At 71.3% G+C, this 51,145-nt stretch carries 48 protein-coding genes (1 of these 48 running past the window's edge); 15 read left to right on the top strand and 33 right to left on the bottom strand.

From position 1 onward, the window contains the following. The 5 genes from Cba03nite_RS25935 to Cba03nite_RS25915 form a co-directional block, all read left to right on the top strand. On the top strand, positions 1 to 350 hold a 350-nt coding region (locus tag Cba03nite_RS25935; protein WP_203751231.1), incomplete at its 5' end, for a hypothetical protein. A 291-nt stretch (positions 351 to 641) separates the two neighbouring features. Next, complete coding sequence (locus Cba03nite_RS25930; RefSeq protein ID WP_203751228.1) at positions 642 to 1,319, top strand: AAA family ATPase; 678 nt, start codon at positions 642 to 644, stop codon at positions 1,317 to 1,319. Between the two features lie 93 nt (positions 1,320 to 1,412). Then, the gene (locus Cba03nite_RS25925; RefSeq protein WP_203751226.1) at positions 1,413 to 1,874 is read left to right on the top strand and encodes a hypothetical protein; all 462 of its coding nucleotides are present in this window, start codon (positions 1,413 to 1,415) and stop codon (positions 1,872 to 1,874) included. 214 nt (positions 1,875 to 2,088) lie between these two features. Next, positions 2,089 to 2,928, top strand: coding sequence for a hypothetical protein (locus Cba03nite_RS25920; protein ID WP_203751224.1), 840 nt, complete (start codon positions 2,089 to 2,091; stop codon positions 2,926 to 2,928). A 606-nt stretch (positions 2,929 to 3,534) separates the two neighbouring features. Then, positions 3,535 to 3,768, top strand: coding sequence for a hypothetical protein (locus Cba03nite_RS25915; RefSeq protein WP_203751222.1), 234 nt, complete (start codon positions 3,535 to 3,537; stop codon positions 3,766 to 3,768). A gap of 158 nt (positions 3,769 to 3,926) precedes the next feature. On the opposite strand, the gene Cba03nite_RS25910 is transcribed toward Cba03nite_RS25915, so the two are convergent. Next, the gene (locus Cba03nite_RS25910) at positions 3,927 to 5,051 is read right to left on the bottom strand and encodes a pentapeptide repeat-containing protein (protein WP_203751221.1); all 1,125 of its coding nucleotides are present in this window, start codon (positions 5,049 to 5,051) and stop codon (positions 3,927 to 3,929) included. A gap of 131 nt (positions 5,052 to 5,182) precedes the next feature. On the opposite strand from Cba03nite_RS25910, the gene Cba03nite_RS25905 reads away from it, so the two are divergent. Further along, positions 5,183 to 5,893, top strand: coding sequence for a hypothetical protein (locus Cba03nite_RS25905; protein WP_203751220.1), 711 nt, complete (start codon positions 5,183 to 5,185; stop codon positions 5,891 to 5,893). Here the strand turns inward: Cba03nite_RS25905 and Cba03nite_RS25900 are convergent. Together Cba03nite_RS25900 and Cba03nite_RS25895 are read right to left on the bottom strand one after the other, a co-directional pair. Further along, positions 5,890 to 7,233, bottom strand: coding sequence for an AlbA family DNA-binding domain-containing protein (locus Cba03nite_RS25900; protein WP_203751219.1), 1,344 nt, complete (start codon positions 7,231 to 7,233; stop codon positions 5,890 to 5,892). The genes Cba03nite_RS25905 and Cba03nite_RS25900 overlap by 4 nt on opposite strands. 96 nt (positions 7,234 to 7,329) lie before the next feature. Beyond that, complete coding sequence (locus tag Cba03nite_RS25895) at positions 7,330 to 7,761, bottom strand: hypothetical protein (RefSeq protein ID WP_203751217.1); 432 nt, start codon at positions 7,759 to 7,761, stop codon at positions 7,330 to 7,332. 190 nt (positions 7,762 to 7,951) lie between these two features. Between Cba03nite_RS25895 and Cba03nite_RS25890 the strand changes: the two genes are divergently transcribed. Next, positions 7,952 to 8,209, top strand: coding sequence for a winged helix-turn-helix domain-containing protein (locus Cba03nite_RS25890; protein ID WP_346112504.1), 258 nt, complete (start codon positions 7,952 to 7,954; stop codon positions 8,207 to 8,209). Positions 8,210 to 8,279: 70 nt separating this feature from the next. On the opposite strand, the gene Cba03nite_RS25885 is transcribed toward Cba03nite_RS25890, so the two are convergent. Continuing rightward, a complete protein-coding gene (locus Cba03nite_RS25885) occupies positions 8,280 to 8,849 on the bottom strand; it encodes a DUF2637 domain-containing protein (protein ID WP_203751215.1) in 570 nt (189 codons plus the stop codon). A 219-nt stretch (positions 8,850 to 9,068) separates the two neighbouring features. Then, the gene (locus Cba03nite_RS25880) at positions 9,069 to 10,556 is read right to left on the bottom strand and encodes a recombinase family protein (protein WP_203751214.1); all 1,488 of its coding nucleotides are present in this window, start codon (positions 10,554 to 10,556) and stop codon (positions 9,069 to 9,071) included. A gap of 116 nt (positions 10,557 to 10,672) precedes the next feature. On the opposite strand from Cba03nite_RS25880, the gene dprA reads away from it, so the two are divergent. Together dprA and Cba03nite_RS25870 are read left to right on the top strand one after the other, a co-directional pair. Continuing rightward, complete coding sequence (gene dprA / locus Cba03nite_RS25875) at positions 10,673 to 11,917, top strand: DNA-processing protein DprA (RefSeq protein WP_203751213.1); 1,245 nt, start codon at positions 10,673 to 10,675, stop codon at positions 11,915 to 11,917. 395 nt (positions 11,918 to 12,312) lie between these two features. Then, positions 12,313 to 13,491 (top strand): aminotransferase class V-fold PLP-dependent enzyme, encoded by a 1,179-nt coding sequence (locus tag Cba03nite_RS25870; protein ID WP_308442761.1) that lies wholly within the window; start codon positions 12,313 to 12,315, stop codon positions 13,489 to 13,491. Here the strand turns inward: Cba03nite_RS25870 and Cba03nite_RS25865 are convergent. The 12 genes from Cba03nite_RS25865 to Cba03nite_RS25810 form a co-directional block, all read right to left on the bottom strand. Then, entirely contained in the window at positions 13,415 to 14,020 is a 606-nt protein-coding gene (locus Cba03nite_RS25865; protein WP_203751210.1) for a murein hydrolase activator EnvC family protein, read from the bottom strand. The genes Cba03nite_RS25870 and Cba03nite_RS25865 overlap by 77 nt on opposite strands. A 119-nt stretch (positions 14,021 to 14,139) precedes the next feature. Further along, entirely contained in the window at positions 14,140 to 14,457 is a 318-nt protein-coding gene (locus Cba03nite_RS25860) for a DUF2469 domain-containing protein (RefSeq protein ID WP_203751208.1), read from the bottom strand. Positions 14,458 to 14,522: 65 nt separating this feature from the next. Continuing rightward, positions 14,523 to 15,227 carry a ribonuclease HII gene (locus Cba03nite_RS25855; RefSeq protein ID WP_203751206.1) on the bottom strand — a complete coding sequence of 235 codons (705 nt, stop codon included), beginning with the start codon at positions 15,225 to 15,227 and terminating at the stop codon, positions 14,523 to 14,525. Beyond that, entirely contained in the window at positions 15,221 to 15,697 is a 477-nt protein-coding gene (locus tag Cba03nite_RS25850; RefSeq protein ID WP_203751204.1) for an NUDIX hydrolase, read from the bottom strand. The genes Cba03nite_RS25855 and Cba03nite_RS25850 overlap by 7 nt, the downstream gene beginning before the upstream one ends. 50 nt (positions 15,698 to 15,747) lie before the next feature. Then, a complete protein-coding gene (lepB, locus tag Cba03nite_RS25845) occupies positions 15,748 to 16,389 on the bottom strand; it encodes a signal peptidase I (protein ID WP_203751202.1) in 642 nt (213 codons plus the stop codon). Between the two features lie 35 nt (positions 16,390 to 16,424). Further along, entirely contained in the window at positions 16,425 to 17,213 is a 789-nt protein-coding gene (lepB, locus tag Cba03nite_RS25840) for a signal peptidase I (protein WP_203751199.1), read from the bottom strand. Between the two features lie 272 nt (positions 17,214 to 17,485). Further along, positions 17,486 to 17,842, bottom strand: coding sequence for a 50S ribosomal protein L19 (rplS, locus tag Cba03nite_RS25835; protein WP_203751196.1), 357 nt, complete (start codon positions 17,840 to 17,842; stop codon positions 17,486 to 17,488). A gap of 163 nt (positions 17,843 to 18,005) precedes the next feature. Then, positions 18,006 to 18,776: a tRNA (guanosine(37)-N1)-methyltransferase TrmD gene (gene trmD / locus Cba03nite_RS25830; protein ID WP_203751250.1), complete on the bottom strand. Its 771-nt coding sequence runs from the start codon at positions 18,774 to 18,776 to the stop codon at positions 18,006 to 18,008. 23 nt (positions 18,777 to 18,799) lie between these two features. Continuing rightward, positions 18,800 to 19,318 (bottom strand): ribosome maturation factor RimM, encoded by a 519-nt coding sequence (gene rimM / locus Cba03nite_RS25825; RefSeq protein WP_203751193.1) that lies wholly within the window; start codon positions 19,316 to 19,318, stop codon positions 18,800 to 18,802. 16 nt (positions 19,319 to 19,334) lie between these two features. Further along, positions 19,335 to 19,598, bottom strand: a complete 264-nt coding sequence (locus Cba03nite_RS25820; RefSeq protein WP_120318507.1) for an RNA-binding protein — start codon at positions 19,596 to 19,598, stop codon at positions 19,335 to 19,337. Next, entirely contained in the window at positions 19,570 to 20,049 is a 480-nt protein-coding gene (gene rpsP / locus Cba03nite_RS25815; protein WP_203751190.1) for a 30S ribosomal protein S16, read from the bottom strand. The genes Cba03nite_RS25820 and rpsP overlap by 29 nt, the downstream gene beginning before the upstream one ends. A gap of 316 nt (positions 20,050 to 20,365) precedes the next feature. Next, positions 20,366 to 21,016, bottom strand: a complete 651-nt coding sequence (locus Cba03nite_RS25810; RefSeq protein WP_203751188.1) for a ribonuclease FAU-1 family protein — start codon at positions 21,014 to 21,016, stop codon at positions 20,366 to 20,368. A gap of 202 nt (positions 21,017 to 21,218) precedes the next feature. Between Cba03nite_RS25810 and Cba03nite_RS25805 the strand changes: the two genes are divergently transcribed. Next, on the top strand, positions 21,219 to 21,620 hold the full coding sequence (locus Cba03nite_RS25805; RefSeq protein WP_203751186.1) for a hypothetical protein: 402 nt from the start codon (positions 21,219 to 21,221) through the stop codon (positions 21,618 to 21,620). A gap of 55 nt (positions 21,621 to 21,675) precedes the next feature. On the opposite strand, the gene proS is transcribed toward Cba03nite_RS25805, so the two are convergent. Both proS and Cba03nite_RS25795 read right to left on the bottom strand, forming a co-directional pair. Beyond that, positions 21,676 to 23,085 carry a proline--tRNA ligase gene (proS, locus tag Cba03nite_RS25800; RefSeq protein ID WP_203751184.1) on the bottom strand — a complete coding sequence of 470 codons (1,410 nt, stop codon included), beginning with the start codon at positions 23,083 to 23,085 and terminating at the stop codon, positions 21,676 to 21,678. A 162-nt stretch (positions 23,086 to 23,247) separates the two neighbouring features. Beyond that, a complete protein-coding gene (locus tag Cba03nite_RS25795; RefSeq protein ID WP_203751183.1) occupies positions 23,248 to 24,330 on the bottom strand; it encodes an amidohydrolase family protein in 1,083 nt (360 codons plus the stop codon). A gap of 48 nt (positions 24,331 to 24,378) precedes the next feature. Between Cba03nite_RS25795 and Cba03nite_RS25790 the strand changes: the two genes are divergently transcribed. Then, positions 24,379 to 25,146 carry a hypothetical protein gene (locus tag Cba03nite_RS25790; protein WP_203751182.1) on the top strand — a complete coding sequence of 256 codons (768 nt, stop codon included), beginning with the start codon at positions 24,379 to 24,381 and terminating at the stop codon, positions 25,144 to 25,146. A gap of 352 nt (positions 25,147 to 25,498) precedes the next feature. Here the strand turns inward: Cba03nite_RS25790 and ffh are convergent, their stop codons facing one another. From ffh to ftsY, 6 genes are all read right to left on the bottom strand, one after another. Further along, positions 25,499 to 27,055, bottom strand: a complete 1,557-nt coding sequence (ffh, locus tag Cba03nite_RS25785; protein ID WP_203751181.1) for a signal recognition particle protein — start codon at positions 27,053 to 27,055, stop codon at positions 25,499 to 25,501. Positions 27,056 to 27,470: 415 nt separating this feature from the next. Next, positions 27,471 to 29,741 carry a [protein-PII] uridylyltransferase gene (locus Cba03nite_RS25780; RefSeq protein WP_203751179.1) on the bottom strand — a complete coding sequence of 757 codons (2,271 nt, stop codon included), beginning with the start codon at positions 29,739 to 29,741 and terminating at the stop codon, positions 27,471 to 27,473. Between the two features lie 19 nt (positions 29,742 to 29,760). Then, a complete protein-coding gene (locus Cba03nite_RS25775) occupies positions 29,761 to 30,099 on the bottom strand; it encodes a P-II family nitrogen regulator (protein WP_166386781.1) in 339 nt (112 codons plus the stop codon). A gap of 24 nt (positions 30,100 to 30,123) precedes the next feature. Next, complete coding sequence (locus Cba03nite_RS25770; RefSeq protein WP_203751249.1) at positions 30,124 to 31,455, bottom strand: ammonium transporter; 1,332 nt, start codon at positions 31,453 to 31,455, stop codon at positions 30,124 to 30,126. Positions 31,456 to 31,768: 313 nt separating this feature from the next. Continuing rightward, positions 31,769 to 32,575, bottom strand: coding sequence for an aminoglycoside phosphotransferase family protein (locus tag Cba03nite_RS25765; RefSeq protein WP_203751177.1), 807 nt, complete (start codon positions 32,573 to 32,575; stop codon positions 31,769 to 31,771). Positions 32,576 to 32,599: 24 nt separating this feature from the next. Continuing rightward, entirely contained in the window at positions 32,600 to 33,874 is a 1,275-nt protein-coding gene (ftsY, locus tag Cba03nite_RS25760; RefSeq protein WP_203751175.1) for a signal recognition particle-docking protein FtsY, read from the bottom strand. Positions 33,875 to 33,977: 103 nt separating this feature from the next. Between ftsY and Cba03nite_RS25755 the strand changes: the two genes are divergently transcribed. Next, positions 33,978 to 35,573, top strand: coding sequence for an alkaline phosphatase D family protein (locus tag Cba03nite_RS25755; RefSeq protein ID WP_203751173.1), 1,596 nt, complete (start codon positions 33,978 to 33,980; stop codon positions 35,571 to 35,573). 37 nt (positions 35,574 to 35,610) lie between these two features. Here Cba03nite_RS25755 and Cba03nite_RS25750 read toward each other — a convergent pair whose 3' ends face one another. From Cba03nite_RS25750 to Cba03nite_RS25720, 7 genes are all read right to left on the bottom strand, one after another. Then, on the bottom strand, positions 35,611 to 36,462 hold the full coding sequence (locus tag Cba03nite_RS25750) for an ABC transporter ATP-binding protein (protein ID WP_203751248.1): 852 nt from the start codon (positions 36,460 to 36,462) through the stop codon (positions 35,611 to 35,613). Between the two features lie 11 nt (positions 36,463 to 36,473). Continuing rightward, positions 36,474 to 39,479: an FtsX-like permease family protein gene (locus Cba03nite_RS25745; RefSeq protein WP_203751170.1), complete on the bottom strand. Its 3,006-nt coding sequence runs from the start codon at positions 39,477 to 39,479 to the stop codon at positions 36,474 to 36,476. Continuing rightward, a complete protein-coding gene (locus Cba03nite_RS25740; protein WP_203751166.1) occupies positions 39,476 to 42,583 on the bottom strand; it encodes a hypothetical protein in 3,108 nt (1,035 codons plus the stop codon). Before Cba03nite_RS25740 ends, Cba03nite_RS25745 begins: the two co-directional genes overlap by 4 nt. Before the next feature lie 149 nt (positions 42,584 to 42,732). Beyond that, positions 42,733 to 43,422, bottom strand: coding sequence for an ABC transporter ATP-binding protein (locus tag Cba03nite_RS25735; protein ID WP_203751163.1), 690 nt, complete (start codon positions 43,420 to 43,422; stop codon positions 42,733 to 42,735). Positions 43,423 to 43,708: 286 nt separating this feature from the next. Continuing rightward, positions 43,709 to 44,308, bottom strand: coding sequence for an HAD family hydrolase (locus Cba03nite_RS25730; protein WP_203751161.1), 600 nt, complete (start codon positions 44,306 to 44,308; stop codon positions 43,709 to 43,711). Then, positions 44,305 to 47,844 carry a chromosome segregation protein SMC gene (smc, locus tag Cba03nite_RS25725; RefSeq protein WP_203751159.1) on the bottom strand — a complete coding sequence of 1,180 codons (3,540 nt, stop codon included), beginning with the start codon at positions 47,842 to 47,844 and terminating at the stop codon, positions 44,305 to 44,307. Before smc ends, Cba03nite_RS25730 begins: the two co-directional genes overlap by 4 nt. A gap of 332 nt (positions 47,845 to 48,176) precedes the next feature. Further along, on the bottom strand, positions 48,177 to 48,371 hold the full coding sequence (locus Cba03nite_RS25720; protein ID WP_203751157.1) for a hypothetical protein: 195 nt from the start codon (positions 48,369 to 48,371) through the stop codon (positions 48,177 to 48,179). A 238-nt stretch (positions 48,372 to 48,609) separates the two neighbouring features. Between Cba03nite_RS25720 and Cba03nite_RS40010 the strand changes: the two genes are divergently transcribed. The 3 genes from Cba03nite_RS40010 to Cba03nite_RS25705 all read left to right on the top strand — a co-directional run bounded on the left by Cba03nite_RS40010 (position 48,610) and on the right by Cba03nite_RS25705 (position 50,705). Then, on the top strand, positions 48,610 to 49,407 hold the full coding sequence (locus Cba03nite_RS40010; RefSeq protein ID WP_239126006.1) for a CAP domain-containing protein: 798 nt from the start codon (positions 48,610 to 48,612) through the stop codon (positions 49,405 to 49,407). Positions 49,408 to 49,485: 78 nt separating this feature from the next. Further along, a complete protein-coding gene (locus Cba03nite_RS25710; protein ID WP_203751155.1) occupies positions 49,486 to 50,112 on the top strand; it encodes a spherulation-specific family 4 protein in 627 nt (208 codons plus the stop codon). A gap of 5 nt (positions 50,113 to 50,117) precedes the next feature. Next, positions 50,118 to 50,705: an endo alpha-1,4 polygalactosaminidase gene (locus Cba03nite_RS25705; RefSeq protein WP_203751153.1), complete on the top strand. Its 588-nt coding sequence runs from the start codon at positions 50,118 to 50,120 to the stop codon at positions 50,703 to 50,705. Between the two features lie 279 nt (positions 50,706 to 50,984). Here Cba03nite_RS25705 and mutM read toward each other — a convergent pair whose 3' ends face one another. After that, a protein-coding gene (mutM, locus tag Cba03nite_RS25700) for a bifunctional DNA-formamidopyrimidine glycosylase/DNA-(apurinic or apyrimidinic site) lyase (protein WP_203751151.1) crosses the window boundary here: on the bottom strand, positions 50,985 to 51,145 show its 3' portion. 694 nt of this gene lie beyond the right edge of the window; 161 of the gene's 855 nt are visible here — the last part of the coding sequence; its start codon lies beyond the right edge, outside the window — the gene reads right to left on this strand; it ends in the stop codon at positions 50,985 to 50,987.

The raw sequence follows: 51,145 nt of genomic DNA, 5'->3' as shown, positions 1-51,145 counted from the left end.
CGGTGGCCGAACAGTTCGCGCCGGGACGTGGTGGTGCGGCGAACATGACGATCGAGAAAGACCGTCCGGGCGGTGTTCGAGCGCACTCGCCAGTCAGCGGCAAGAGCCAGCCTGCGGGCCGGTTCGTGATGACTGCCGAACTGGACGGGTCGATCACGTGGCACGTCACCAAGCCGAAGATCAGCAGCGGTTCGGATGGTGCGCGCGATGCCGACATCGCAGAGCTGTACGCGCTGAACCCGCCGCCCACCTCGAAGCGGGACGTTCAGAAGCGTTTGGGTTGGGGTTCGGATCGCGCTGTGAGCGCCCTTGCGCAATGGCGCGCCCTTGAAGAAGCCAAACATGACTAGGTGCTCGCCTGGGTCGCCAGGACGCCCCATGGTCCTGGTCCTCCCCCTAAAGGGGGGAGGAGAGGACCGGACCACTTGGGGTGGTCCTACAGGACCACTCAGGACCACTTCAGGACCAGGACCACTAGGGCCTGACCTGCGGATTCATCCGGACCAGTGGTCCTAGCCCATCACGGAGAACAGGCACCCGGACCACTTCAAGATCAGGACCACTTTTCAGCGCCAGGACCACCCAGGACCAACGGTCCGGCCGGCATTACAAGATCACCACTAGAGATCTGGAGAACGAAAATGACCACGACCCCCCTCACCGACACCTGGCTGATTCAGGACGTGCTGCGCCCGGAAGGGCTCACCTGGATGTCCGGACCGATCGGCGAAGCCAAGTCCCTGCTGACCCTGGACGTGGCCTGCCATGTCGCATCTGGCCGCAACTGGCACGGCCAGCCGGTGGACGGCTGCCGAGTGCTGCACGTGACTGGCGTAGAGCTGGGAACGATTCAGCAGCGCCTGCGGGCGTGGAAGCAGCACTACGGCGTCGGTGCGATCGACGACCTGCTGATCTCCGCGCAGTACGTGAAGGTCGAGTCGCCCTACTGGGACATGTTCGTCCAGTCGTGCCGGAAGCTGGAACTGGACCTGATCATCCTGGACGGCCCGATGTGGGCCTGGGAGTGGGAGTGGGACAAGCGCAACGGCGTGAACAAGTCCGACCCGATGGCCAAGACCCTGAACGGCCTGGACGCGCTGGCCCAGACCACGGGCGCAACGGTCCTGCTGGCCGCTGATGGCCTGCGCGACTTCACCGGTCCCGAACTGGCCATGTCCACCAGCGGGGATGTGGTGTCGATGCGCCCCATGGACCGGATCGGCGCTGCCCCGTTCCGCTTCAAGATGACCGATGTCGCCATCGGCAAGGACGCCCGCGGCCTGTCGATCACCTCGCAGATCCTGACGCCCGCCAAGTAGTCCGCACGGCCAGGGGTGGCCACGCTGCCCCTGGCCCACCCAAAGAACACCGGGGAGATCCAGACGATGACTACATCAACTAAGGAAACCAGGATGTCCGACACTGCCCGTACCGCCCTGCTGGACCAGGTGGACGCGGCCAACCGAAACACGGTCGCGGCACTGCTGGCCGTGGCCGACGCGGTGAATGCCCGCACCACGACCGGCCCGCTTCCGACTAAGGCTCTACCGCTGGTCGAATCGCTGGCGCTGCGCCTGATGGAGGGCCGGACGACGCTGTGCCGAGATCTGTCGTGGGCGCACCCGGCACCTGCTACCTGGATGCCGTACGCGCCCGGACTGATCCGCTGCGCCGCGTGCGTGCGTACGGTCCTGGCCAGGATCAAGGGCACTGATCAGGACTTCCGCTGTGACGGCTGCGGGAAGTACAGCAGGCCCCTGTATCCGCAGGCCGCGATGATCCCCGGCCAGATGCTGGACCTGCCGGAAGTGCAGTTCACCGTGTCGATGCCCACCATCACCGTGACTTACGGGCTGTGCCGCAGATGCAGGTGAAATACAAACTGCTCGATGAGACCCATTCGACGGACCATCTCAGCGGCACGCAGACAGATCCGAATTAGATAGATATCTCTCGATGTCTTTCCTTTTTTGTCCGAAATTTTGGCCTGAGATCGGGAAGGTGGCTTCCCTACCCTCACCAGCCAAAACTTCCCGAAAACTCTTTACCTGCGCCCTACTGGCGCTCCTCACAACCTTCGGAGTGGTGATGACTTACCCGACTGCGGATGACCTGGGCCTAGACCTGCCGATGGCCGTCCAGAGCGTCCCCGAATCGTCGATGGTGATGCGGGTCGGCACGGTGGCCAACATCGTGGAGGCTGACGACATCACGGTCCGGATCAGCGGTTCACCCGCACTGGTCCGGGCGTCGTACCTGTTCCCGCTGTATCAGCCTGTCCTGGGTGACCGGGTGGTGGTCCAACGCCAGGACTCTCAGTGGTTCGTGCTGGGCACGATGTCCGGCCCGATCAACTCGGCACTGCCGAATCCGACCTTCGAGGAAGGCACTGCCGGCAGTACCCCGTCCGGCTGGTCCATCGTCCCCGTGTCGGCGGCTACTGGTCCGATCACGTTCACGAAGGTGACGACTTCGCTGACCGGCTCGGCGTATCAGGAGGCGATCAGCGGCAGCTACGTCGGCAGCCTGCTCTACACGAACAACGGCTCGTCGGGCGTCTCGATCTCGGACGTGTTCAGCAGCTCCACGCCGACCGCGGAAGGTGAGGCGTGGACGTTCGCCTGCTGGATCGCAGGTGGGATCATCGCCAACAATGCGAGCGCCAAGATCGAGTTCTATGTCCAGTGGCTGGACACGGGCGGCGCACTGCTCAGCGAAACCAACGTGATCACCGCCCCGTTCATCTCACAGGTGATCGCCCCCGCGTTCCTGCGGATGAAGACAGCCGACGCCCTGGCCGTCCAGGCACCCGCGAATGCGGCCAGTGTGCGGATCAGGATCAATGCCCTGTTCTCGATGTCGCCTGGATCAGCCGGTCTGGGATCGAGCGTGGACCTGGACTACATGATCGTGCGCCGCGTCGGCTGAGGTGGCTCGTTAAGCCTATGGGTGCCGCGCGCCCATAGGCTTACTTCATCAAGCGCGAACGGCCCGATCAGCGGGCCGCCGTGACGGAGTCGTCGGGTAGGGCTCTCGGATTGAAGTCCTGGAACCCGTCCACTCCCCCTGCGAGCCGCATCCACGGCAGTTCGTGGGCGTGCTTCACGACATCTTCGCGCGAAGTTTCCTCTTATCGAATGACTGTTCGAATTATTGTGCTGCCCAAATGCTGCAATCACCTCAAATGGCATGTAACGCCCGATCCACTAACGTCCGTTGAATAAGATTCACATCTCACTTTCGCGGTGTAATACGGACGTTGGCGGCGAAACCGTCCCAGCGGATCATTGACGCCGTTCCACTACGATCTGAGGCGGACACCGGTACCGAGACCCGACGTATGACTTGTAACCTGCGATCAAGTCAGCAGAAGGGGCTAGAACGTTCCGGCGAACACCACCACTTGATGATCGGCAGCAAGGTCACTCGATGCCTGCGCTTCGGCGCACAAAGAGTGATCGGCACCCGCGCCAACGGGTGCCGATCGTCAAGCCCCATCAACCGGCCAGCCAGCCGACGTAAAGGAGCCTTTACGTGAGCCTACCTGGGCAGCCCAGCCCGCCGAATCCAGCTATCCACGAACCGGGCGTGACCTCGGAAAACACGAACACGCCCGCCAGCAACGACAGCCCACTGTTCTTGCCCGGCAAGCCGCAGGAGTGGGCACCGCTCGTCAAGGCTCTGGCGATCGTGATCACCGCCAGCGGTGGATGCATCTCGACGATCTTGTTCGCGTTCGGGGACCTGTTCAGCCGGACCGGCCCATAACCGACTCAGTGGTCTGGATCAAGGTCCTCCATCCGAACATGCCGGTCGCGCCTAACGCAGCACCCCCTCGTCTCGAACTCTCGGGCGACGGGGGTGCTGCCTTCTAGAACGCCCGTGCGAACTGACACAACATAATGACACTTATGATGTACGGCGGCTCAGTGAGTGGGCAGCGGGAGCTGCGGATCGCCGGTATCAATATCCACCGGCCAAAGGAGAAAATCCCCGTCAGGTTGTGACCTAGAGTTCGCCATGACGAGCTTGATCATGTCGGCGGGCCATCGAGTGGTCTGGTTCCAGCGCACATGACGCAAGGTCGCCCGCTTCAGTTCTGTGAAGGCAAGGTCCGCGCCTCGAAGATCCACTTCGTAGAGCACTGCACCTTCGAGCGAAGCAGTGCCGAACTTCGCCTCGATCATCGAACTGAACCCGATGACAGCCCCATCTAGAACAGCGCCTTCCAGGTTCGCCCCAGGCAGGTCAGCCTTCAAGATGATCGAACCCGGCATCACTGCGTCGTTGAATGATGCGTCCGTGCCATCAACGTTTCCGATCCGGGAGTTCGTAAGGTCGGCCCTGGCGAAAATCGCGGACTTCATGAACGTATCGAAGATCGCAGCCCCACGAAGGTCCGCACCGACGAGAACCATGTCCTTGATGTTGGCCAGGGGTGGCCGTTCCCTCAGGAGCAGATTCGCGGCGAGGTCGTTAGTTGACATCTGAATCCGTGCGTTGAGCGACAAACCCGGCAGGTATGACCCAGTTAGATCGACGATCGGGTCATAGGGCTTGCCACGCAGAACCGCCAGGACACTGAACGCCGCTTGGAGATCGGCCCCTGCTACAGCCTTCGGGTCACTAGAGCGCTCCCGAACGGACGTGTCCCTGACATAAGCGGAGAGGAGCTTGATGATCGGGCTGCGATAGCCATCATCGTCGCGTGCTATCTCACGGAGGGCATAAATGCCTCCGATACGCTCCGCAGGCCGATTACTCGCAAGCTGTTCGGTAGCTGCGGTGAACCTACCCGTGACAAGTCCGCGTTCGGCCAAGAGCTGCTGATCCTGGAGGATCTTTAACTGTTCCTTTGTCGCCTGGTTGGTAACCCAGGTCTGGTACCCCGACGCCAGTGCCGGCAGCGCCGTAGCGACGGCCAGGCCGATGGCCGCGTACGCCACAACCTTCTGCAATCGATCGGGGTTCTTCACGCTCTGCGCCTGGCGGACAGGTGGCTTCGGACCCGCTTTGACGATCCGTCGCCACTGGGCCGTGAACTTAGGCATCCGTCCATTGCACAGCCCGCCCGCAACAGGCGCACCGCATGACCGTCGCGAATATCCGACCGGAAGGAGCGATGCCCCCTCCACGATGGGCGATAGCGATAGCTTGCCGAACTCCCCTACGCTGGCTGACCGTGCACGCCCCCACTATGTTGCCTCACTCCGGCCAGCGCCTGGTGACTGTTCGGCATCTAGTCCAGGCTGTCGCCGAAGAGGGTGACCCCAGTTGGACGGACAAGCTCGAAGCTTGGTCAACGCTCGGCGGCGCGATCTTCGCGGCCTTCGCCGCCATCGGCACGTTGTGGCTGATCGCCCAGGGGATTCGACATCGCCGCGAAGACAAGTACGAAGCCGAGATCAGGCAGGCCCGATCCATCTTCGGTGTGGCAGAGATCCACGTCAGCCATCGCCCAGATGGGACGAGCGTGATCGACGCCGTGCGGTGCACGATCACCAACCGCAGCCTGGACCCGATCCTGTGGGCACGCGCCATCTTCAAGCCGATAGGCCAGGGTGAGAAAACTTATGAGTGGATGTTCTATAAACTCCTTCAGCCCGGCGATGAGATCATGGCGACACCTAGCGGTTTTCCAACTTTTGAGCTGAATGTTCGAGTAAATCCCGAGTTCAAATGGATCGGATTTGCGCCGTTGATCCAGCTAGTAGACGTGGAGATCGAGTTTGCTGATCACGCGAACGTGATTTGGCGTCGCCGAGGAACCGGTGAGCCCCGGAAAAAGCCTCGTGGGCCTTCAATTTCCGAGATCCTCATTTCTCACCTACTGAGTCGGCTTGTCCGTCCGACACCGAAGGTGACCACGAGCAGGCAAACAGATGTCCACTAACTCCTACGGAATGCCTTCATCGGAACACGCCGGTCCTCAACCTCATTGTTGGTGCTGACGTCCAGGCCGAACAGCCCATAGATCAGCCTCAGAGCTTCATATGCGTCACGCTCTGGGTCGCCGTCAGCAGACCAAGACTTATCCCACGGCTCATCCGTGCTGGCCGGGCGACCGCGTGAAATAAATAGGTTGAACTCCGCACCTGCCCCGAGCAGACGCGGTTGATCTCCCCCGAAACGGCGGGCAAGGATCCTATGTTCAAACGATCCTTTGTTCAGTGGGGCCACTAGATCATCGGCGATTCGGAAATACTCCAAGGTCATCTCGGTAAGAACCAACGAGTTGATGCGGTTCGGTGTCCCTCGCTGCTCCATCGCCCAGCAAAGCAGTTCCGGCGTCGCTACCGCGCCTGCGGTCACGGAGCCGTCTGGACGGATCCACAGCGCGCAGCGTGTCTTATCCAGGTAAAGTCCCCCGGCGTACGCCGTCAGCTGTCCGAGCCGATCCGCGAAGTTGAACCCGTTAAAGCGAAGAACATCCTGGTCACGCAGTTTCCCTTCGAGGTTCGCCGACCCGAACATGCCACTGAGCAGATCGACCCGCCCGGCCGGCAGACTCTGCCAGTACAGCACCGGGGTGTTCTGCCACTCCTGCCGCTGCTCCATGTGGTCGATGCCTTCGGTGGCCAGTTCCCTCGTAAAAGGGTCCGCAGCCAGTTCAGGCCGCCCGATGGCCTCGAAACGTATCCCGGCCAACTCGGCTTCGGTGAAGTACCTCTCTGCCCCGTGCACCCGGCGGTAGCCTTCATTGATCAACCGGTAGGCCGCATCCGGGAGCACCGAAACAGACCCATCACCCCGGCGCTCGGGGATCACGAAGCCATCCGCGAGCTGGCCCTTGTCGTTGAGGGACCGGCGAACGATCACGTAGCGGTCCCGCTCTGGTACTGGTTCCACCTCGATCACTAGGTAATGCCCCGACTCCTCGCTGTCGGGATCGGGGAACCAGTGGTACTCAACGGCGACCCGCGGCCACAGGTAGTCGTTCAAGACATCTTTGTACGATTCGATCTTGACGTTGGCTTGCGGGAAAGGATGAAGGCTGTCCGCGATATCCCTTGCCTCGTTGTCATCACGTTTCGTCTTGATTCCGCACACGATCATCCCGCCCTGTGCGTTTGCGAACGCGGCGACATCCTTAGAGATGTCGAACTTTCCCTTATCGTTAGCCGGGTAGGGTGTGGCCTTGAAGTCCAGCCAGGGATTCTCAGCCTGCCCAAGAAGGTCTTTCGCCTTGCCGGATTGCAGCGCCTTGATCACGCCAGTGCGACTGATACTCACGAACGCTCACGGTACGCAGCCAGCCCGCTCTTTCCACCGGCCGTTTCGGCTAGCTATCCCCCGTTCGAAGTCGTCCGAACGGCTCAAGCGGAGCGTCTAGCGGCCTAGCGACAGGTCCAGAGGCTTGGAGGCTTCGGCCGCGCTCACCTCCAACGGGTCGCGGTTGGCGATGATCACGCTGTAGAAGTCGGAATCCGCGGGCACTCCTTCGACCTGGAACAACAGCTTGCACCGCCAGTCCCGTTCGTCCGTGGCCGTGATCTCCCCGACGCCGACGACGCGCTGAGTCGCATCGGTGATCACGACACGGGTGCCGACGTGAAGATCGTCGTACCCTCCCCTGCCGAAACAGCCAGCAGTGTTGTTGCCGTAGTGCCCGTACTCGATCGCGACCGATCCCCTGATGGTCCTGGTGGTCCCGCCAGCATCGAACCGGCTCAGCAGGAACGCACTCAGGCCCGCGATGCTGCCCCCCGCGCAGACCAGCGAGGCAACGGCGATGACCATGGTCCTTTTCCTGAACTTCACGGCTGACTCCTGAGATAGGGAACCCCGCCGCACGGTCTCGGTGGGCGCGTACGGCGGGGTTGCTAAGGGGTGGGCGAGCCGGGTGCGCCAGCCCGCCCATGAGCCTCAAGCGCCAACCCGAGGCCACTTCTGCAACCTACTGTAAGAGGTTGAGGAAGTACATGACCTGGTTGCAGTGAAGTTGGTAGACGTGATCGACTCGGAGAGCCAACCCGAGGAAGTCACCATGCCCGCTATCCCGATGAGTTCCACCCAGATCGCGGCGGACATCACCGCCCGGATCGAGTCCGGGGAGTATCAGCCCGGCCAGCAGTTGCCGACGATCGCGAAGCTCGCGGAGCTGTACAGCGTCAGTGACGGCACGATCTCCCGCGTAATGATCGTGCTGCGCACGCGCGGAACCGTGATCGGTGTCCCTGGCCGTGGAGTGTTCGTCCCCGAGTCCTGACTTCCGGTCCCCCACATGCGGAAGTGCCGGACCGGTCACGTGGACCAGCCCGGCAGCTACGCAGGTGGGGTTATGCGGAAGCCAGTTCGGAAGTCTTTGCCGGCCCGATCAGATCCCGCAGGCGCCGGGAGCTGATGCCCAGTCGTGCGGCGAGCTGCTCGCGGTTCAGGTCCGGTTCGGCAGACATCAGGGCGGAAGCCAGTTCCCGCGTGACTTCCGGTCTGCGGCCAGCGGCGGGACGTGCGGGAATCCGTACCTTTCGAGGAGCGTCCGCCACTTCCGGTGTGGCCGAACCCGGAAGCTCTGCCGGGCCCTGGACCAGAACCTCAGGGGTCGGGACTTCCGCTGCACGTTCCGCACGACGCTGGTTGTCGCCGATCGTCAGCAGTGCGGCAGAGCAGACGGTCATGAGGCCATCCACGAGCACCGGAAGCAGTACGGAACCGACCCCGGTTTCTCCGTGGGCGTGGAGCGCTGCCCGCATGTGGTCGTAGCTGACAACACCGCCGATCGCCGCGACGCTGCCCACGGCACCCCAACGGATCACCGCCTGATACCAGACCTTGCGCCACTGGACCTGGGCGATGACCTCGATCCCGACCAGCAGCGCGAACGGCGGAAGCGCCGCGAACATCAGCATGAGCCAGGACGGTGATCCCGCGAGGAACGCGTGTGCCACGTTGGCCGCTACGGACGCGATCACGCCCGTCCAGAACCCCACACGTGCCCAACCCCTTCCACGGGGCGCAGCGGCGATTTGAGGGGGCATAGCATCGGTCATGACTGGACCTCCTACGTCCGGTCACGTGGTCCGCGTAGTTGCACGCTGCGCGGACCACTCCATTGGTTGGGTCTGGCGTTATCGCCAGATGATCTCTACGGACTCCGGACGGAACGTGCGTGTGCCGCGTCCCGTGGAACGAAGGGCGACGATCATGAGGGTGTCCACGACAAGCCGCTGACGCGCCGTGTCGAGCGCATCCCAGGCCGCCTGCTTGTCGTCTGCCTCGATCAGCGGTCCCAACACGTCCACGCGTCCGTTGTCGGCCAACAACTGCTCAGTTTCAGCGATCTTGGCTTTCAACCTGGCCGACTCCCGGCGCACACCCGCTTCCGTAAGCACTTCATCGGCGAGCAGGGTCGCCAGGCCGTCCAGGCGCTTGCGCAGTGCCTTGACCTCCCGGCGCAGCACGGCAACATCCGGACCGGTGTTCCGTTGCAGCAGTAGGCGCGCGTCAGGCCGTGACAGCCGCTCTACGACCACCATGCCGATCCAGTCGTCTACCGGTTCCGCCTTACGGACCAGGTGCTCAACAGGTCCCGAACACCGGTAGGTCGGATACCTACCACCTGACGCGGGAGACGCTCCGCCACGGTGGACGGTGTGGCCACACACCCTGGCCGCTTCCTGGCCGTCGCGGTCCTTGAGCACCACGTCACCGGGCAGTCCGCACAGGCCCACACCGGTCAGGAGTGCCTGCGGCGTACGGCCAGGGTGGGAGCGCGCCGGATCGGTAAGTACCTCCACCACGGCACGCCAGGTGTCCTCCGATACCAGGCCGTCCCAGGCAGCCTGGCCGACGATGCCGGCGATCCGAGCCTTACGCGGGTCTTTGTACTGCTCGCGAACCCGCGCAGTGACGTGCGAGCGCAGTCCGGCATAGCGAGGGTTCAGCAGCACCGGCCCGACTGTCTGACCCGTCCAGGTGGATGCGGAACCGTCACGGGACGCCTGAGGCGTGTGCAGGCCACGGGAATTCCAATCGGCAGCTACCTGGGCGAGCGGGACGCCTTCCAGGACGGCCGTATACGCGTCCCGGATCGCCGATGCCTCGCTCTCCCTGACCGTTTGGCCATCCTGCTCATAGCCGAACGGACGACGACCCCCGACACGCCTGCCCTGCTCCGCAGCCTGGAGTGCCGCACGTCGCTGACGGTCGGACTTCTGCTCGATCTCGTGCCGGGCGACGCTGGCGAGCACGGATGCGGTCAGACGGCCTGCCGGAGTGCTCAGGTCCATGTCCGAACCGCGTACCAGCGCGATCGTGATCCCGCGACGCTCGCCGACTTCGAGCAGCCGAACAGTGTCACGGGGGTTGCGGGTGAGCCGGGTCAGATCCCAGGCCACGACGACTTGAGCACGTCCACTGTCCAGGTCGGCAAGTAGCGCCTCGAATCCCGGCCGACGCCTACGCCCCGATGCACTCACGTCGTTGTCGGCGTGCTCGCGCACGACGTTCAGGCCGCGCGTCCGGGCGAGACTCAGGGCGTCGTCGCGCTGGCGGCTGATGCCCAGTTCGTCACCGGTCCGGTCCTGGGACTGCCGCGTGTAGATGAGTGCGTCCACATCCCCCATTTTGCCATCCTGGCAGTCGCCTGGACCCTCGGCGACCTCGCCGGGCTGGACCGGCCGGGCGCCGCCGAGATCAATATCGCCTTCGAACTGCGCAAGGGAGCCCTGACATGACCCATCCCGAACCCGCCGCCGTCCATGCGGCCCGCCCGGCCGATCCCGAACCCGCCGCGCCGGACGGCGTCGACACGCGGACGGTCCGCGACGCTCGCATCGTGCTCGGCTGCCTCCTCGAACCGGGCAGCGCCGCACTGCATCGGCTGGTCACCGCGCACGGACCCGTCGAGGCGCTGGACCGGCTCGCGTCCGGGCTGGAGTCCGGACCCCTCGCCGAGGCCGCCGCGCTGCGCCTGCAGGGCCGCCCCGCCGTCGAACTGGCCGAGCGGCTCTGGGAACGCGCGGCGCGGCTCGGCGTACGCGTCATCACTCCGGAGTCCGCCGAATGGCCCGCGCAGTTGGCCGACCTGCGGCACATCAGCCGGGACACCTCGTCCACCATCGACCGTGACACGTTCCCGCCGCAGAGCATCTGGCTGCGCGGGCCGCACCCGCTGGGCGAGGTGGCCGGGCGCTCGGTCGCGCTGGTCGGCGCCCGCGCCAACACCGTGTACGGCGCGCACGCCGCGGCGGAGCTGGGCTACGGCCTCGCCGATCGGGGGTGGACGGTGCTGTCCGGCGGCGCGTACGGCATCGACGCGGTCGCGCACCGGGCCGCGCTGGCGGCCGGCGGGCTGACCGTGGCGGTGCTCGCCTGCGGCGTGGACCGGCCGTACCCGCTGAGCAACAGCGCCCTGTTCGAGCAGATCGCCGAGGAGGGGCTGCTGATCAGCGAGTGGCCGCCGGGCACGGCGCCGTTCAAGATGCGCTTCCTCGTCCGCAACCGGGTCATCGCGGCACTGGCCCGGGGCACGGTGCTGGTGGAGGCGGGGGCGCGCAGCGGCGCCCGGCAGACGCTGCGCCGGGCGCGGGAGCTGGGCCGGGCGGCGATGGCGGTGCCGGGGCCGATCACCTCGGAGATGTCCGTGGGCTGCCACGAGGAGCTGCGCCGCGGGCCGGACGAACCGGTGCGCCTGGTCGCCACGGTGGACCAGGTCCTGGAGGAGGTGGGCGGGATAGGCGATCTCGCTCCCGTGCCGCGCGGCGCGCAACAGCCGCTCGACGCCCTCGACCCGGTCGAACGCCAGCTCGTCGACGCGGTCCCCCGGCGCGGCGCCGCCCACGCCCCCGAGATCGCCGCGGAGGCCGGCGTCTCCCTGCGCGACGCCCTGGCCAGACTCCCCTCCCTCGCGCTGCGCGGCCACCTCCGCGAACACTCCGGCGCCTACTCCCGCCCCCGCCCCGCGCGGCGCCCCTGACCCCGCCCAGCCAGCCCCGTCCGGGGTAGCTGCGAGTGAAGATCGCTGTCCCGTGTCGAAAAGTGCGGCCCAACCCCACCTTTTGCCACGAGACAGCGATCTTCCCACCCCTCCCCACCGGGACACCCAGCCAAGATCGCCGTCTCATGTCGGAACACGCAGCCCAGCCCCACTTTGTGACACGAACCCGCGATCATCGCCGCCCCGCCACCGGGAGCAACCCCGCCAAGATCGCGGTTTCGTGTCGGGATGTGCGGCCGGACCTCACTTTTGGACACGAGACCGTGATCATCGCGTGCCCCGGCGCGGTGGTGGGCGGGGACGGGGTGGCCAGGCTGTGGGAACGGGGTTTGGGGCCTGTGGTGGGGGGCCGGGGCGGCCTAGACTCCGGTTACGTGATCACCTCTCGTGTAGCACCCGCCCCGCTGGACGGCAGCCGTGAGCTGTTCGCGCTGGACCCGGCCGTCGCGCATCTGAACCACGGTTCGTTCGGCGCGGTGCCCGCCCCGGTCCGGGCGGCCCGGCAGCGCCTCATCGACGAGCACGACGCGAACCCGGTGCGGTTCGTGACCAACGCGGGGCTGTGGGAGCGGGTCGCCGCGGCCCGCGCCACGCTGGCCGGGTTCTGCGGCGCCGACCCGGACGACAGCGCGCTCGTCGCCAACGCGACCACCGCGACCGCGCTCGTCCTGGCGGCCGTCGCCCCGCGGTCCGGCGACGAGATCCTGGTCACCGACCACGGGTACAACGCGGTCCGGCTGGCGCTGACCGAGGTGGCGCAGCGGCACGGGGTGCGCGTGGTGACGGTCCCGGTCGAGCTGAACTCGTCCGACGCCGAGACCGCCGAGGCGGTGCTGTCGCGGGTGAGCGAGCGCACCTGCCTGGTCATCGTCGACCAGGTCTCGTCGGCGACGGCGCAGCGGCACCCGGTCGGCGCGATCGCCGCCGCGCTGCGCGAGCGCGGCGTGCCGCTGCTCGTGGACGGCGCGCACGCCCCCGGCATGCTGGCCCACCCGGCGCGCGGCCTGGAGGCCGACTTCTGGGTCGGCAACCTGCACAAGTGGGGTTTCGCGCCCGCGGGCACGGCGCTGTTCCGGGTCGCGCCGTGGTGGCGGGAGCGCATGGTGCCGCTGGTCGTCTCGCACTCGCAGCCGGACGGCTTCCCCGCCTTCCTGGAGCAGCAGGGCACGGTGGACCACAGCCCGTGGCTGGCCGCGCCGACGGGCCTGAGCCTGTTCGAGCGGTACGGCTTCGACACGATCCAGCGGCACAACGCGGAGCTGGCCGCGTACGGCCAGCGCGTGGTCGGCGAGGCGCTGGGCGTAGACCCGGCGGAGCTGCCGGACCCGGGCGAGCACGTGAGCATGCGGCTGCTGCCGGTGCCGGACGGCCTGGTCACCGATCACGCCCAGGGGGCCGCGCTGCGCAACCGCATCGCCGACGAGCTCGCCGCCGAGGTCAACGTGATGGTCTGGCGGGACCGGGCGTTCGTGCGCCTCAGCGCGCAGATCTACAACCGCGCCGCCGAGTACGAGCGGCTCGCCGAGGGCCTGCCGGCGCTGCTGCGGAAGTAGGCAGCAGCCGGACCCGGCCGAGCCCGAGCACGGTCAGCGGGTCGAGGTACACCGGCCCCCGCCGCAGCCCCCAGTGCAGGCAGGCCGCGGCGGGGCAGCCGGGGTGGCCCGGTGCGAGCGTGCCCAGCGCCTGCCCGGCGGCGACCACGGCACCGGCCTGGACCGACGCGTCGACGGGCTCGTAGGTGGTGCGCAGCCCGTCGGCGTGGTCGATGCTGACGACGCCTCGCCCGGCCAGCCGCCCGGCGTAGACGACGGTGCCGGGGGCCGCGGCCAGCACCGGCGTGCCGGGATCGGCGGCGAGGTCGACGCCCCGGTGTCCGGGCAGCCACGGCTCAGGCGGCGGATCGAACAGGCGCACCGGCCGTGGCGTGCCTGCCAGCGGCCACCGCCAGCCGCCGGGCGCGGCGACCGCCCACCGGGTTTGCGGAGTGGCGGCAGCCCAGGGCGGCGCTGTGGGTGGCGCGGGGCGCGCCGCCGTGAGGATGAGCACGAGCAGCAGGACCGGTGTGGCGCGGATCGGCTTCATGGCGGCAGCCTGCCGGGCGCGGCCATATCGGCGCCACGGGTGCCGGAGCGCACCTGTGGACAACCGGGTGGTTGGGGACAACCACCCGGTCACGTCCTCGGTGTGCTAGGGGCCGTACGTCAGAAGCCGCCCTCGGCGGGCAGGGAGATGTCGGGCTTCTCCAGCTCCTCGACGTTCACGTCCTTGAACGTCATCACTCGGACGTTCTTCACGAAACGGGCAGGACGGTACATGTCCCATACCCATGCGTCGTGCATCTCGACCTCGAAGTAGACCTCGCCGTCGGAGTTGCGCACGTGCAGATCAACCTGGTTGGCCAGGTAGAACCGCCGCTCGGTCTCCACCACGTAGGAGAATTGGCGCACGATGTCGCGATACTCCCGGTAGAGCTGCAGCTCCATGTCGGTCTCGTACTTCTCGAGATCCTCTGCGCTCATCGCTCGCCCTCCTGCGGCCACGTCCTGCCGATGAACCGTACCGCGCCGTGCCACGCGGCGCGCGTTTAGCCACGGAGGGGGCCCGGCGCCGTCAGCTCGGTCATACCCTGCGTGACGGCACGACCGCGCCCCGCTCGCGCCACGTTCTGGTACGAACGCCGGTGCACCGGGCTGGGCCCGTGCTCCTCCAGCGCGGCCTGGTGCTCGGCGGTGCCGTACCCCTTGTGCAACGCGAAGCCGTACTGCGGGTACACCATATCGAGCTGCGTCATGATGCGGTCACGGGACACCTTCGCCAGCACGCTGGCCGCCGCGACACAGGCCGCGACCTGGTCACCCTTCCACACCGCGAGGCCCGGCACGCCCACCCCGTCCACCGGGAACCCGTCCGTGAGCACGTACGACGGCCGGGGCTGCAGCGCGGCCAGCGCCCGGCGCATCGCAGTGAGGTTGCACACGTGCAGCCCGCGCTTGTCGATCTCCTCGGGCCCGATCACCACCACGGCGTGCGCCACCGCCACCGCGAGCACCTGGTCGTACATCCGGTCCCGGGTCGCCGCGGTGAGCAGCTTCGAATCGGTGAGGCCCTCGATCTCGGCGCGCTTGGCCTCCGGCAGCACCACCGCCGCGGCCACCAGCGGGCCCGCACAGGCTCCTCGCCCGGCCTCGTCGGCTCCGGCCACCACCAGGAAGCCCCGGCGCTGGAGGGCCCGTTCGAGGGCGTACACGCCGCCGTCGACGCGCAGCACGGGCCGGGACGGGCTCAGCACTCGCCCACCCCCGCCCCGCGCAGCACCTCGACCAGATCCGCCGGGTAGTAGACCTCGCCGGTGCCGCGCAGCTCGGCCGCGCTCCACCAGCGGTGCGTGTGCACCCAGGCCCGCTCCACCTCGTCGAAGCCGCTGGTGTCCACGCTCCAGTGCGGCACGCGTACCAGATAGAAGTCCTGCTCCTGGCGGTAGGCGACGCCGGCGAAGGAGAACGAGGTCACCTCGGAGTGCACCGGGCCGCCCAGCCGCTCGGCGGGCACGGCCAGGCCGGTCTCCTCGAACAGCTCGCGCGCGGCCGCCTGCGCGGTCGTCTCGCCGTCGTCGAGGCCCCCGCCGGGGGTGAACCAGTACCGGGTGCCGGGCCGGTGCGGGTCGCTGCCCTGGAACAGCAGCACCCGCTCGGCCGCGTCCACCAGCAGCACCCGCCCGGCACGCCGTCGCCGTGGTTCGGCCTGCGGTGCCACCTGCATGTCATGGAGCCTAGTTCGTACGCCGTCGGCACGCCCGCCCGGCGGCGGGGTCACCGCCCGGCCGCCGCCGAGGGCGCCGGCACGCCCGAGAAGGTCTCCGGCACGGTCAGCCAGGTGGTCCGGTTGAACGGCCAGAACAGCACGAAGGCCCGGCCGATCACGGCATCGACGGGCACGGTCGCCTCCTCGATGTTCTGGCCGTGGTTGTTGTAGTTGGCCAGCGAGTCGCCGGAGGCCTCCCGGTGGTCGCCCATCACCCACAGCCGCCCCTCGGGCACGGTGATGTCGAACTCCTCCGGCGCCATCCGGTTGCCCGGGTACACGTACGGCTCGTCCAGCGGGTGGCCGTTGACCTGGATGCGGCCCTGCGGGTCGCAGCACACCACGCGGTCGCCGGCCACGCCGATCACCCGCTTGATGTAGTCCTCGTGCTCCGGGGTGTTACGCCAGCTCTCCGGGGACACGAAGACGATGATCTCGCCGCGCTCCGGCGTGCGGAAGTCGTAGACGAGCTTGTTGACCAGCACCCGGTCGTCGACGAGGAGGGTCTCCTCCATGGATCCCGACGGGATGAAGAACGTCTGCACCACGAACTGCCGCACCAGGAACGCCACGATGATGGCCACGCCCAGCAGGATCGGCAGTTCCTTCCAGAACGAACCCTTGCTGCTTTTGGTCTGCTCGTCAATCACGCACGGAGCCTACGCGGCGAAACTGAAAACGACGATCACCCCTGCTGTGTTGCACGGGCGCGTGTAATCCTCCGGCGCAGCAGTGCCGCGCCGAGCAGCACCGGAGCCACCAGCGCCAGCTCCGGGGCGGGCGCGGGCGTGGCGGTGCCCGCGGCCAGCGCCGGGTCCGGCACCTTGTCGAACACGTCCTGGCGGGCCACCGACCCCCAGCGGTCGAACGGCAGCGCGACCACCATCGCCTTGCCGATCACGTCGTCGATGGGCACCTGGCCCTGGCAGCGCGAGTCCTGGGAGACCAGGCGGTGGTCGCCCATCACGAAGAGCATGCCGGGCTCCACGGTGATCTCGGCGAACTTGCGCGAGTTGCAGCTCTTGTCGGCGGTCGTCTCCAGCGACGAGTTGCGCACGACGTAGGGCTCGTCGATCGGGACGCCGTTGACGTATATCCGACCCTCGACGTCGCAGCAGGACACCCGGTCGCCGGGCACCCCGATGACGCGCTTGATGAAGTCCTTCTCCCCCGGCTGGCTGATGCCGACGAGGTCGCCGACGGTGCGGCCGAGCTTGGAGAAGAAGCCCGCGTTCGTGTCGTTGCCGTTCTCCGGAGCCCAGTTGTCGGGGCCCTTGAACACGATGACCTCACCGCGCGTGGGGTCGCGGAACTCGTACACCACCTTGTTGACCAGCACCCGGTCGCCGACCTGGAGGGTGTCCTCCATGGAACCCGACGGGATGTAGAAGGCCTGCATCAGGAAGGTGCGGATCAGCACGGCCAGGCAGAACGCCACCACCAGCAGGAGCGGCAGCTCCTGCCACAGCGGCATGCCCTTACGGCCGCGACGGCTGCGGCGCCGGCGCTTCTTCCACTGCTCGCCCGTGAACTCGTCGTGGGATGCCCTACGGCTGGGAAGGAGTGCCACAACTGCCGCCGCTCGTGAAGTTCGCCACCGGATGTCGGCCGTCAGCCTAGAAGACCAGAGAACTTTTCGGGAGTACCGATCTGCTCATGACACGGGACTGTCATCCGGGGCGACAGAACGGCGACGGGCGGCGACACCCGAAGGTGTCACCGCCCGTGAACGGCGTCGGCCGGGTCTCAGGAGACCTTGGCGTCGCGCAGCTCCTTGATCTTCGCCTTCTTGCCGCGCAGGTCGCGCAGGTAGTAGAGCTTCGCACGGCGCACGTCACCACGGGTGACGAGCTCGATGCGGTCGATCGCCGGGCCGTGGATCGGGTAGGTGCGCTCGACACCCACGCCGAAGCTCAGCTTGCGGACCGTGAAGGTCTCGCGCAGGCCCGAGCCCTGGCGGCGGATCACGACGCCCTGGAAGACCTGGATCCGGGAGCGGTTGCCCTCGACGACCCGGACGTGCACCTTGAGGGTGTCACCGGCCCGGAAGGAGGGGATGTCCGCCCGCAGGGAGGCGGCGTCAAGTGCGTCCAGCGTGTTCATCGCTGCATCCTTGATTCTCAGCGCACCGTCGGCCGGTGCGCGTGTGGGCGATACTGACCCCGCGCGCACGCCAACCTGAGGCGGCGTGGGTCCGGGGTCCTCGTCGTCGTGCACGGCGTGCCCGAGCGACGGCAGACGTCACCGTCCGCGGACGGCAACCTCCCTACTCTGCCACATCGACCGGCCGGGCCGGAAATCCGGCCCCGTCGAGTAGAGCGAGGTCACGCTTGTCCAGCGTCGCCCGGTCCAGCGCGGCCAGCAGGTCCGGCCGCCGGGTCGCGGTACGCAGCAGCGCCTGGTCGCGCCGCCAGCGGGCGATCTTCCCGTGGTCACCGGAGCGCAGGATGTCCGGGACGTCGTGCCCCCGCCAGGACTGCGGCTTGGTGTAGACGGGCGTCTCCAGCAGGCCGTGCGCGTGCGACTCGTCGGCCAGCGACTCGGCGTTGCCGAGCACCCCCGGGATGAGCCGGGTGATCGCCTCCATCATCACCAGCACGGCGACCTCGCCGCCGAAGAGCACGTAGTCGCCCAGCGACACCTCGCTGACCGGCATCCGCTCCGCGGCGTGGTCCAGCACCCGCTGGTCGATGCCCTCGTATCGGCCGCACGCGAAGATCAGGTGCGGCTCGCGGGCCAGCTCGTACGCGGTGGCCTGGGTGAACGGCGCGCCCGCCGGGCTCGGCACGACCAGCCGCGCCGGGGTGCCCGCGGGCGCCAGCGCGTCCAGCGCCTCCCCCCACGGCTCGGGGCGCATGACCATGCCCGGCCCCCCGCCGTACGGGGTGTCGTCCACCGTGCGGTGCACGTCGTGGGTCCAGGTGCGCAGGTCGTGCAGGCGCAGGTCGAGCACGCCGGTGGTGCGCGCCTTGCCGATGAGCGACAGCTCCAGGGGCGCGAAGTACTCCGGGAAGATGGTGACGACGTCGACGCGCATGCCGCTCGTCACGGGCACGTCCGTCACAGGTCGAACAGCCCGCCGGGCGGGTCGACGACGATCCGGCCGCCGGCCACGTCCACCTCGGGCACGATCGCGCTGACGAACGGGATGAGCCCCGTCCGGCCGTCGGGCATGCGTACCACCAGCAGGTCCGACGCGGGCGCGTGCTCGATGCGGGTGACCTTGCCCAGCGCCTCGCCGCCGACCGTCACCACGTCGAGCCCGACCAGCTGGTGGTCTAGGAACTCGTCCGGGTCCTCGGGCGGCGCGACGTCGGCGGAGTCCACGTTGAGGACCGCGCTCTTGGCCAGCTCGGCCATGTTGCGGTCGGGGATCTCCGCGAAGGTGACGATCAGCTTGCCCGAGTGCGGGCGGGCCGACTCCACCGTGAGTGTCCCGGGCAGCCCCGCGACGGTGGGCTCGACGAGAAGCGTCGAGCCCACCGCGAAGCGCTGCGCGGGCTCGTCGGTGCGCGGCTGCACCAGGACCTCGCCCCGGATGCCGTGCGCGCGCACGACGTGTCCGACGATCAGAAGCATGAGCCGCTGAACGCCGTCAGAAGGCGTCGACGATGTCGACGCGGATGCCCTTGCCGCCGACCGAGCCGACCACCTGGCGCAGGGCACGCGCGGTCCGGCCGCCCCGGCCGATGACCGTGCCGAGGTCCTCGGGATGCACCCGGACCTCCAGCCGCGGCCCGCGCCGGTTGTCGACCAGACGCACCCGGACGTCGTCCGGGTGGTCCACGATGCCCTTGACGAGGTGCTCCAGCGCGGGCCGGAGCGCTGCGTCAGCCCTGCTGCTCGTCGCCGGCCGCAACGGCCTGCTCCTCAGCCTTGGCCTCGGCTGCCGGCTCGGCAGCCGTCTCCGCCTTGGCGGGCTCCGCCTTGGCGGCCTTCTTCGCCGGGGCGGACTTCGGGGCCTCGAGGCCCGCGGCAGCCTGAGCGGCGGCCTCGTAGGTCGCCTTGCGGTCGGCCTTCGGCGCCGCGACCAGCAGCGGCGGCGGGGCCGGCAGGCCCTTGAACTTCTGCCAGTCGCCGGTCTTGGAGAGGATGGCGATCACGGACTCGCTCGGCTGCGCGCCGACCGACAGCCAGTGCTGCACCCGGTCCGACTTGACCTCGATCACCGAAGGGTCTTCCTTCGGCTGGTAGATGCCGATGTACTCGATCGCCTTGCCGTCGCGCTTGGTGCGCGAGTCGGCGACGACGATGCGGTACTGCGGGTTGCGGATCTTGCCCATCCGCAGAAGCCGGATACGAACGGCCACGTTTTTACGCTCCTGTGGGAATCGATGTGAGCGCCATCGCCCTGCGTGGGGTTGCCGGGCTCCGTTGCTCGAGACATCGCCGCGCGCCGGAAGTTAGAGGGCAGCCGGAAACGCACCGATAATCAGCTAGCCATTGTGCCAGACGGATCGGTCCACACCGCGCGCGGGCGGTCCCCACGCCGTGTGCGCCGCGCCACCGGCCCGCGGCGGCACGCCGCCAGCCCCATGATCGATGTTTCGTGTCACAACCTCGGGTCAGACCGCAGGTAATGACACGAAACGCCGATCATCACCGGGGAGCCGGGCCGCGGGACGGTCAGTTTCGGGCGCGGGGGCGGTCCCAACCTGCGGGGACCTCGGTGGGGACCGTCCAGGACGGGTCAGGCTGGAAGTCGCACCAGGTGCCGTCGAACGGGAACGCGCCCGCCTCGATCAGCTTCACCACGCGCTCGCCCTCGGCCCGCACCGCATCCCCGTCGGCCACCCAGTAGTGCTGCGGGTACGCCAGGCGCTCGGCGAACTCCTCCTCGTCCTTCCAGCGCCACGACCGGTCCGGCGTCACCACGATGTCGAGGTCCTGGTCCACGATGTCGACCCCGGCGACGTGCCCGTCGTCCCAGCGGACCCCGGACTCCTCCAGGTTCACATACCACCGGGTGAACCGGCCCGCCTCGTCCCGGAAGAACCACACCGAGTGGTCCTCACCGCGCGGCAGCCACTTGAGCAGGCTCGGGCCGGTCCAGGAGACCTCCCAGAGCTTCGTCTCGACATTGATCCACTCGGCGAACGGCATGGAGCGCAGCCCGCGCCGGTCCACCGCCAGCCGGTCCAGCATCGGCGCGCCGCGCGGCACCCAGAGCAGCAGGCCCTGCTCGTCGTCGGTGGCCACCACGGCCGTCTTGAGCAGGCCGATGCGGTGGCCGTGGAAGTGTCGGTGCAGGATCACCCGTCCGGGTTCGAGACGCATATGCCAACCCTAGCCAAAGACTTGATTGACCAAGTCGTACGACACTAGAGTCGTTTCGTCGCGATGCACCGCAGCGGCCTGTCCCGGCCCGCTCGCACAGGGAGCGGGAATGGGTGGCACTCGTCCGGGTGACCGGGCCGGATCGACGAGCCTGCCACATACCTGAGTCATGTCCGTGCACCAACGCTCAGGAGGACCGGGAATGCAGATTCCCATCGAACACGGCAAGCGCATCCCCAAGATCGACGAGGACTTCAACTCGCTCGCCGAGCACGTCCGGCAGATCGCGGAGACCCAGCGCAGGCACACCGCCATCCTGGAACGTCACACCGTCTACCACCAGGAGCACCGCGCCGAACTCGCGGCCATGCGCAGCGAGCTGGCAGACACCCGGGCCCACATGGACCTCCGCTTCACCGCGCTGGAGGACGACCTGGTGGGAGTCAAGACCGACGTGTCCGGGCTCAAGACCGACGTCGCGGGGCTCAAGACCGACGTCGCGGGGCTCAAGACCGACGTGTCCACGCTCAAGACCGATATGGCGGAGGTCAAGGGCACGCTTGCGGTGATCCTGTCGCGGTTGCCGGAGCAGCCAGCCGCGTGACATGGAGAAGGCGGCCCGCCGGGGTTCCGGTGGGCCGCCTTTCGCGTTCTGGTCGTCAGTACGAGCGGGCCAGGATCGCGGTCAGGTCGGGCTCGTCCTGGGAGGCCGGGATGGAGCCGTCGGCCCGGTACAGGCAGCGCACCGTGACGGCGCGCTCGTTGGCCAGCGCCTCGCCGTCCACGCCGACCTTCGCCCACGGGATCCGCGCCCAGCCGGTCGCCGCCGCCTCGAACGCCTCGTCCAGCGTGGACACGTCGACGGTGTTGTTCTCCCGGCGCGCCAGCGCCTCGTCGTACAGCGCCTTCTGGTCGGCCTCCAGCGCGGCGGTCACCGCGCCGACGGCCTCGCCGAGCGCGAGCGGGGTCTTCGAGCCGTCGAAGCGGCGCACCAGCACGACACGCCCCTCGGCCAGGTCGCGCGGGCCGACCTCGACCCGGATCGGGTAGCCCTTCAGCTCGGCGTCCACGGCGCGGCGGCCGAACGGGGTGTCCACCCGGTCGTCCAGCTTGACCCGGACCCCGGCGGCGGCCAGGTCGTCGACGAGCGCGCGGGCCGCGGCCGTGATCGAGCCGTCGGTCTCCTTGACCACGGTGACCAGGGCTTGGATCGGCGCGAGCGCGGGCGGGATGCGCATGCCGCTGTCGTCGCCGTGGCACATGATCAGGCCGCCGAGCATGCGGGTGGAGGTGCCCCAGGACGTGGTCCAGGCGTGCTCGCGGGTGCCGGCCTGCGACGAGAAGCCGATGTCGAACGCCTTGGCGAAGTTCTGGCCCAGCTCGTGGGAGGTGCCCATCTGCAGCGCCTTGCCGTCGCCCATCATCGCCTCCAGCGTGTACGTGCTGGTGGCGCCCGCGAAGCGCTCGCGGTTGGTCTTGCGGCCCAGCACGACCGGGATGGCGAGCAGGTCACGCATGTGGCGCTCGTACACCTCGTGGTGGATCTTCAGGGTGTAGGCCTTGGCGTCCGCCTCGGTGGCGTGCGCGGTGTGGCCCTCCTGCCAGAGGAACTCCGACGTGCGCAGGAACACGCGCGGGCGCATCTCCCAGCGGACCACGTTGGCCCACTGGTTGAGCAGCAGCGGGAGGTCACGGTACGAGTCGACCCACTTGGCCATGAACTCGCCGATCACGGTCTCGCTGGTGGGGCGCACCACGACCGGCTCGGACAGCTGCTTGCCGCCGCCGTGGGTGACCACCGCCAGCTCGGGCGAGAAGCCCTCGACGTGCTCGGCCTCACGCTTGAGGTAGCTCTCCGGGATGAACAGCGGGAAGTACGCGTTCTCCGCGCCCGCCGCCTTGATCCGGGAGTCCATGTCGGCCTGCATCCGCTCCCAGATGGAGTACGCCGTCGGTCGGATGACCATGGTGCCCCGGACCGGGCCGTTGTCGGCCAGCTCAGCCTTGGAGATCAGGTCCTGGTACCAGCGGGGAAAGTCCTCCGCCCGGGGAGTGAGCACGCGTGCCATAGCGCGTCATCCTACTGACCTCCCGCCCCGCGCCTGCCCGCAGCCCGCCCGTGTCCGCCGTGATCGTCCGACTTGCCAGGCACATGGACGTATGCGCGGCCAAGATACGCCCGTCTGCCAGGCAAGTCGGACGATCATCACGGGCCGCGCGGGCCGCGTGGGTCAGCGGACCACGTGGCCGCGGAGGATGATGCGCTGGGGGACGAGGAGGGCGCGCAGGTCGGCGCGGGGGTCGTCGGCGTAGACGACCAGGTCGGCCAGGCCGCCCTCGACCAGGCCGGGGAAGCCCAGCCAGTCGCGGGCCCGCCAGGCGCCGGCGGCCAGCACGTCCTCGGCGCGCATACCGGCGGCGTGCAGGCGCAGCATCTCCTGGGCGGCCAGGCCGTGCGTGATGCCGCCGCCCGCGTCCGAGCCCACGAAGATCGGCACCCCGGCCTCGTACGCCGCCGACACCACGTCCGGGAACCGGTCCCGCAGCGCCAGCATGTGCTTGGCGTACCGGGGGAACTTCACCGCGGCCGTCTCCGCGATGTGCCCGAACGTCTCAATGTTGATCATCGTGGGGACCAGGGCGGTGCCCTGCCGCGCCATCAGGTCGAGCACGTCGGCGGACAGGCCGGTGCCGTGCTCCACGCAGTCGATCCCGGCCCGCACCAGCGTGGCCACGCTCGACTCCTCGAAGCAGTGCGCGGTGATGCGCGCCCCGGCCGCGTGCGCGGCGTGCACCGCGGCGGTCAGCGTCGCCTCGTCCCAGGCCGGGGCCAGGTCACCCTGCTCGCGGTCGATCCAGTCGCCGACCAGCTTCACCCAGCCGGTGCCCGCGCCCGCCTGGCGGGTCACCTCCGCGACCACCTCGGCGGCGGGCACCTCCACCCCGATCGCGGGCAGGTACCGGCGCGGCGGCGCGACGTGGCGGCCCGCGCGGGCCAGCCGCGGCATGTCGGGGGCGTCGTCCAGCTCGGCGTACGGGAACGGCGAGCCCGCGTCCCGGATCGCCAGCACCCCGGCGTCCCGGTCCATCGCGGCCAGCTCGCGCGCCTGCTCCAGGCTCGCGACCGGCGCCCCGCCGGGCGCGATGCCGATGTGGCAGTGCGCGTCCACCAGACCCGGCAGGACGTACCCGCCGGTGCTGACCGTCTCCGCCCCCGGCACCGGCGACAGGGTGACCCGGTCCCCGACCAGCCAGATGTCACGAACCTCGTCGTCGGGGAGCACCACGCCCCGCACGTGCAGCGCCGTCGCCATGCTGGCACTGTCCCACACCGATGGCGCGCGATGGCTAGGGTGTGCGCCATGCCGCCCCTGCCTCGCCTGCGCTGGTACGCCGTCGGGTTCGCGCTGCTCGCCTGCGGACTGCGGATCGCGGCGCCCTACTCGTGGGGCCTGCTGGCGGAAGACGCCTACCCGCTGCCCGCGTTCCTTGTCGAGCTGCTGCTGCCGCTCGGGCTGGCGGTCCTGGTGCCGGTCGGCGGCTACCACCTGGTGATCCGGCGGTACGCGCAGCCGCCCGCGACGTTCACGGCGACGCCGGACGGCTTCGTCGCGCCGACCGCGCCGCAAGGCGGCCACCGGGCGATCCTGGCCGGGTTCGTGCTCGGCGGCATCCCGGTGACCGAAGCCGGGCCGGGGGGACGGGTGCCGGTGACCGATCCGGCGCTGCTGGGCATGAGCGCGGTGCTCGCCGCCGCGTGCCTCGCGCTCGCGGTGTGGGCGCTGCGGCGCGGTCCCCGCGTCCGCCTGACCCCGGCGGGCGTGGAGGTGCGGCTGCTGCGCACCCGGCGGTACGGCTGGGACACGCTCGCGCCCGGCGGCCCGCCCACGCCCGCGCCGAAGCAGCGGGAGCTGGCGCTCGCGGTCGGCCGGGCGGACGGCTCGTACCAGATGAAGATCGTCAGCTTCCGCGAGGCGTACGTCGACGGTGCCTTCCTGGCTGCGGCGATCCGGCACTACGTCGAAGACCCCACCCACCGGGCCGCCATCGGCACCGAGGCCGAGCTGCACCGCCTGCGCGAGGCGCTCGGCGTCGGCGCCAGCCCCGCGGAGACGGCGCCCCTCCCCTGACCCCGGCCCCGGCCTCGGGCCGCTGGGAAGATCGCTGTCTCGTGTCAAGATCGGCGGTCTGGCACCAGGTTTGGACACGAACCACCGATCTTGCCCGCGGCGCCGGGCCGTCACCCGGAAGTGTCGCCGATCTGGCCGATCGATCGCGATGGCTTGCCTTGTTCGAACATGTGTTCGATAATGGATCCAGGCGCGGGGCGCCGGCGCAGCTGAGTGATGGCAGTCAGCAACTGCGACGGCGCCTCCCCGACTGCATGCATCGATCCCATGCAGAAGACGAAGATCGCCACCTCGGGGCCGGGGTCGGGGGGTGACCGGTTGCGGACCCTGAGGTGGCGATCTTTTCGTCGAGCTACTTGTTTTTGTCGTCGTCGCGGCGGGTCAGCTTGCCGAAGTCGAGCTTCGGCGCCTTGAACGGGCTGCCGCCGCCCATCTGCTGCTCCAGCGCGGCCGGGTCCATGCCCGGGGGCAGTTGCGGCATGCCGGGCATACCGCCGGGCAGACCGGCCGGGAAGCCGCCACGCGGGCCGCCGCCGCCCTTCGTGCCCTTGCGCTTGTTCTTCGGCGACTTGGTGGCCTTGCGGCGCCCGCCGCCGGGCAGGCCCATCATGCCGCCCATCTGCTTCATCATCTTCTGCGCCTGCTCGAAGCGGTTGAGCAGCTGGTTCACGTCGGTGACGGTGACGCCGGAGCCGCGCGCGATACGCGCCCGCCGCGAGCCGTTAAGGATCTTCGGGGTGGCACGCTCGCCCGGGGTCATCGAGCGGATGATCGCGGTGACCTTGTCGAAGTGGCTGTCGTCCAGCTCCGCCAGCTGGTCCTTCATCTGGCCCATGCCGGGCATCATGCCGAGCAGGTTCGCGATCGGGCCCATCCGCCGCACGGCGATCAGCTGGTCCAGGAAGTCCTCCAGCGTGAACTGCTCGCCACCGAGCAGCTTCGCCGTCATCTTCTCCTTCTGCTCCTCGTCGAAGGCCTGCTCGGCCTGTTCGATGAGGGTCAGCACGTCGCCCATGCCGAGGATGCGGCTGGCCATCCGGTCGGGGTGGAAGACGTCGAAGTCCTCCAGCTTCTCGCCGGTGGACGCGAACAGGATCGGCTGGCCGGTGACCTCACGCACCGACAGCGCGGCGCCGCCGCGGGCGTCGCCGTCGAGCTTGGAGAGCACGACACCGGTGATGCCCACGCCGTCGCGGAACGCCTCGGCCGTGGCGACCGCGTCCTGGCCGACCATCGCGTCGATGACGAAGATGACCTCGTCCGGGTCGACCGCGTCGCGGATCGAGGCGGCCTGCGCCATCATCTCGGTGTCGATACCGAGCCGGCCGGCCGTGTCGACGATCACGATGTCGCGCATGTGGCGACGGGCGTGCTCGATCGATTCCTTGGCGACCTGCACCGGGTCGCCGACGCCGTTGCCCGGCTCCGGCGCGTACACCTCGACGCCGGCGCGCTGGCCGAGGACCTGCAGCTGGTTCACCGCGTTCGGGCGCTGGAGGTCTGCCGCGACGAGCAGCGGCTGGTTGCCCTGCGACTTGAGCCAGCGGGCCAGCTTGCCGGCCAGCGTGGTCTTACCGGAACCCTGCAGACCGGCCAGCATGATCACGGTCGGCGGCTGCTTGGCGAACTGGAGCCGCCGGGCCTGGCCGCCCAGCACCGCGACCAGTTCCTCGTGCACGATCTTGATGATCTGCTGCGCCGGGTTGAGCGCCTGCGACACCTGCGCGCCGCGCGCCCGCTCCTTGAGCCGGAAGATGAAGGCCTTCACCACCGGCAGCGCGACGTCCGCCTCCAGCAGCGCCAGCCGGATCTCGCGGGCCGTGGCGTCGACGTCGGCGTCGGTGAGCCGGCCCTTGCTCCGCAGCTTGGAGAAGATGCCGGAGAGCCGGTCGCTCAGGGTGTCAAACACAGCGCAACATCCCCAATTGGTCGATTTCGGGTGGGTCGAGTGCCGAGAGGCAGCCCTGGTAAGGGTAGCCGCTGCCGCCCCGCCCTCATCCCACCGCCGCCCGATCCCGCATACCCGCCCCGCCCAGCCCCAACCACCCACCCCGCGCCTATGGTCGGCTAAGTCCGCCCCGCCGCCGCCCCCGGCCGCCCTCGCCCACCCCGAAGATCAGTGTTTCGTGTCGAAACCTGTGGCAGGACCGCACCTTTCGACACGAGTCCGCGATCATCCGCCGCCGCCACGGGCCGCCACGGCCGCCCCCGCTACGAAGATCGCCGGTTCGTGTCCAGAAGTGCGGTCCAGCCACAGGTTTCGACACGAACTCGCGATCAACGCCCCGGCCGCGAAGCTGCGGACCGGGCGCGCGGACGGCGGGTTAGACGGCGGCGAGCACCGCTGCCTCCACGGCGTCGCGGTCGACGTCGCCGACCAGGTAGAACGCGTCCACCACGTCGGCGCCGAGGGTGGACACGCGGGCGGTCCGGACGTCCACCCCGAGCGCGGCCAGCGCCGAGGTGACCCGGTAGAGCAGGCCGGGCGCGTCGGTGGCCCGCAGCTCCAGCAGCGTCGCGCCGGTCGCCTCGCCCCAGATCACCCGCGGCTCGGCCCCGGCGGGCCGCTTCCCGCCCCCGCTGCCCAGCCGGCGCGGCAGCGGGAGCTGGTCCAGCCCCACCCGGCGCAGGTCGGCGGCGAGCAGCTCGCGATCCGGCGGCGTGCCGTACCGGTTGTTCACCGCGCACTCGATGATCGCCCGCTCGCCGATGGTCGACGAGCCGGCCGCGACGATCTCCAGCTTGTGCGTGGCGAGGCACCCGGCCACGGCGGCCAGCAGCCCGACCCGGTCGCGGGCGGCCAGCGCCACCCAGTCGTCGGCGACCTGGACCACGGGCAGCGGCCCGGCCAGCAGCGCCGGATCGGGCGAGGTGGGCTCGGGCAGCGGCCCGCCACCGAGGACCTTGCGTACGCGGTGGCACAGGTCGTCGATGAGCTTCGACTTCCACGCCGACCACGCGCCGGGGCCGGTCGCGGCGGCGTCGGCGCGGGCGAGCATCTGCAGCAGTTCGAGCGTGCCGGCGTCGCCGACGAGCTTGGCGACATGGTTGATGGTGGCCGGGTCGTCGAGGTCGCGCCGGGTGGCCGTGTCGGGCAGCACCAGGTGATACCGGACCAGGGTGGCGATGGTGTCGACGTCGGCGGGCGGCAGGCCGATCGCGGCGGCCATCTCGCGGGCCAGGTCGGCGCCGACCTCGCTGTGGTCGCCGGGCAGGCCCTTGCCGACGTCGTGCAGCAGCGCGCCGAGCACGAGCAGGTCGGGCCGGGCGACCTCGCGCGACCAGCGGGAGGCGTTCGCGGCGGCCTGCACGAGGTGCCGGTCGAGGGTGAACCGGTGCACGGGGTGGTGCTGCGGGGTGCCGCGCAGCCGGGTCCACTGCGGCAGCCAGGCCGAGGTGAGCCCGAACCGGTCGCACGCCTCCCAGGCGGTGACCAGGCCGGTGCCCGCGCCGAGCAGGGTGAGCAGCGCGGTGCGGGCCGAAGAGGGCCACGGGGTGGGCAGCGGCGGGCAGAACCGGGCGAGCCACTCCAGGGTGGCCCGCGCGATGGGCATCTGGTGCTGTGCGGCGGCGGCCGCGACCCGCAGCGACAGCGACGGGTCGGGGTGCGGGCCGACGGCGGCGCGGGCCAGCACGATCTCCCCGTCCACGGCGACCACGTCGCGGGCCACGGGGCTGCGTACGGACGACGCCTCCCGGGCGCGCGGATCACCGTTGCGGACCGCGGCGGCGTGCCAGCGCTGTACCGAGCGCCAGGCGTCGGTGAGGGACCAGGCGACGGTACGCGCGTCGAGCCCGACCCGGCGCAGCAGCGCGTCGCCGTCGGACAGGCCGAGCAGCTCCGCCACCTGCAGGCGCTCCTGGGCACGCAGCCGGTCGTTGCGCCGGCCGATGCTGACGTGCAGCGCGTCGCGTACGTCGAGCAGCCGGGTGGCGGCGGCGCGCACCTGCGGCGGGAGCGCGTCGGCGACCCCGGCGACGCCGATGCCGCGCAGCACGCCCACGTCGCGCAGGCCGCCGGCGGCCTCCTTGAGGTCGCCCTCCAGCAGGTACGCCAGCTCACCGTGGGCGGCGTGGCGCTCCTCGACGAGCTCGCGCAGCCGCATGAGCTGGCGGCGGGCGGTGCGCCGCCACTGGTCCACGGCGGCGCGGGCGAGCTGGGCGGACAGGGCCGGGTCACCGGCCACGTGCCGGGCGTCGAGCAGGCCGAGCGCGACCTTGACGTCGTCGTGGGCGGCGTCGAGCGACTCGGCGACGGTGCGGGTGGAGTGGTCCAGGCCCATCCGGGCGTCCCAGATGGGATACCAGAGCGAGGCGGCCAGCTCGTCGACCCGCGGGACCCCAGCGTGCACCAGGATCAGGTCGAGGTCGCCGTGCGGGGTGCACTCGCGGCGGCCGAGCCCGCCGACCGCGACGAGGGCGACGCCGGGGGTGTCCGGCAGCAGCCGGCTGAGCCAGGCGTCCAGCGCGTCGGCGCGGGCGCTGCGGGCGAGCGCGCCGACCGAGGCGGGATCACGTTGTGCCAGGCGCGCATAGTCGGGCCCGGGGCCCGCCGCGCTGTCCGATGCGGAAGTCGCGACGTTCCCCGGGCCCATCTTTCCTACTCTCCGAATATCAGAGCGCGTCGAGACCGCGCTCGCCGGTGCGGACGCGGACCACCTCGGAGACCTCGGTGACCCACACCTTCCCGTCGCCGATCTTGCCGGTCCGGGCGGCGGTGACGATGGAGTCGACGACCTTCTCCACGTCCAGCTCGTCCGTGACCACCTCGATGCGGATCTTCGGCAGGAACTCCACCGTGTACTCGGCACCCCGGTACACCTCGGTGTGGCCCTTCTGCCGGCCGTAGCCCTGTACCTCGCTGACGGTCAGGCCCGCGACGCCCATGGCGTGCAGCGCCTCCTTGACCGCGTCCAACTGGTACGGCTTGATGACGGCGGTGACCAGCTTCATGCTCAACCCCTCCATCAGGGAACCTTAGCCGGACACCTTCTCGGTGGCCGGAGCCGTCTCTTCTTCCACATCGGCCTTCGGGGCCTTGGGACCGGCACCGATGCCGGCCAGCGCGAAGGCACCCGCGGCACCGCCGCCGGTCGAGGGCGACAGGTCGTACCCGCTCTCGGCGTGCTCGACCACGTCGATGCCCTCCACCTCGGCCTCGGGCGACAGCCGGAAGCCGATGGTCTTGTCGATCACGAAGGCGAGGATGCCCGCGACCACGAACGAGAAGACCGTCACGATGCCGCTGGCCAGGGCCTGACGGCCGAGCTGGGTCGCCCCGCCGCCGTAGAAGAGGCCGTCCTGGCCGCCGAGCGTGGTGATGAAGGAGTTCAGCTCGGTGCTGGCGAACAGACCGATGAACAGCGAGCCGATCCAGCCGCCGACGAAGTGCACGCCGACCACGTCGAGCGAGTCGTCGTAGCCGAGCTTGTACTTCAGGCTGACCGCCAGGGCGCAGACCGCGCCGGCGACCAGGCCGAGCAGCACGGCCGGCAGGGTCGGGATGAAGCCACAGGCCGGGGTGATCGCGACCAGGCCGGCGACCGCGCCGGAGGAGGCGCCGACCAGGGTGGGCTTGCCGTCACGGATCCACTCGATGATGAGCCAGCCGAGCAGACCGGCCGCCGTGGCGACCTGGGTGTTCAGGAACGCGACGCCGGTGATGGCGTCGACGGTCAGCTCCGAGCCCGCGTTGAACCCGAACCAGCCGAACCACAGCAGACCGGCGCCCAGGGCGACGAACGGCACGTTGTGCGGCTTGAACTTGTCCTTCGGCCAGCCGATGCGCTTGCCGAGCACGAGGGCCACCGCCAGCGCCGCGGCACCGGCGTTGATGTGCACCGCCGTACCACCGGCGAAGTCGAGCGCGAAGATCTTGGCGCCGATGAAGCCGCCGCCCCACACCCAGTGCGCGACCGGGATGTAGACCAGGGTGACCCAGCCGAAGGCGAAGACCAGCCAGCCGGCGAACTTCGCCCGGTCGGAGATCGAGCCGCTGATCAGGGCGACCGTGATGATGGCGAACATCATCTGGAAGATGGCGAACACGTACGTCGGGATGCCCGTGGAGGCCCCGGCCAGGAACCAGATCTCGCCGGTCTTGTCGATCGGCATGCCCAGGTACGTGGAGAAGTTACCGATGTACGCGTTCAGGTCCGCGTTCTCGTTCGTGCCGAACGCGGCGGTGAAGCCGTAGACGACCCAGATGATCGAGACCAGCCCGATGGAGGCGAAGCTCATGATCATCATGTTGAGCACGCCCTTGGCACGGTTCAGGCCGCCGTAGAACAGCGCCAGACCCGGGGTCATGAGCAGCACCAGAGCGGACGAGACCAGCAGCCACGCAGCGTTACCGGTGTCGATCGTCGGTGGATCTTCAGCGAGCAGCACGCTGCCCTCCTAGGGTGAGTGGGTTCCTCCCTCCCAGCCACCGAGGTCGACCGGCGGGAGCGCCGCCAGGTCCGCCCGGCCCGATCGCCGCAATGCCATCGGTGCTGGTTGGGAGGCAGCATCGCCATCCCCTGTTTCGCGCAATGACGCGGCTCGGTTTCCAGCGCGTCACGATCTGTTTCGTACGTGTGAAGAAATGTTCACACGTGAGGAGCCCATTCATGGCGCGTTTTCAGCGCAGCGCGTGCTCCAGCGTGTACCGCTCGTAGTCAATCAGCCGAAGGTCGCGAAGCGGCCGCCGAAGGTGGCCCTTCTGCACGATCCGGACGAACGCCGGCTCCCCCGCCGTGGCGAGGCGGCGGATGCCCTCGACGTGGTCCACGATGCGCTTGCGGATGGTCCGCACCAGGCGGTGCCGGTCGCGCGGGATCAGCCCGTACGCGTCGGCGAACAGGCGCAGCCGGCGCGGGCGGTCCGGCCGGTGCCAGCCGAGCGTGATCGAGTCCCGGTCACTGAAGATCGGCACCCAGGTCCACGCGGCGTACGCCACGTCGTAGATGCGCGAGCCGGGCGAGGCCAGGTCGAAGTCGATCATCGCCAGCGTGCCGTCGGGCCGCCAGATGACGTTGTGCGGCGCGGCGTCGTGATGGCAGATGATCTCCGCGTCGGGTGGGGGCGGGCCGAACGAGCGCCACACCCCGCCCGCGGGCGTGCGGAAGCCCGCCTGCGCGTCGTGGAACATGCGCAGCATGGTCGCCACGGTGACCAGCGCCTCGTCGGTGACCCAGTGCGGGGCGAGCGGGTACTCCCCGCACTCGCCCGGCAGGTAGGACAGCACCTCGCGGCCGTGCTCGTCCATGCCGAGGGCACGTGGCGACCCGGTGAAACCGGCGTACTCGAGATGGCGCAGCAGCGCGTGCACCGTGGGGGTCCACGGGCCGGCGTTGCGGCGCACGGTCTCGCCGACGCGGACCACCGTGCTGACGTTGCCGCCGCGCAGCGGTATCTCGGTCGGGTCCTGGAAAGGGGCTGTCACCATCGACTCTTCAGCGCTCGTCGCTCGTCACTCGTCACCCAGCAGCGCGGACACGAACTGCTGGGGATCGAAGGGGGCGAGGTCGTCCGGGCCCTCGCCCAGGCCGACCAGCTTGACCGGGATACCGAGAGCGCGCTGCACCGCGATCACGATACCGCCCTTGGCCGTGCCGTCCAATTTAGTGAGGACCACCCCGGTGACGTCGGCGACCTCGGTGAAGACGCGGGCCTGGCTCAGCCCGTTCTGGCCGGCGGTCGCGTCCAGCACCAGCAGCGTCTCGGAGACCGGGCCGTGCTTCTCCACCACCCGCTTGATCTTGCCCAGCTCGTCCATCAGGCCGACCTTGTTCTGCAGGCGGCCCGCCGTGTCGATCAGCACCGTGTCGACGCCCGCGTCGATGCCCTTCTTGACCGCGTCGAAGGCCACCGCCGCCGGGTCGCCGCCCTCGGGGCCGCGCACGACCTGCGCGCCCACCCGGGAGGCCCACGTGGCGAGCTGGTCGGCGGCGGCGGCGCGGAACGTGTCGGCCGCGCCCAGCACCACCGTGTGGCCGTCCGCCACCAGCACCCGGGCGATCTTGCCGCAGCTGGTGGTCTTGCCCGCGCCGTTCACGCCGACGACCAGGATCACCGACGGCTTGCCCTCCACCACACCGGTGTGCAGCGAGCGGTCCAGCTTCGGGTCCAGCGCCTCGGTCAGCTCCTCGGCCAGCAGGCCGCGCAGATCGGTCGCCGTGCGGGTGCCCAGCACCCGGGTGCGCTCGCGCAGCTTGGCAACGATCTCCGTGGTCGCCTGGACGCCCACGTCAGCGCTGATCAGGCTCTCCTCGACCTCGTCCCACGCGTCGTCGTCCAGGTGGTCGCGCGAGAGCAGGCCGAGCAGGCCCTTGCCGAAGACGTTCTGCGAGCGGGCCAGGCGGGCGCGCAGCCGCACCAGGCGGCCCGCGGTCGGCTCCGGCTGCTCGATCTCGGGCGCGACCGGCTCCGCCGGCACCGGCGGGGCCGGCGGGGCCTTCTCGACCGGCGGGGCCGGGGCGGGCGCCGGAACGACGGCGGGCTTCTCCACCGCCGGCTTCTCGGGCGCGGGCTTCTCCCCGACCGGCGTCTTGCCGTCCGGCTTCGGCGGGGCGATCACGCTGGGCGGGATCTGCTCGCCGCGCTCGATGCCGGGGCGCTCGGCCTCCTTCGTGCCCGCCTCGGGCGGCAGCACGGCACGGCGCGGCCGGCGCACGAGGAAGACCGTCAGCCCGGCCACGAGCAGCAGGGCGACGATCACGATCACGGGAACGAGCGCGTCTTTCATGACGGGCATCCTCTCAAATCCAGGGCCGCAGGGGGCACACCGGAGCCCGCGCGCGCCTTTTCGACACGACCGGACCTGGCCACCGTGCCTGCCATCCCGGAGGATGTGCGGCGTGGCGACCCTCCTGCTCGGCCCCCTGCTGCGCCGTGTCGACGGTGACCAGGCGGTCATCTGGGTACAGACCGACCAGCCCGCGCGGGTGACCGTGCGGGCCGCGGAGCACACCGTGACGTCGGACACGTTCGAGGCGTTCGGCGTCCATCTGGGGCTGGTGGTGCTGTCGCGGCTGCCGGTGGGTGCACACGCGTACGCCGTCGAACTCGACGGCGCGCCGGTCTGGCCGCTGCCGGAGTACCCACCCTCGGTGATCACCATTCGCGATCCCGGCGACCCCGACGCGGTGATCACGTTCGGCTCCTGCCGCGAGGCGTGCACGCGCACCCACGCCGCCGCCGGGCACGACCCGGACGCGCTGGAGGCGCTCGGGCAGCGGCTGCTCGACGCGGCCCGCGCCGGGCAGGCCCGCCTGCCGGACCTGCTGGCGCTGATCGGGGACCAGATCTACGCCGACAACCTGTCCGCGCCCACGACGGGCTGGCTGGCCGGGCGGGAGCGCCCCGCGCAGGCGCCGCCGGACCACGTGGTCACCTTCGCCGAGTACGTGCACCTCTACCACGAGTCGTGGACCGAGCCGCCGGTGCGCTGGCTGCTGTCGACCGTGCCCAGCGTCATGATCTTCGACGACCACGAGATCATGGACGACTGGAACTCGTCGGCCGGCTGGCTGGAGTCCGTCCGCGCGCAGCCGTGGTGGGCCGAGCGCATCGTCGCCGGGCTCGCGTCGTACTGGCTCTTCCAGCACCTGGGCAACCTCACCCCGGTCCAGCTCGACACCGACCCCGTATGGCGGCGCATCCGGGCGGGCGAGGACGCCACGGCCGTGCTGACCGCGTTCGCCGAGCGGGTGTCCGTGCCCGCCGGGCCCGACCTCTACCCGTGGGGCTGCGTGGTCGACGTCGGCCGGACCCGGCTCATCCTGCTCGACTGCCGCGGCAACCGGGTGCTCGACGGCCCCGAGCGGCGCATGTGGCCGCAGGAGCACTGGGACGCCCTGGCCGAGCAGACCCGCGCCGACTGCGACCACCTGGTGCTCGCCTGCTCGCTGCCCTGGCTGCTGGCGCCCGCGGTGCACCACGGCGAGGCCGTCATCGAGGTGCTCGCGGCGCGGCACAGCGGCACGATGGAACGGCTGCGCCAGCACTACGACCTGGAGCACTGGGCCGCCGTCGGGCACTCCTTCGACGAGCTGACCGCGCTGATCGCGGCGGTGCGCGGCCCGGCCACGGTCAGCGTGCTCGGCGGCGACGTGCACCACTCGTACGTCGCCCGTGCGGAGATCCCCGGCGCGACCGCGGCCGTACACCAGGTCACGTGCTCCCCGCTGCACCAGAGCATCAAGGGCGTCATGCGTACGCTGCTGCGCGTCGGCTGGTGGCGGGTGCTGTCCGGCCCGGCCTGGCTGGTCGCGCGCGCGTTCGGGGTGCCCCGCCCGGCCGTGCGCTGGCGCGCGCTGCGCCCGCCGTACTTCGGCAGCGCCGTGGCCACCCTCGCCCACCACGGCCGCACCGCCTCGGTCGTCATCGAGGGCACCGCCCCCGGCCCGGCCCTCTCTCCCGCCCTGTACCACCACCTCACCTGACCCCGCCGCGCGCCCGCGCGACGGGGTCAGGCCACGGTCACGGCAGCGGGGCGGGGGCGGAGTGGTCGTCGGAGACGAGGGTGACGCGGCCGTCGGCGTGCTGGACCGAGAGCAGCGTGCCGGGCGGGAGGGCGTCCAGGACGTCCGGAGGCAGCTGCACGGTGCCGTCCCCGGCGATCACCGCGAACTCGCGGCCGTCGCGGCCCTCCGAGCCGACCCGGCCGTCGCGGATGGTGACCGCACGGCCCAGCCGGGCGCCCACGTCGGGGTCGTGCGTGACGGCGACGATCGTGGTGCCGCGCTCGGTGTTGACCGCCTCCAGCGCGGCGAGCACCTCGTCCCGCGCGCCCCGGTCGAGCTGGCTGGTGGGCTCGTCGACCAGCAGCAGGCCGGGTGAGCTGGCCATGCCGACCGCGATCGCGGCCCGCTGTGCCGCGCCGGGCGGCAGGTCCTGCACCTTGCGGTGGCCGAAGCCGGTCAGGCCGAGCAGGGCCAGGATGCGCTCCGGCGGCTCCAGGTCGGCGGGCCGCACATGTGCGGCGCGGCGCTGGGCCAGCCACACGTTGCTCAGCACGGTGGCGTACGGCAGCAGGTTGCGCCGCGCCCCCTGCAGCACCACGCCGAGGTCGGTGCCGCGCAGGCGGGCCAGCTCGGCCTCGCTGATCCGGCCGATGTCGACCAGGCCGATCTGCACCCGGCCCGCGCTGGGCCGCATCAGCCCGGCGAGCAGCGCGATCAGGGTGGACTTGCCGGAGCCGGACGGGCCGACCAGGGCGACCCGCTCCCCCGGCGCGATGTCGAGGTCGACACCGGCCAGCGCGACCACGTCACCGCCCTCGGCGCGGTAGATGTGCACGACCCGGCGGCACACCACGGCCAGGCCGGTCAGGCTGGAGTTCTTCACGACGTCGCTCCCTCGTTCACCCGGGCGGCCACTCTCGTGGCGAGCAGGCACGTTGTCAACAGGACCAGCACGGCCACGGCGATCGGCAGCGCGATCATCGGGCTGGGCAGGTCCGGCGGCGGCACCAGGAACGGCCTGGCCACCCCGGGCAGCCGGGTGCCGGTCGGGGCGAACCCGCCGTCGGCGTACACGGGCACCACCCCGCGGGCCAGCACCCACGATCCGGCCGCCGCGAGCAGCCCGATCACGGTGCCGGTGAGCACGATCGCGAACCGGCCGCCGAGTGCGGCGCCGCGCAGCACGCGCCCTCGCACGCCCTGCCCGCGCAGCACGGCCAGCCCCTCGTCGGGGTGACCGCGCTCCAGCACGGCGGTGACCAGCAGCCCGCCCGCGGCGAACGCGACGCCGGTGAACGCGGCCGCGGCCAGGAACCACAGCGCCAGCGCGGGCGCCTGCTCGCGGTAGAGCTGCCAGCGGCCTTCGGCGGTCCGTTCCGACAGCACGTTCAGCCCGTTGGCCTCCAGCCGCGACACGATGTCGGCGGGCGCGTCCGCGGCCAGCCACACCTCCGGGTCGGGGGCGTCGCCCTCCTGGTTGAGGCGCATGTCGGCGTACTCGAGGTCGACCAGGGCGCCCTGGGCGCCGTGCCGTGGCACCAGGTTCATGGTGCCGGCCCGCTCCACCGGCAGCCGGACCGTGCCGCCGTAGCCGAGCAGCACGTCCGGCAGGCGGCCCGCGGCCACCATGGGCAGCCGTTCGGGCGCGGTGTCGGGGAACACCCGCAGGTCCGGCGTCACCGTGGTGTCCACGCGGATCCGCAGTCCCGCCGGGGCCGGGCCGACCTCGGGCACCGGCCGGGCGGCGCTGGTCTCCGGCAGCCGCCAGTGGTGCCCGGCCAGCGCGGCGGCGGCGACCAGCACCCGGCCTGAGGGGTCGCGCAGGTCGCCGACGGTCAGGTCGAACCGGTAGCGCCCGCGCGTGAAGTGGTCGATCGAGACCTGCTTGAGCCGGCAGGGCGCCTGCGCGCAGACCTCGGTCTTCACCCGATACTGATGGGTGCCGGGCTGCAGCCGGTCGACGCGCACCTGGGACTGGCGTCCCTGCGCGGTGGCCAGGCGCAGGGTCAGGCCGACGGTGGCGTCCGCGTCGAGCGCGTCGAGGGTGACGGTCACGTCGACCTCGGCCGCCTGCAGCTCCAGTGACGTCACAGGAGCGGGCTTCAGCAGCCGGGCGGCCTCCTCAGGGCGCAGTGTGCCGTACGCCTGCGGCCACAGCGCCACCGCGGCCAGCCGCGAGCTGTCCACCGCCAGCAGGGCCGTCTCGCTGTTCACGTTCATCTTCATGGTGGCCATGGCGTAGCGGCCCTGCGGGTCGGCGGCACGGACCGCGCTGACCAGGCTCGTCGCGGGCAGCGGCGCGACCGACAGCACCCGGTCCGCGCCGATCTGCACCTCGGCCCGCTGCTCCCACGCCTGCCCGGCCGTGTCACCGGCCGCGAGCGCGAAGCCCAGCAGGCCGAACACCACCGTCAGCAGCACCACGATCCAGTGCGTGCCGCCGCCCCGGGCCAGGGTCAGCGCCGCCAGCCCGGTGCGCAGGCGGCCCTTGCGCAGCGCCCGGCGGCCGAGCCGCTCGGCGGGCAGCCCGATCAGGCGCGCGGCGACCAGGCCCAGGCCCAGCCCGATGCAGAGCGGGGCGAGCAGGGCGATGCCGCCCGACGCGGAGTCCCCGTCGAACACGGCCACCTGGTATCCGGCGACCAGCGCGAGCGCGCCGACCATCGCCTCGATGCCGCCGACCAGGCCGCGGCGCCTGCGCACCCTGGCGCGGCGCAGCAGCCCGAGCACCGGGGTGGTCAGTGCGCGCACCTGCGCGAGCATGCCCGCGGCCAGCGCGCCCAGCACCGCGACGGCGGTGTAGACCACGGAGGTGACCTCCGGCTCCACGAGCGGGGCGCCCGGCAGCACGGTCAGCGCGAGCGCCGTGGTGACCGCGTACCCGATCAGGTAGCCGGGCACGATCGCGATCAGCACCGGCAGCGCCGTCTCCGCGGTGGCCAGCCACCACCGGGTGCGCGCGGGCACCCCGCGTAGCGCGGTGAGCCCCAGCTCGCCGCGGCGCTGCTCGACGCCCCCGGCGACCGCGATGAACAGCACCAGCCAGCACAGCAGCACCAGCGGCACGGCCGCCAGCAGCAGGCTGGAGCCCAGCTGCGCCGTCCCCTCGTCGAGCCGCTTCAGCAGCTCGGGCAGGTCGCTGTCGGCGTTGTACCCGCCCGCTTCCAGCTCCGCCTCGGCGTCCTCAAGCTCGGCGCGCAGCGTGTCCATGTCGGCGAACGCGGCGGGCGTGGCGATGAGGTCGACGGTGCGCACCGTGTCCCGCCGGGCGGCGGCCAGGGTGCGCTCGGTGGCGAACACCGCCGGTATGCGCTGGCCCACCAGCGGCTCGCGGTCGGCCCAGTACGGGTCGTCCCCGGCCGGGCGCTGGTAGAAGCCGACCACGGTGAGGCGCAGCGGCTGCGCGCCGTCGTCCGGGCCGGTCGTGGCGGGCGGCGTCAGCTCCATGTCGCGGCCCAGCTGCACGCCGATCCGGTCGGCGGTGTCCGTGCGCAGCACGACCTCGCGCTCGCCGGTGGCGCACCGGCCCTTGACGATCACCAGGTGCTCGCACATGCCACTGCGCCAGGCCACGAACGCCTGCGTACGGTCGAGTTCGCCGGAGGCGACCCCGTCCAGCACGCGGCCCTCGACGGTCTGGAAGCCGGGCACGTACGGCAGCGACGAGGGGGTCTGGTCGCGCCACTGCGGCTCGCTGTTCTGCGCCGACACCACCCGCTCGGCGACGGTCGCGGCGCTCACCTCCACCTCCTGCAGCGACCGGGTCGCCGCCTGCTGGTAGAGCGGCCCCGCGGCGGCCGCCGCGGCCGCGGCCGCGGTGAGCACCAGGGTGATGACGGCCAGGCCGCGCCGCGCCCGCACCATCGCCCACAGCAGCGCCGTCACCGGGCCACCTCCTGCTTCCGTTCGGGTCGGGCACCGGTCTGGTCCGCCCCGGTGGTCTGCGCGGGAGGCCCGGCCGGGCCGCCGCCGTCGTCGCGGGCGGACCTGCCCACGGTGGTCACGCGGACCAGCGAGCGGCCCGCGAGCAGTGCGGCGGCCACCAGCACGGCCGCCGCCGCGAGCACCGCGGGCAGCACCACCAGCTGGTCCGGGCCGGGCGGTGCCAGATCACCGGACGAGGTCAGCATCGTGCGCGCGGGTCCGCTGAGCGCCCAGGCGGCCAGCGCGGTGAGCGCGCCGACCGGGACCGCGATGAGGATCATGGCGAGGTTGCCGATGCGGGCGGACCGGGCGGCGACCCGGGCGGGCATACCCTGCAGGCGCAGCGCCGCCAGCTCGGCCGCACGGTTGCGCCGGTCGGTCGCGGCCAGCACCATCGTCGCGAGCGCGACCAGCAGCACGCTGAGCACGGCGGCGGCCAGGTGCAGCCGCAGCGCCAGCCCCGCGCCCTGCTCCCGGTAGCGGGCGGCCAGCGAGGCCACCGTCTCGTCGCCCACCGGCACCAGCCCGCTGGCGCGCAGCCGGTCGACCGCGTCGGCGGGCGCCGTCGCGCTCAGCCAGACCTGCAGCTGCGCCGAGTTGTCCCGCGAGTCGCCGAGCCGATCGGCGGTGGGCAGATCGAACAGCAGTCCCTCGCCCGGCACACCCGGCAGCGCAGGCATCACCCGGCGGGCGTCCACCGGCATGTCGACGGACGCGAGCACCTTGGCCGCGCGCAGGTCCCTGGTGTGCGCCAGGGCCGGCGGGCCCGCGGCGACGACCGGCAGCGGCATCGGCGCGTCGTTGACGTGCAGCCGGATGTCGGTGCTGATGAACCGCGGATCGGCCGGCTGGTAGAAGAGCGACACGTAGTCCGGACCGGGGATGACCGTCACCTCGGGCTCGGTGCCGAACCGGGGCCGCCAGCGCGACGCCGCCGCGATCGCCTGCCCCTCCAGCAGGGTGCGGTCCGGGCCGAGCTGGCGCAGCCGGTGCAGGTGCAGCCCGTCGGGGGAGCGCGGGAAGCTGAGCCAGAACAGCCGGCAGCCCGGCGCGGTGGCGCACTCCGGCAGTTCCAGACGGTGGTTGGCCCTACCGAGGGTCATCGGGATGTCCAGGCGGCCGGTGACCGGCTCGCCACGCGGCCCGACCAGCGCCACCGTCACCCGCATCGGGTTCGGCGAGTCGTCGACCACGTCCACGTCGAACTCCAGCGCCCCGCCCGCCACGGTCACGGCGTCGCCGCCGGGCATCCGCAGCAGCGCGGCGAGGTCGGCGGGGGACGTGCCGCCGGCCGGGCTCGCGACCGCGGCGAGCCGCTCGCTGTCCACCCCGATCAGCGTGCCGTCGGTCAGCTCCTGCCGGGTGGCGGCCATCGCCCAGGCCCCCTCCGGGTCGGCGCGGCGGACCGCGTCCACCAGCGCGGGCCGGGAGACGGCGAACACGGTCAGCACCCGTGGCGCGCCCAGGGTCAGCTCGGCCCGCTCGCGGGCGGCACCGGCGGCCACGTCCCAGGCGCTCACGGTGTATCCGACCAGCGCCACCGCGACCACGGTCAGCGCGACCAGCCGGTCGGCCCCGGGCCGCCGCGCCACCTGCAACGCCGCCAGCGCCGGGGCCAGCTTTCCGCGGTGCAGCCGGGAGGCGCCGTACGCGGTCGCGGCACGCCGGACCAGGCGGGCGGTGAGCAGGCCGACCACGATCGCCAGCAGCAGCGGCACCAGCAACGGCAGGCCGCCGGTCTGGTCGCCGGAGGCCAGCGACTGCCCGATCGCGGCCAGCGCGACCACGCCCACGGCCAGCTCGGTCAGCCCGACCTTGCCCCGCCGCCGGGTGGGCACCTGGCGCAGCGCCTCCACCAGGGAGCCGCCGTGCGCGCGCCGCTCGGCGATCGCCGCGCTGGCCATCACGACCAGCAGCGTCCCGCCCGCCGCGAGCAGCGCGGTGCGGTCCAGCATGATCTCCTGCGCGCGGGCGAACGTGGCCCAGGTCAGCAGGCGCACCATCACCCAGCCCAGCAGCACGCCGAACGGCGCGGCCACCAGCAGCACCAGCGAAGTCGGGCCGAGGGCCAGCAGGGCGCGGTGCCGCGGCGGCACGCCGCGCAGCAGGCCCAGGGCCAGCTCGCCGCGGCGCTCGGCGGCGGTGTACCCGACGGCCATGAGCAGCACGAACCAGCAGACGACGAGCAGCTGCGCGGCGCCCAGCGGCGCGGCCAGGCCGAGCACCTCGCGGGCCTCCTGGATGCGCCGCAGCAGCCGGGGCAGGCCGTTGGAGATCATCGTGCCGGGCAGGCCGATCGCGGTGGGCAGGGCCCCGGACAGCCGGTCGACGTCGTCGGCGCCGAAGGTCGCGTCGGCGACCAGGTCGACGGTGGCCCGGACCCGCGTCGCGCCGAGCGTGTCGATCGTGGACTCGGCGGTGAACATCGGGTTCGACACGCGCAGCGGCTGCGGGGTGAGGTCGTCACGCCCGGCCCAGTAGGGGTCGTTCGCGGCGAGCGCCGCCGCCGGGTCGTACACGCCGGACACGCGCAGCGTGACGGGCTTCTCGGCCAGGTCGGGGTCGAAGCTCAGCTCGCTGCCGGCGGAGACCTTGAGGCGCTGCGCGGTCGCCTCGCTGAGCAGCACCTCACCCTGCCCGGCGGGGCACGCGCCGGTGATCACCAGGTGCGCGCAGACGCCGGTGCGGGTGGTCACCGGGGCCTGCACCGCGTTCGCCGCCGGGCCGGTCTCGCCGGTCTCGCCGGCTCCCGCGGTCACCGTGCCGGGCACGAACGCCCCGATGATCTCGGTCAGGCCGTGGTCGCCGATCTTCTCCAGCGCCTGGGCGCGCAGCGACTCGACGGCGGACGCGTGTCCGCCCTCCACGGCGACCTCGGCGGTGAAGGTGACCGCCCGCTCCAGCGCCGTGGCCGAGCGCAGCTCCGCCGCGACGGCGGCCTTGTCGGCCGCGGTGGCGTAGAGCGGCGCCGCGGTGCCGGCGGCCACCGCGAGCACGGCCAGCACCGCCAGCGTGACGGCCTGGCTGCGGCGGCTGCCCAGCACGCCGAGCACCAAGCGAAGCATGTGGTGCCACCTCTCGGGACGTTCTACCGGCCGGTCGCGTGTCGGGCGGCCCGGTCGGGCGGTATGGGGGTGCCGTGGCGTCGGCTACGGGCCGCGCGGCTCCGGCGGGGGACGAGCAGAGTCCGCAGACCACGACTGCTGTGTCGTGGCTACGACCCGGAAGCGGTGACCGGCGCCGACGCGTATGCGCGGACCAGCTCGGCGGCGCCGTCGAGCAGGTGCAGCTCGGCGTCGCAGGCGGCGGCGGCCTCCAGGTCGTGGGTGGCCAGCACGACGCAGGCGCCCCGGTCGGCCTCGGCGCGCAGCAGCTCCAGCACCTTGGTGCGGTTCGCGGCGTCCAGCTCGCTGGTGATCTCGTCGGCCAGCAGCACCGCGCCGGACAGGGCCAGGCCGCGGGCGATCGCCGTACGCTGCTGCTGGCCGCCGGACAGCTCCTCGACCAGCTGGCCCGCCTGGGCCGACAGCCCGACCTGCTCCAGCGACTCGGCCGTGGCGCGGCGCGCGTCCTCCGGGGAGAAGCCGTTGGCGACGAGCACGACCTGCACGTTCTCGCTCGCGGTGAGGATGGTGGCCAGGCCGTTGTCCTGCGGGATCAGCACCACCCGGCGGGACACCGCGTCGTCGCGGTCCCGCAGCGGCCTGCCGTCGACGGCGACCGCGCCGGTGACCGGCCGCAGCACCCCCGCCATGGCCCGCAGCAGCGTGCTCTTGCCCGCGCCGGACGGGCCGGTCACCGCGAGCATCCGCCCCGCGGCCGCCGCCACGGACACGTCGCGCAACACGGGCGCGCCCGCGGTGTACTCCACCGTCACGCGGTCCACTACCAGCGACGACGTCATCGCCGCTCCTCTCGCCGGAACAACCTGCTGATCTCGGGGGTCGCGGTGCTCCGGCGGAAACCGCTCTCTCGGCAGGCCGGAGAGGGTGGAACGTGGAGAGTCCATCGACACGCCGCGTGATGGCGGCTTGCCGGGACGGGCCAGGTTCCGGGTCGGTGATCACCACGGTCCGGTAGTAGTCACGCGCAGCCTGACCACCGGGTTGTCACCGGGCCGAACCCGTTTCACATCGCGGGAGAAAGTTTCACGAACAACAGTCCACTCGTCACAGAGTGTGCCGCTGCGCTCACAGCCCCAGCGCGCCGCGAAGGTAGCGCAGATCGTCCGGGCCGTTCCACCGCGCGGCGAGCAGACCGGCGGCGCGTGCCCCGCGGATGTTGCGGTCCGTGTCGTCCACGAACAGGCAGAGCGACGGCGGCGTCTCCAGCGTGCGGCACGCCTGGCTGAAGTACTCCTTGGCCGGCTTGTGCACGCCCATGTCCGCCGAGGAGAACACCGCGTCGAAGGCGTCGCTCAGCCCGAACCGGGCCAGGTCGTCGTGCAGATCGTCGGTGGCGTTGGTGGCCAGCCCGACCCGGCGCCCGGCCGCGCGCGCCTCCCGCACGAACGCCAGCACCGTCTCGTCGACGTAGCCGCGGTAGGCGTCCCACTCGGCCAGCGCCGCCGCCGACGCGCCGGTGTGCTCGCCGATCGAGTCCAGCCACTGCTGCCGCGTGAGGTGACCGGTGATCGCCGGGAGCTGGCGCGCCCACTCCAGGCCGGAGGCGAGCAGCGCGGCGGGCGCGATCCCGTGACGGGCCTCGAAGTCGCCGTACGCGGCCGCGTCGTGGTGCCGCAGCACGCCGTCGAAGTCGATCAGCAGTGCCTCGGCAGGCTTGCGCCTCACTCGGTCTCGCTCCTCAGTCGCTGGCTGATCACCTCGGTGACACCGTTGCGCATGGTCACGCCGTACAGGGCGTCGGCGACCTCCATGGTGCGCTTCTGGTGCGTGATGATGATCAGCTGGCTGCGCGAGCGCAGCTCCTGGAACAGGGTGATCAGGCGGCCGAGGTTGACGTCGTCGAGCGCCGCCTCCACCTCGTCCATGATGTAGAAGGGGCTGGGGCGGGCGCGGAAGATCGCGCACAGCATCGCCACCGCGGTCAGCGAGCGCTCGCCACCGGACAGCAGCGACAGCCGCTTGATCTTCTTGCCCGGCGGGCGCGCCTCGACCTCGACGCCGGTGGTCAGCATGTTGTCCGGGTCGGTCAGCACCAGCCGGCCCTCGCCGCCCGGGAACAGGATCGGGAACACCACCTGGAACTCCCGCGCGGTGTCCTCGAACGCGGTGGTGAACACCTCCAGGATGCGGTCGTCCACGTCCTTGACCACGGTGAGCAGGTCACGGCGGGTCGCCTTGAGGTCCTCCAGCTGGTCGGAGAGGAACTTGTAGCGCTCCTCCAGCGCCGCGAACTCCTCCAGCGCCAGCGGGTTGACCTTGCCGAGCAGGGCCAGGTCGCGCTCGGCCTTGGCGGCGCGCTTCTCCTGGATGGCCCGGTCGTAGGGCTCCGGCTCGGCCAGGTCCGCCGAGCCCAGCATGATCACCGGTACGCCGACGTGCGGGCCGTACTCGCCCAGCAGCGTCTCCACGTCGATGGAGAACTCCTCGGCGGCCCGCGTCTCCAGCTGCTCGATGCGCATCCGCTGCTCGGCGCGGGCCATCTCGTCGCGGTGCACCTCGGAGGTGAGCCGGTTCAGGTCGTCGCCCAGCCGCTTGCCCGCGTTGCGCACCTGCGCCAGCTCCGCCTCCCGGGCGGTCCGCGCCTCCGCCAGCTCGTCGCGCCGCTCGGCGGCCTCCTCCAGCGCCACGTTCAGCCTGGTCAGCACCTCGCGGGTGCCGGACTCGACGGCCTTGGCCACCGACGCGCCACGCTCCCGGGCGGCCCGGCGGGCGGCGGCGCGCTCGCGGGCGGCCCGCTCGGCGGCGGCCTGGCGCAGCAGCGAGTCGGCCCGGCCCGCGATCTGCGAGACGCGCTCCTCGGCGGTGCGCACGGCCAGGCGTACCTCGACCTCGTTCTGGCGGGCCTGCGGCACCAGCGCGGCGAGCTGGTCCCGCTCGCCGGTGGACGGGTCCTCGTCGACCGGGACCGCCTCCGCGGCCGCCAGCCGCTCCTCCAGCTCGGCCAGGTGCATCAGGTCCTGCTCGCGAGCACCGGCGGCCTTGTCCCGGGCCGCGCCCAGGCGCTGCGCCTCGGCCTGCGCGGACCGCGCGGCGGCGCTGACCTCGGCCAGGCGGCGGGCGGCGGCGTTGCGCTCGCCCTCGGCCGCGCGCTTGGCGGCGGCGGCCTCGTCGACGGCGCGCTTGCGGTCGGCGACGACCTCGCGGGCGGCGGCGATCTCCTCGCGCAGCCGGGCGGTCATCTCCTCGGCCGCGACCCGCTTCGCGCGGGCCTCGTCCACGGCCGCCTGGACCTCGATGTAGCTGGGCGCCTTCGACGAGCCGCCCGCGCCGGAGAACGCGCCGACCAGGTCGCCGTCGCGAGTCACCGCGCGCAGCGCCGGGTGGGCGGCGACCAGTGCCGCCGCGGCGGTCAGGTCGTCGACCAGCACCACGTCGCGCAGCGCGTGGGTGACGGCCGGGCGCACGCTCTCGGCGCAGCGCACCACGTCCAGCGCCCAGCGGGCGCCGCCGGGCAGCGCCACGTCGGGGCGGGACTGCGTGGCGGACGTGCCGATCAGCAGGGTGGCCCGGCCCGCGTCCTGGATCTTGAGCAGGCGCATCGCCTCGGCGGCCTCGTCGACCCCGGCCACGGCGACCGCGTCGGCCAGCGCGCCCAGTGCCGCGGCCAGCGCCGCCTCACAGCCCGGCTCGACCGCGAGCAGCGACGCGACGCTGCCCAGCAGTCCCGGCACGTCAGCCGCACGGGCCAGCAGCGCACCCGCGCCGTCCTTGCGGTTGAGACCCAGCGCGAGCGCCTCCTCGCGGGCCTTCCAGCCGGTCGCCTCCTTCTCGGCGGCGCGGTCGGCGTCGGACAGCCGCTTCACCTCGGCGCTCGCGTCCTCGTGCGCGGTGACCGCGGTGGCATGCCGGGTGTCCAGGTCCGCGTTGTCGCGGTCGGCGTCGGAGGTCTCCTCGGCGACCAGGTCCACCTGCTCCTGCGCCGCCTCGGCGCGCATCGCGGCGTCGTCGTACGCCGCGGCCAGGCGCTCGATCTCCTCGGCGGCGGTGGCGGTACGCGTACGGGCGGCGTTGACCTGCCCGGCGAGCTTCGCCATGCCCTCGCGCCGGTCGGCGATCGCCTTCACCGCGGCGACCAGCGCCCGCTCGGCGGCGGCGAGCTGGCGCTCCAGCTCCTGGCGGCGCTCGACCGCCTCGGCCAGGCGCACCTGGTCCTCGGCGAGCGCCTCGCGCAGCGCCTCCTCCTGCTCGCGTACCGCCTCGGCCTCGGCCTCCAGCCGCTCGGGGTCGCGGCCCGGCCGCTCCTCCTCGGTGGGAGCGGACAGGTGGCGGTGCCGCTCGGAGGCCAGCTGCGCGGTGGAGCGGAAACGCTCCTGCAGCGCGGACAGCTGATACCAGACGTCCTGGGCCTGGGTCAGCGCGGGCGCGTCGGCGGCGTGCTCCGCCTCCAGCGCAGCCAGCCGGAGCTGGACCTGCTCGTACTCCTCCTCGACCAGCTCGCGCCGGGTGCGCAGGGCCGCCTCGTCGGCGATCTCCTTGTCCAGCGTGGCGCGCAGCGTGAACAGGTCGTCGGCGAGCAGGCGCAGGCGCGCGTCGCGCAGGTCGGCCTGGATGGTCGCGGCGCGCCGGGCCACCTCGGCCTGCCGGCCCAGCGGCTTGAGCTGGCGGCGCAGCTCGTCGGTGAGGTCGTTGACGCGGTTCAGGTTGGCCTGCATCGCGTCGAGCTTGCGGAGCGCCTTCTCCTTGCGCTTGCGGTGCTTGAGGACGCCCGCGGCCTCCTCGATGAACGAGCGCCGGTCCTCCGGGCGGGCGTGCAGCACGCTGTCGAGCCGGCCCTGGCCGACGATGACGTGCATCTCCCGGCCGATGCCGGAGTCGGACAGCAGCTCCTGGACGTCCATCAGGCGGCAGGCGTCACCGTTGATCTCGTACTCGCTCGCGCCGTCGCGGAACATGCGGCGGGTGATCGAGACCTCGGTGTAGTCGATCGGCAGCGCGCCGTCGGTGTTGTCGATGGTGAGGGTGACCTCGGCCCGGCCCAGCGGCTGGCGGCCGGACGTGCCGGCGAAGATCACGTCCTCCATCTTGCCGCCGCGCAGCGCCTTGGCGCCCTGCTCGCCGAGCACCCAGGAGATCGCGTCAACCACGTTGGACTTGCCGGAGCCGTTCGGGCCCACCACACAGGTGATGCCCGGCTCCAGCCGCAGCGTCGTCGCGGAGGCGAAGGACTTGAAGCCCTTCACCGTCAGGCTCTTGAGGTGCACAGCGCTCCGAAATCGTTCAAAGGGCGTCCCGCCGGGCGGCGGGTGGCACATGCTATCGGGTCAAAGCTGCAGGGTACCCGGAGGAGAGCTCGTCTCTTCGGGGGACGCCGCACCGGGCGGCTGTTCTATGCCCCGCCGCCCGCGCCGCTATGCGCCCCGGCGGACAACGATCCATGCCCTCTGCGCGCTCCGGCGCTGTGCCGCCACGACGTGGCGCCACGGGCAATGAAGAAGCGCGCCGCCACAGGAGTGGAGGCGCGCATAAGGACTGGTGCATCGTGGCGACTCGCCCCGTACGGCGGTCGGCCACGTCCCGCTCACGCGGGGATTGTTCAGGTAAGGGCCGGCTCGGCGATGCGGAAGAAGTCGTCCGCCTCGGCAGCGGCAGCCGCCAGGCGATCGTTCTCCGCACGCAACCGGGTTACCTCGAACTCCAGTGCCCGCACCGTGGCACGCAACCGGGTGACCTCGTCCAGCAGGCGCCGATCGGGCGCTGCCGTGACGTGGCCATAGAGGGCCTTCGCCATATCGTCTCCTTGTGAAGCGCTGCCGGTTCGCCGGCCAAACGCGCGCCCAGTTATATTCGCGCTCCCGGCCCGTTGGCATCCGGCATGTTGCTCCGGATAATGCTGGCGAGCGCGGTCGGGCGCGACTGGCGACGTATCCATATTCCGCCGATCCGCCGGTGACGTCAAGTTGCCCTGCCTCACAGGTCACAGAAGGTGTCGGGAGGCGACAAACCGCCCCGGCTGCTAGCGTCGGCGCGTGGCACCTCGTCGCCGGCACACCGGCCGGCATCGTGCTCCGCTGCGGATGTGGCCCGCGCTCACGGCCTCCGCGGCGCTGCTGTCCGTGCTGGTCGGAGGCGTGATGGCGGTGGGCCCCGCGCTCACGGCCGCCCCGGCGGGCTCCGGGCGCGCCGCTCCGGGCGGCCCCGTGCCGGATCAGCCGGTCCCCACACTGAGCGTCACCGTTTCGGGTGAGCCCGCCGGTGTGCCGTCGACCACACCGGCCCCGTCGCCCACGGCGGTGACGGCACCCGTCGGCAGCGCGGTGCCGCTTCCCGCCCCGAGCCGCCCAGCCGCCCGCCGGACCACCCCACCGCCCGCGCCGCTCCCGGCCGCCTCATCGCCGCCCGCCCACCCGTCGCCTCGGCCCACCCTGGAGAGCTCGCGCGTCACCGAGCTGGAAGACCAGGTCACAGCTTTGATCAACCGGGAGCGGGAGCGGGCGGGCTGCTCCCGGGTGCGCACCGACGAGCGGATGCGCACGGCCGCGCGCCGCCACAGCGCGGACATGGCCGAGCACGACTACTTCAGCCATACCGGGCGCAACGGCAGCAGCTTCGTGGACCGGCTCGCGGCCGCCGGATACCCGCGGCGGGAGGCGGCCGGCGAGAACATCGCCTACGGCTACCCCACCGCGCAGTCCGTCGTCGACGGCTGGATGGCCAGCACCGGCCACCGCAACAACATCCTCGACTGCGACGCGCGGGCCACCGGGGTCGGCCTGGCCTACCAGGGGCGCACCACCTACTGGACGCAGGAGTTCGGCCGGGATTGAGGCCGCGGCCGGTCGGTCGGCTAGCCGACAGTCGCCCGTGGGCAGTCGCGGCGTCCCGACCTCGGTCGTTGTACGGGCGTGACCCCCCTGCTGCCACTAACCGCACACCCGCACCTGCAGCCGGAGCTGTGGGCCGCGGTCGAGGCCGCCGGTGTCGGCGTGACCGTGCTGCTGAACATCGACGCCGGCCCCGGGAGCGGGCTCGACCCGACCTGGACCGCGGCCACCACCCGGCTCGTGCGCGCCGGAGCGGGCCTGCTCGGCTACGTCGACCTCGCGTTCGGCGCGCGCCCGACCGAGCAGGTGCGGGCCGAGCTGGGCCGCTGGGCCGGCTACCCGGTCCGGGGCGTCTTCTTCGACCAGGCGCCGACCAGCCCGTACTCCGTCGGCCCGGTCGCCGTCGCGGTCCGCGCCGCCCGCCGGATCGGCTTCGACACGCTCCTGGTCAACCCGGGGCGGCCCACCGACTCCATCTACCGCGGCCTGGGCGCGGTGCTGTGCACGTACGAGGGCCCGTGGGAGCAGTACCGCCACGGCACCCCGGAGGGGGTACGCCCCGGCGACACGCACCTCGTGCACTCCGTGCCGCTGGACCAGATCGCCGCCTGCCACGAGCTGATGCGGGGCCGGGGCGCCCGGTTCGGCCTCGCCGTGCACGAGGCGTCCATCCACGGCGCGCCCGCGGTCGTGCCGGTCTCGGTGTAGCCGCCGTGCACGTCGCGGGCGTCCGGGTGCCGGTCAGCGCGGTCGTCGTGCTCGCCTGCGTGGCGTGTGCCGCCCCCACCCGGCCCGCGCACTGGTACGAGGCGCCGGCGCGGCCCGCCGTACCCGACAGCCTGCGCTGGCAGTGGGCACTGAGCGCACCCCCGCAGGTCACCGCCGCCGACGTGTTCGTGCTGGACGGCTTCACCACCGACGCGTCCCTGGTCGAGGACCTGCACGCCGAACGCCGCCGCGCGGTCTGCTACCTCCCGCTCGGCGAGGTGCGCCGCGGGCGGCCGGACGCCGCCCGCTTCCCCGCCGACCTGACCCGGCCCGACGGCCTGGTCCGCTGGGACGCCCCCGAGGCGCAGCTGCGAGACCGCATCACGCCGATCCTCGCCGACCGCCTGCGCCTCTGCCGCGACAAGGGCTTCGACGCCGCCGCCCTGGACCTGCTGGCCGGTGCGCCGCGCAGCGTCGTGGACCACCTCGTCGAGCAGGCCCACGAGCTGTCCCTGCCCGTCGGCCTCCTCGACACCGCCCACGACGACGCCGACCTCAAGGTCCCCGACGGCCCCGCCTACGGCCGCCCCTGACCACGCCCGACCCGCGCTCCGGGGGTCACCCTCCCGCACGGCGGCACGGCGAAGATCGCCGTCTCGTGTCAGAACCTGTGGCCAGACCACACCTTGTGACACAAACTCGCGATCAAGCCACCGCCCCACCCTCGCGGCCACCCATGATCGCGTCGATCTTGCGCGAAGTGTTGCCCTTTTAGGCGGAATGGGCGTGTCGTACCCACAGTTCGCGCAAGATCGGCGCGGTAGAGGGTGGGTGGGTCCGCGTGGGGTGGCGGCGGTTAGGGGGTGGCGGGGTTACGGGGTTGTGGGGCGGGGGCGGGGTTGGCAGCGGGGGCAGGAGAAGGAGCTGCGGTTCATGAAGCTTTCGCGGCGGATCGGGGAGCCGCAGCGGGAGCAGGGCTCGCCCTCGCGGCCGTAGGCGTTGAGGGAGCGGTCGAAGTAGCCGGACTCGCCGT

It is taken from the genome of Catellatospora bangladeshensis (assembly GCF_016862575.1).
Lineage (GTDB): Bacteria > Actinomycetota > Actinomycetes > Mycobacteriales > Micromonosporaceae > Catellatospora > Catellatospora bangladeshensis.
Note: the sequence above shows the minus strand (reverse complement) of the source record. Positions and strands in the feature narration are given on the sequence as shown.

Excerpts from the sequence above, each read along its gene's own strand:
- Cba03nite_RS25930 (WP_203751228.1), top strand. The coding sequence starts at position 642 with ATGACCACGACCCCCCTCACCGACACCTGGCTGATTCAGGACGTGCTG.
- Cba03nite_RS25925 (WP_203751226.1), top strand. The coding sequence starts at position 1,413 with ATGTCCGACACTGCCCGTACCGCCCTGCTGGACCAGGTGGACGCGGCC.
- Cba03nite_RS25920 (WP_203751224.1), top strand. The coding sequence starts at position 2,089 with ATGACTTACCCGACTGCGGATGACCTGGGCCTAGACCTGCCGATGGCC.
- Cba03nite_RS25910 (WP_203751221.1), bottom strand. The coding sequence starts at position 5,051 with ATGCCTAAGTTCACGGCCCAGTGGCGACGGATCGTCAAAGCGGGTCCG.
- Cba03nite_RS25885 (WP_203751215.1), bottom strand. The coding sequence starts at position 8,849 with ATGCTGATGTTCGCGGCGCTTCCGCCGTTCGCGCTGCTGGTCGGGATC.
- dprA (WP_203751213.1), top strand. The coding sequence starts at position 10,673 with ATGACCCATCCCGAACCCGCCGCCGTCCATGCGGCCCGCCCGGCCGAT.
- Cba03nite_RS25865 (WP_203751210.1), bottom strand. The coding sequence starts at position 14,020 with ATGAAGCCGATCCGCGCCACACCGGTCCTGCTGCTCGTGCTCATCCTC.
- Cba03nite_RS25860 (WP_203751208.1), bottom strand. The coding sequence starts at position 14,457 with ATGAGCGCAGAGGATCTCGAGAAGTACGAGACCGACATGGAGCTGCAG.
- Cba03nite_RS25850 (WP_203751204.1), bottom strand. The coding sequence starts at position 15,697 with ATGCAGGTGGCACCGCAGGCCGAACCACGGCGACGGCGTGCCGGGCGG.
- lepB (WP_203751199.1), bottom strand. The coding sequence starts at position 17,213 with ATGCCGCTGTGGCAGGAGCTGCCGCTCCTGCTGGTGGTGGCGTTCTGC.
- rplS (WP_203751196.1), bottom strand. The coding sequence starts at position 17,842 with ATGAACACGCTGGACGCACTTGACGCCGCCTCCCTGCGGGCGGACATC.
- trmD (WP_203751250.1), bottom strand. The coding sequence starts at position 18,776 with ATGCGCGTCGACGTCGTCACCATCTTCCCGGAGTACTTCGCGCCCCTG.
- rimM (WP_203751193.1), bottom strand. The coding sequence starts at position 19,318 with ATGCTTCTGATCGTCGGACACGTCGTGCGCGCGCACGGCATCCGGGGC.
- Cba03nite_RS25810 (WP_203751188.1), bottom strand. The coding sequence starts at position 21,016 with ATGCGTCTCGAACCCGGACGGGTGATCCTGCACCGACACTTCCACGGC.
- Cba03nite_RS25805 (WP_203751186.1), top strand. The coding sequence starts at position 21,219 with ATGCAGATTCCCATCGAACACGGCAAGCGCATCCCCAAGATCGACGAG.
- proS (WP_203751184.1), bottom strand. The coding sequence starts at position 23,085 with ATGGCACGCGTGCTCACTCCCCGGGCGGAGGACTTTCCCCGCTGGTAC.
- Cba03nite_RS25795 (WP_203751183.1), bottom strand. The coding sequence starts at position 24,330 with ATGGCGACGGCGCTGCACGTGCGGGGCGTGGTGCTCCCCGACGACGAG.
- Cba03nite_RS25790 (WP_203751182.1), top strand. The coding sequence starts at position 24,379 with ATGCCGCCCCTGCCTCGCCTGCGCTGGTACGCCGTCGGGTTCGCGCTG.
- Cba03nite_RS25780 (WP_203751179.1), bottom strand. The coding sequence starts at position 29,741 with ATGGGCCCGGGGAACGTCGCGACTTCCGCATCGGACAGCGCGGCGGGC.
- Cba03nite_RS25775 (WP_166386781.1), bottom strand. The coding sequence starts at position 30,099 with ATGAAGCTGGTCACCGCCGTCATCAAGCCGTACCAGTTGGACGCGGTC.
- Cba03nite_RS25770 (WP_203751249.1), bottom strand. The coding sequence starts at position 31,455 with ATGACCCCGGGTCTGGCGCTGTTCTACGGCGGCCTGAACCGTGCCAAG.
- Cba03nite_RS25765 (WP_203751177.1), bottom strand. The coding sequence starts at position 32,575 with ATGGTGACAGCCCCTTTCCAGGACCCGACCGAGATACCGCTGCGCGGC.
- ftsY (WP_203751175.1), bottom strand. The coding sequence starts at position 33,874 with ATGAAAGACGCGCTCGTTCCCGTGATCGTGATCGTCGCCCTGCTGCTC.
- Cba03nite_RS25755 (WP_203751173.1), top strand. The coding sequence starts at position 33,978 with ATGTGCGGCGTGGCGACCCTCCTGCTCGGCCCCCTGCTGCGCCGTGTC.
- Cba03nite_RS25740 (WP_203751166.1), bottom strand. The coding sequence starts at position 42,583 with ATGCTTCGCTTGGTGCTCGGCGTGCTGGGCAGCCGCCGCAGCCAGGCC.
- Cba03nite_RS25735 (WP_203751163.1), bottom strand. The coding sequence starts at position 43,422 with ATGACGTCGTCGCTGGTAGTGGACCGCGTGACGGTGGAGTACACCGCG.
- Cba03nite_RS25720 (WP_203751157.1), bottom strand. The coding sequence starts at position 48,371 with ATGGCGAAGGCCCTCTATGGCCACGTCACGGCAGCGCCCGATCGGCGC.